A 56,831-nucleotide genomic window follows, 5' to 3' on the forward strand; every position below is an offset into this window, starting at 1 on the left:
ACTGCTGGACATGGGGCGCACCGCCACCAACATCCTCGGAAACGCCATCGCCACCGCCGTCATCGGAAGGAAGCACGACGACGCTATGCCCGACGCCACGGGGCCCGCCGCCACCGGGCTCCCGGCTGAGGACGCAGAAGAAGCCCGCGCCCCCGCTCCAGCAATGCACTGATCGAGTCACACCCCGGAAGGCATTAGAAATGGTTCATTCATTCAGGTTCCCCGAACACGCAGACCGTCCCCGTGATGTCCGGTCGAGGATCTTCGATTATCTCGCCAGCAACGGAGCGAGCAAGGTGTCCGACATCAGCAATGCCGTCGGGTCCTCCAAGGACAAGGTCCGCCACCACCTGGCTGCGCTTGAGGCCGATTCGCTGGTCCGCTCCAACATTTCCCCCGGGACAAGGACCGGCTGCACTCCCTTTTACGCCCTTGCCCCTGTGACTGCGGAGACCAGGGAGCGCATCCACTGATCCGCGGCTGATGCACGGTGGCGGAGCTCGCCCGAGGAAGATGACCTACTCCTCCTCGGGCGAGCTCGCCCGTATTGCCGGTCGGTCAGCACCCGGTTGACACGGCGTGTGACTAGTGCCATATTTTAGGGGTGAACCTGTCAGACAGCCGGACAGTAGGACAGCCTGCGGAATCCATTCGCGAGCAGCCTCCCGGAGCCCAGCCCCTGGCCCGCCTCAGCGCTGCCGAGGCGGTGTTCAACGCCATCCGTTCCGACATCGAATCCGGCCAGGTGCCGGTGGGCGGAAAGCTCAGCTCCGAGGCCACCCTTTCCCAGCAGTACGGGGTCAGCCGCTCGGTCATCCGCGAAGCCCTCCGCTCCTGCACCGCTCTGGGGCTGACCGTCACCAAGACCGGCAAGGGCACGTTTGTGGTGTCCAACAAGGTTGCCAATGACCTGACCCTCGGGCAGTACTCCGCTCGGGACCTCACCGAGGCCCGCCCGCACATCGAAGTTCCGGCCGCAGGACTGGCAGCGCAGCGCCGGACCGATGAGGAACTCGAGACGCTGCGGCACATCGTCGCCGCCATGACCACGGAAACGGACCCCGAATCCTGGGTTGCCCTGGACTCCAGCTTCCACGCCGCCATCGCCCGCGCCAGCGGCAACAAGGTGTTCGAAAGTGTCGTCGCGGAGATCAGGGACGCGCAAGCCCACCAGTCGGAAACCCTGAACATGGTGGCCGACCGCCAGCACGCATCGGACACTGAGCACCAGCAGATCCTCGCCGCCATCGAGGCCGGCTCCGCCGAAGCCGCAAGCAAGGCCATGGCCGAACACCTCCGCGCCGTAGGCGTTGCCCTCGAATCCATCCTTAACAAGTAGCCCTAGGACTCCATGCCAGCCCCTGCCCTTTCCGCTGCCCAGACTGCGCCCCCCGGCACCGCCGCAAGCGGCTCCCGGACCGCCACCGAGGCCGGGACGCTCCCGCAGCACGCACCCCTGGTGGCCGCCACCCGTGACGGCCTGGTGGAGAGTGTCCACTACGGCTCGGCCATCGCCACCGCACCCGATGGCTCCATCCTGGCGACAGCAGGCGACCCCCTGGCCCCGTTCTACCCGCGCTCTTCCCTCAAGCCCCTGCAGGCCGTGGCCATGGTCCGCGCCGGCCTGAACCTCCCCGCCGACCTGCTCGCCCTGACCGCAGCCAGCCACTCCGGCGGAGCCAAACACCGCGGCGGCACCCAACGCATCCTCGCCATGCACGGGCTTGCCGTGGGCGACCTCGAGAACAGCACCGACCTGCCCTACGGCAGCAGCGAGCGCGAGGACTGGCTGCGCACCGGCTTCCTCGCCACGCAGCTGACCCAGAACTGCTCCGGCAAGCACGCCGCCATGGCCGCCACGTGCGTCATCAACGGCTGGCCGGTCAAGGGTTACCTCGACCCGTCCCACCCGCTGCAGCAACTGATCGCGGCCACCGTCTCCGAACTGACCGGCGAGGAGCCCTTCGCCCGCAGCACGGACGGCTGCGGGACACCCCTCTTCGCCCTCACCCTCCGCGGCATGGCCCTCGCGTTCGGTGCCATCGCGGCCGCCGCCGCAGCGATTACCACCGTCAGCACCTCCGACGACGGCGGGACCGCCCCGCTGCCGGCGGAAGCCGCCGTCGGGCTCGCCATGAGGCAACACCCGGGCATGGTGGCCGGCGAGCGCCGGGACGTCACCGCGCTGATGCGGCTACTCCCCGGCTCGGTGGCGAAGGACGGCTTTGAAGGTGTGCAGCTCGTCGGCCTGCCGGATGGCCGCGCAGTTGCCGTGAAAATTTCCGACGGCGGCGACCGCGCCCGGATGCCCGCCACCGTCCACGTGCTGGAGTCCCTCGGCGTGGACACCGCGCCGCTCGCCGGCATCGCCACCGCGACTGTCCTGGGAGGCGGCCGCACAGTCGGGCTCCTCCATGCCACCCATTTTCTGTCCAAACCCGACAACGAAGCCCCGTAAGGACACCTCCATGACACAATCCCCCATCACGGACCACACGGTCCCGCCCCAAGCGCACGCCACCGAAAGTGCCCTCCACGCGGAGGACAAGGGCTACCACAAGAACCTCAAACCGCGGCAGATCCAAATGATCGCCATCGGCGGCGCAATAGGCACCGGCCTGTTCCTCGGCGCAGGCGGCCGCCTCAACGCCGCCGGCCCGTCGCTGGTCATCGCCTACGCCGTCTGCGGTTTCTTCGCGTTCCTCATCCTGCGGGCGCTGGGCGAACTGGTGCTGCACCGGCCGTCGTCGGGCTCGTTTGTTTCCTACGCCCGCGAGTTCTTCGGCGAGAAGGCCGCGTTTGTTTCCGGCTGGTTCTACTGGATCAACTGGGCGACCACCACCATCGTGGACATCACCGCGGCCGCGCTGTACATGAACTTCTTCGGCAACTACATTCCCTGGATGGCGGCCGTCCCGCAGTGGGCCTGGGCCCTGATCGCCCTGGTCGTGGTCCTCGCCCTGAACCTGGTCTCGGTCAAGGTCTTCGGCGAGATGGAATTCTGGTTCGCCCTGATCAAGGTGGCCGCGCTGGTGGTCTTCCTCGTGGTGGGCACCTACTTCGTCATCTTCGGCACCCCCGTGGACGGCCAGCCGGTGGGCCTCAGCCTCCTTTCGGACAACGGCGGCGTCTTCCCCAACGGCCTGCTCCCCATGATCATCCTGATGCAGGGCGTCCTGTTCGCCTACGCCTCCATTGAACTCGTGGGCACGGCCGCCGGCGAGACCCAGAACCCGGAAAAGATCATGCCCAAGGCCATCAACTCCGTGGTCTTCCGGATCGCGGTCTTCTACGTCGGCTCCGTCATCCTGCTCGCCCTCCTGCTGCCTTACACGTCCTACGAAAAGGGCGTCAGCCCGTTTGTGACGTTCTTCGGCTCCATCGGCATCCAGGGTGTGGACGTGATCATGAACCTGGTGGTGCTCACCGCCGCGCTCTCCTCACTCAACGCCGGCTTATATTCCACCGGACGCATACTCCGCTCGATGTCCGTGAACGGTTCCGCCCCGAAGTTCGCGGGCCGCATGAACAAGGCCGGCGTCCCCTACGGCGGCATCGCCATCACCGCCGGAGTGTCCCTGCTGGGTGTCCCGCTGAACTACCTGGTGCCCGCACAGGCCTTCGAGATCGTGCTGAACGTCGCGTCCGTCGGCATCATCATGACGTGGGCAACCATTGTGCTCTGCCAGATCCAGCTCCACCGCTGGGCAAACAAAGGCTGGCTCAAGCGCCCGTCGTTCCGCATGTTCGGCGCCCCGTACACCGGCTACCTCTCGCTGCTCTTCCTCGTGGGCGTGCTGGTGATGGTGTTCATCGAATCCCCGCTCACCATGCTGGTCACGGCCATCGCCTCCGTGCTGATGGTGTTCGGCTGGTATGCGTGCCGCCAGCGGATCCGTGAGATCGCCGAGACCCGCGAAGGCTTCACGGGTACAGCCCCCGTCGTCGCCAACGCGCCGGCGGAGACGTTCAAGAAGTAGCGCCCCAACGGCCAGCCAGTGACGCCCGACGGCGGCACCCGGTTCTGTAGACACGGAACCCCAGGTGCCGCCGTCGTACTTCTTGTAATGCAACGCTCCCGCAACCCTTCGCCGCGGGCCGATCGCCTATGCTCAGCAGAGCGCCTCACCGCGCACTTTGCAGTCCAAGACGAAGCTCAATGACCCGTTCAATGACGAACCACCCGGGAGACACGGCATGACCAACTGGCGCATCAGGGATTTCCATTCAGCAGACCTGGACGGGATCCTGCACCTCTGGGAGTCGCTCAAGGCCACTGATGTGGAGCCCGTCTATGCCCTCTCCGAGGTGCTGGCATCCTGCGAGAAGGACCACGCGGTGGTGGCGGTTCAGGGCGACATGGTGGTGGGCGCCGCCGTCGGACGCGCCGCGCATGACCAGGGCTGGATCGTCTTCCTGGCCACACTCCCTGAATACCGCGGGCGCGGGATTGGCACCTCGCTGCTCGCCGCCGTCGAAAACCGCATGGCCCCGCACGGCCTCAACAAGCTCTCCGCGCTGATGCCGGAAGCGGAGACCCGGGTGGAGGCGTTCCTCAGCCGCGGCTTCGCGCTCAAGAAGAACCTGCGCTATTTCGAGCGGACCATCCCCGTCCAGCGGCAGGAACTGGGGGCGCTGGGCCAGCTGGGCGGCCGAGTCCTGGCGCGGGACCTGTGGGAAAACGTGGCCGGCATGCGCATGGAAAAGGAGCTGCTGGAGCGCCGGCTGGTCCTGCCCTTGGCGGAGGCCGACCTCGCCGATGAATACGGTGTGGTGCCGCCGCGCGCCGTGGTGCTGTTTGGCCCTCCCGGCACCGGCAAAACCACCTTCGCGAAGGCCATCGCGTCCCGGCTTGAGTGGCCTTTCGTGGAGGTTTTCCCGTCCCGGCTGGCCTCCGATCCCAAGGGCCTCGCCGGCGCCCTGCGCGAAACGTTCCTGGAGATCGCGGAGCTGGAGCACTGCGTGGTGTTCATCGACGAGGTTGAAGAGATCGCCTCCCAGCGCTCGGGTGAACCGCCGTCGCCCCTGCAGGGCGTCACCAACGAACTCCTGAAGATCATCCCGGCGTTCCGCGAACAGCCCGGCCGCCTGCTGGTGTGCGCCACGAACTTCATCCGCGCGCTGGACACCGCCTTCCTGCGCCACGGCCGGTTCGACTACGTCATCCCCATCGGCCTCCCGGACCGCCAGGCCCGCGAAGCCATGTGGCAGCGCTTCATCCCGGCCACCGTGGTGGACGATGTGGACGTGGAGCTCCTGGTGGAACGGACCGAGGGTTTCTCCCCCGCGGACATTGAGTACGCCGCCCGCAGCGCCTCCCAGCGGGCGCTGGAAAAGGCAGTGTACGACGACGGCGGCGCGGCTTCCGGGGGCAGCGTTTCAGTCCGCGAGGCGGTCCGGAAGGGACCGTGCACGCAGGACTACCTCGACGCGATCGGCGAGACGCGGACCACCGTGAGCGCCGAGGTCCACCAGGACTTCCTGGAGGACATCGACGCGTTGGGGCGGGTCTAAACCCGCGGCACTCCAGCGCGAACGGACACTTAAGCCCCCGCCACTCCAGCTGCGACGGCGCGAAGGGACACATGAGTCCCTGCAGCGACGCGGCTGGAGGTTCGGATGGCAACCTTGAAGTCCGAGTGATCAGGGATATGCACATAGGCGTTCAGCCTCGCCGTTATTGTCAGACCCTCCGGGGATGATTTGAGTATGGATAGCAGAGCAGCTGTGGCGACGGCGGAGGCCCTTTCGGCGTCCTTTGCCGGGCTGGCGGTTGCGCTCCGCGGCGGGACCGATTCCTCCGGTTCCTCGGAGGCTGATCCGTTGCGTCGGGTGGCGGATGGTTTCCTGGATGGGCTGGCCGAGATCGCCCGGTTGGACGCGAAAAGTGCCGCCCTGAAGGTCTGGCTGGCCGCCGGGTACAGCACCGCTGCCGAGGCCCTGGCGGGTCCTTGTGTGTCGCCGCAGGACCACAGGGGTCAGGAGATGGCTGTCGTTGCTGAGGTGGCGTGTGCCCTGACGGTCAGCGAACCCTCCGCGGGTGCCCTGCTCGCCGAAGCGCATGCACTGACCACCGCCCTGCCGCTGACCCTGTCCGCGTTGCAGGCCGGGACGATTTCGTGGCAGCACGCCCGGATCATGGTCGACGAAACCAGTAACCTCAAACCCGCCGGGGCGCAGGCGATGGAGGCGCATTTCCTGGACCCCAAGGTCGAGAATCCGGCACGTGGGCCGGCCGGTGAGCTGATCCCCGGCCGGTTCCGGCACAAGGCCCGCACCTGGCGCGAACGCCACCACCCCATCAGCATCGAAAAACGCCACACGCGGAGCATTGCCGATCGACGGGTGGAGTACGCCCCGGACCGCGACGGGATGGCCTGGCTCTCCGCCTACCTCCCCGCCGACCAGGCCGCGGGGATCTGGGACCGCACCACTACCACAGCCCGCGCCCTCCAAGGCCCGGACGAAGGGCGGACCCTCACCCAACTCCGCGCAGACATCACCGCCACCTGGCTCCTCACCAACAACAGCACGTCCGGCGGAACCGGTGCCAGCCCCGGCGGGCAACCCGACGGCGTGGGTGACGGCGTTCCCTCGCCGCGGGCGCAGGTGCTGGTCATGGTTCCGGTGCTGTCGCTGCTGGGCCTCACTGAGGAGCCCGCAATGCTCGACGGATACGGCCCGATCCCGCCGTCCATGGCCCGGCACCTGATCGCCGACGGCGCCGAGTCCTTCCACCGGGTCCTGATCGACCCCCGAGACGGCGCTCCCCTGGAGATCGGCCGGACCAGCTACCGCGTCACGAAAGCCCAACGCCAATGGCTCCGGCTACGGGACGGGAAATGCCCGTTCCCCGGCTGCAGTAACCACTCCCTCGACAACGAAGCCGACCACCTCCTCGCCTGGGCCCACGGCGGCACCACCGGCATCTCAAATCTCGGTTCGCCATGTCCCCGGCATCACAGACTCAGACACGCCAGCGGCTGGACACCCACAGCAGCCACCAAGAACGAACCATCCGGCTGGATATCACCGTCCGGACGCCACTACCAAAGCGAACACCCCGACTGGGAACCACCCCACTGGCCACCCCGGATGTTAGAAGTGCTAAGTCACCAGGAACCTGGCTCTGCACTGCCTGACGACACGCTGCCCGAAAGCACTCTGCCCGAATGTGTGCTCCCAGCAGACCGCTCGCCAGCGTGGGCCCAGCTGCGGTCAGCCCTCAAAGAACCGGAGCCTCCTCTGTCAGTAGCTGACTTTCTCTGGTTGTCAGCGCAGCCACTCCCCAACCGCGCGGCACGTTGACGCCTTTATGCGGCGTCGGTCAGGCGGCCTGGCAACGCGGTTAGTCCTCGGTTAGTCCCCCACAGGCAGCACCGGCTAACCTTGTCACACAGCCATCTCCGCCCTGGAGCGCGCCGGGTCCATCGGCCTGGCGGCAGCAGGGGTTTCGGTCCCGATATGCCTGCTGGTCATCGTTTTGGCGTTGGGCGCTTCGATTGTCATCGATGAGCGGCGCGGCGCTGAGCGCGTGAACGCTGCGTTGGCGAAATTCGAAGCCGAGGCTACTTCTCCTCGACCGTAGCGGCGTCCGCCTTTTCCAAGGTCTCGACAGGCTCGCCTACCGGGGCAGACTCGAATCCCGGAGCAGGCCCACCCACCGGAGTGTCTTCGTACGTCAGGTTCTCGTAGTCCGTGTCGTCTTCCTCGTCGAGCCTGTCGTCCAACTCCTTCAGGAGCCACGGATTAACCCGTGCCAGGATCTTGCGGACTTCCTCAACGTCGACGGCGGCGTACAGCACCGGGCGGGCATCGCGGTACTTGGTGACAGGCGGCTTGTCCGGCCACTTCGCGGCGAGAGCCCTGACCCGCTCTGGCAGGGAATTGTGGGCGTTGTCCGCGATCTTCACCAACGCTGCGTCGTGGTCCTCGGCAATGAAGTGCATGCCGGCCTGGTAGTCATCCGGATTATCGTGCAGCCGGTTGGTGACCCGCTCGATGATGTCGACGGCCCGCTCGGATACGCCCATGTCCAGCAGTGCTTGCCGCGTGATGGGAGTGTCCTCGGCAATGTCATGAAGGTAACCGGCAATTCGGATATCGTCGTCGCAATCTGCCAGGGCGTCACCAACCGCGATCACATGGTCACGGTAGGGCCGCTTGAGCTTGTCCTTCTGCCGGTTATGCGCCACCTCGGCCAGGACTCTCGCAGTCTCGACAGTGAATCGCGGTTGAGGGATTTTCGCTTCAGTGAATTCGGGTTCCGACATAGGTTCAGCCTACGCGCAGGGCCGCAGGTGGCCTCACGTCGGCGGGGCCGCAAGTGTCCGTTCGCGCGCTGCTTAGGGGCCGGCCCAGACCCACGCTTCACGCGGAAGAGTAACCGGCTGGAATGCCGCGAGTGCATGTTCCAACGTCCCGGCCGGCAGCCCCAGGGAATGCAGGATGAGGTTCCGCACGTCAGCTGCTGAAACGCCCACGAGGGCGAGATCGGCCAGCGTCACGGCACCGTCGCGCTTGGCCAGCCGGGCGCCGTCGGAATTCACCACCAACGGGACGTGGGCATATTCCGGAATGGGAATGTTCAGCAACGACGCGAGATACGCCTGCCTGGGCGTGGACGGCAGCAGGTCATCGCCCCGCACCACCTGGTCGATGCCCTGTGCGGCGTCGTCCACCACAACCGCCAGGTTATAGGCGGTCACACCGTCGTTGCGGCGGAGGACAAAATCGTCCACCACCCCGGTGAAATCGCCGTGCAGCAGATCGCGCACCGTGTACTCCGACACCTCGGCGCGGAGCCGGAGGGCGGCCGGCCGGGTGGAGCGTTTGAACTCCAGCTCTGCAGGATCGAGGTCCCGGCAGGTGCCCGGATAGGCGCCCTGCGGCGCGTGCGGCGCGGACGGCGCCTCCTGGATTTCGCGGCGGGTGCAGAAGCATTCGTAGGTGAGGCCTGCGGCAGCCAGCTGCCCGATCGCTTCGGCGTAGACAGCTCCGCGGTCCGTCTGGCGCACGACGGCGCCGTCCCACGTCAGGCCCACGGCCTCCAGATCGCGGAGCTGCTTCGCCTCGGCGCCGGCCCGCGCCCGGTCAAGGTCCTCGACGCGCAGCAGGAAGTCGCGGCCGGTGGACCGGGCGAACAGCCAGGCGAGCATCGCGGTGCGGAGGTTTCCTACGTGGAGTTCGCCGGAGGGGCTGGGGGCAAAGCGGCCGGCTGGGGTCATGGATCAACCCTAAGCCGGGCAGCCCCTAAGCGGGACAGCACAAGAGCCCCTCAGCTACCGAAGACTTCGAAGGATCCGACGTCGGTGGCTCAGGGGCTCTTGCCGTGTGTGCAGAATGCACCGTGGTGTGAACAAGTTTCAATCAGCGGCGTCCTCCTTGCGGGAGGTGGTGTCCAGTTGCCGGGTGGTGTGCCGGGGTTCCTGTAGCCTGCGGGATTCGGCGGTAGCCTCAGCCCTTGTTGCCACAATTTGAGCAGACGCCATACAGTTGGCACAACTGGCAGGCACTTCATTGGTCGATCTGACTAGTAGTTGGCACGCGAACCGACAGGAACTGATCAGATTGCAGCAATTGGACGCCACGGACAAGCGCATCCTCAATGCCCTGGACGAGGACCCGCGCGTCCCCATCATGGTGCTGGCCCAGCGGCTGGGCCTGGCGCGAGGGACGGTCCAATCGCGCCTGGAGCGGATGACGGCGTCGGGCGCTCTCCGTCCCAACAGCAGCCGTGTACTCCCCTCCGCTTTGGGCCGGGGTGTGGCGGCGGCCGTCAGCGCCGAGCTGGACCAGAGCCACCTCAACGAAGCCATCGCGGCGCTCCGTAAGATCCCCGAGGTCCTGGAATGCCATGCCCCTGCCGGCGACACGGACCTCCTGATCCGAGTGGTGGCCACCAGCCCGGACGACCTCTACCGCGTGTCCGAGGAGATCCGGCTGTGCCCGGGAATCGTCCGCACCTCCACGAGTATGTTCCTGCGTGAAGTCATCCCCTACCGCACCACCGGGCTGCTGCAGGACTGAATTCCCACCCGGCCTTAGGGCATGCGGGGAGCTCTCCCCATCGCCCTCCCTGACGCATCGCGGCTAGGCTGGCACGGGATCCATTCAGGGGGAAACATGGCGGGGAACTTTTACGGCGGCGACGTTGCCCAGTTGCGGCAGCTCGCCAAGGACCTGGCAGGCGGCGCCACCAGGTTGAACATGCTCGGCCAGCAGCTCAGCAGCGTCATCGGCACAGGCGTCTGGAAAGGGCACGACGCCGAGCGCTTCCGGAGCGACTGGACGTCATCGCACTTGAAGCTGCTGAAGTCGGCAACGGCAGGGCTGGAGTCGGCGTCCAAGACGCTGCTCACCCATGCGAACGAGCAGGAGACGGCCAGCAACGGGGCCAGTTCCGGTGGCGGCTCCGGAAGCGGTGGCAGCGGTACCGGGAACGGCGCTGCCCAGGACCTGACGGACCGGCTGAACGGCATGACCCCCGAAGAACGCCAGGACTACCTCGGCAGCGAGGAATTCAGGCAGTGGGCGGTTGACAACCCCGAGGCTGCAAAATCCGCCATGGATGCGGCCGCCGATTCGGGGCTGATCGATAAGAGCTCCGAGGAATACGCGGACTTCCTCAGTGACTACTGGAACAACCAGGCCATGCTGGACATGGGCATCGACCCCGCCAGCTGGGACACCTCCAAAGGCACCGAACACAACTGGGAAACCATCAAGAAGGTCTACGACTTCTACGGGCAGGCTTACCTCTCCAACCCGGACCTGCAGTGGGCCGGCATGGCCAACATGATCGGCCCGTCCTTCGCGGGCGGCTTCAAGGACATGGCCATGCTGCGGGACCTCGCCCAGCAGATCGCGGACAATCCGGCCTCGGACATCCCGCTCCCCATCCTTGACCAGATCGAACAGCTCGCCGGCATGACCGACCAGGAGATCCGTTACTACGAGACCTGCATGCTGGATATGAACAAGGAGATCTTCCTGGACCAGGCCCGCCAACATGAGGCCTACATGACCGGCGGAATCGAGGAAATCAACAGATTGCGGGACTCGGGTGCCATCGATACCGGTACCGCCGAGGAATGGGCCAAGATCGATTCCGGCGACCCCGATCTGATCCAGGAAGGCAACACCGCCCTCCTGTACCGCGAACAGAACGAAATCATCGCCGACGATTACGACAACATGCGCAACCACTCTGGCGGAGAGGCTGTAACGTACATGGTCACGCTGGCGGGCGAGCCGTCCATCCCGGGCGCCAAGAGCTACGCGGAGGTTTTTCCCTACACCTTCAGCGTGGAGAGTCCCGGACCGGAAAACGTGCCCTTCACCAACTGGGACAACCCCACCCAGTTCCGCACCGACTTCACCACCGGATTCCCCGACGGGAACATCTCCAACGCGGACCAGCGGTGGGACCTCATCCGGCAGGACACCCTCCCGGCGTACCAGAACCTCCTGGCGACGGATCCAGCCCGTGCAGAACAGATCATCGGCTCGGACTTCAACGACCGGGTGGAGCAGCATCGCCCCACCAACAACATCCCCGGCATCATGGGCCGCTTTGTGGATGGCTTCGGCGCGGAGGTCCACCAGTGAAGACCACCGGCCCAACCGCCCCTCGGCGCCAAAAACGGCGGACCGCCGTCGTACTCCTTGCCCTTTCCGCATGCCTCGCCCTGACGGGCTGCCAGACCAGTGGCACCACCACCGAACCGACCCCTCAAGGGAGCACCATGAGCACCTCGGAATTTTCCACCCTCGACGCTGCCGGCGTGGACCAGATCCGCGAATCCAAAACCGCGCGGCTGGACATGAGCTCGGGAAAGCTGGAAAAGGCTGCCGTTCGGGTCACGGACGACAGCTACGGGCCCGAGATCAACACGCGGGACTCGGGAAAGATCAAGCTCACCATCGTTGCTCCGAGCGGCGAGATCAATGGGGAAACGGACCGTATCCGCATGAACACCACGGACAAGCGGCCGGACTTCAGCGAGGTCACCTACTTCCTCACCGCTGGCTCGCCCGACGAGTATTTTGAGCTCATCCGGGACGGTGTGGAGCAGTACGGGATCGACGGCGACTCCGCGGAACGCTGGATCGCCGGCGCCCAGCGGGACCCGGAACGCAAGAGCGATTTCTCCATCACGTCCGGTACGTCAACGGGCCTGGACGTGAACTACGACCTCCGGTACGACGGCGGCAAGGACACCCAGGTGATCATCGTCCACGTCAGGCCCACGGCCTGACGCAACGCAGGACGGACGCATCTCAAGGGCATGTGCCCTACAGCGGCGGGCCCGCGTTGGACTTGATGTTCTTCATCACCAGGGTGGATGTCAGCCGTTCGACGCCGGGCAGTGACGTGAGTTCAGCGTCGTAGAAGCGCTGGTAGCCGGGCAGGTCCTCGGCGATGACCTTCAGCAGGTAGTCCGGGGAGCCGAACAGCCGCTGGGCCTCCACAATGTTGGGATTGTCCGCCACCCGGTTCTCGAAGATCTCCATGGTGGAGCGGTCCACCTGGCGCAAAGTGACAAACACAATGGCCTCGAAACCCAGCCCGACGGCGGCCGGATCGATGTCCGCCTTGTAGCCGCGGATCACCCCCGAGGCCTCCAGGTCCCGGAGCCTCCGGTGGCACGGCGCCACCGTGAGCCCCACCTTTGCAGCCAGTGCTGTGGCAGTCATCCGGCCGTCCTCTTTGAGGTGGCGCAAAATATTTCTGTCGATGTGGTCAATCACGCAAATATCTTACCAATTCTGCCTGCAGGTGGGCTAAAAGGGTAAGCACTTATGGCCCGAAACTTCATAAGGTTTGTCCTGTACCCATCGGACAGGAGCCCACCATGAATCCCCAGTTGTTTTTCGCCTTTGTGCTGGTGGCGGCCGCCCTCGCCTGCACCCCCGGCGTGGACTGGGCCTACTCCATCACCGCCGGGCTGCGGCAGCGCAGCTTCGTCCCGGCCGTGGCCGGACTCTGCGGTGGATACGTCCTGCACACGCTGCTGATGGTGGCAGGGCTCGCGGCACTGCTGTCCGGCCTGCCTGGCGTCCTGGGCTGGCTTACGGTGGCTGGCGCGAGCTACCTGCTGTGGCTGGGCATCAGCACCCTCCGCTCCTGGCGCGGCGCCTCCTTCAGTGCGGCAGACGCCGTCGGGAAGCCCGCCAACCAGCTGCGCACTTTCCTGCAGGGCATGGGCACCAGCGGCATCAACCCCAAGGGTCTGCTGTTTTACGTGGCGCTGGTGCCGCAGTTCGTCAGCCCGGAGGCCTCCCTCCCGGTCCCCGTCCAGTCCGGCCTGCTGGGCCTGACGTTCGTCCTGCTTGCCGGAACCGTCTACACCTGCGTGGCGCTGCTGGCCCGCAAACTCCTGCAATCCAGGCCCGGCGCCGCGCGGACAGTCACCCTGGCCAGCGGCATCATCATGGTTGCCCTTGGCGTGGTGCTCCTTTCAGAGCAGCTGGTTCCGCTGGTTGCGCGGCTCACCGCGCAGGGCTGACGCCGCAAAAAACTTCAGGCCTTGCGCTCCATAAACCATTCCGTGAACTCCGACGCCCGTCCGTCCGGTTCAAGGCGGATGACCCACAGGTTGTCGTAGCTGGGACGGTCGCCGAGGTAGTGGGTAATGCCCTGCACGAAGGCCAGCCCGCTGTCCGCCCCCAACAGCGTCCACTCGAAGGTCCAATCCCCGGGCTCGTCCCGCGCCTCCAGCCAGCGGTCCACGATCTGCTCGCGCCCCCCGCCAGGCATCGGGATCGTGCGGCCGCGTGGCGTAGACGGCTTCCTCGGTGAACAGCGCACGGATGTCGTCGGGCTCGTTGGTGGTGCGATGTACTTTTCCATCCAGGACCGGACTGCGTCACTCATCCCTCCGTTGTACTCCGGCGTGGCTGGGTCCACAAGCAGGCCCACAAGGCCTATTTCCCGTCCAGGTTTTCCCACTCCTGCTCCCACAGCCGGCGCTCGTCAACGTCCTTCCGGATGACGTCGAACGTCTCCAGCTCCGCCGGCCGGCCGCGGAGCCAGTCCCGCGGGTTGAGGGACTTGCGGCCGTTGTCCAGCACCAGCAGGGCGCGGTCGGTGAGGGCGTCGTTGCGGAGCACGGCGTCCGTTTTGCGACGGCGGAGCACCTCCTTCAGGGCCTCGTGCGCCTTCGCGCGGGCGCCGAGCCGCCGGAGCGCGCGGCCCCGGAGCAACAGCAGGGCCGCCGAAAGGTCGTCGGAGTTCAGCAGGCCCTCGGTCCAGATCACCACTTCCTTGTCGCGTCCCAGCGCGAAGGCCAGGGCACAGCGTGCCAGCGCTGAAGGCAACGACGGCGGCAGCCCGGCCACGGTCTGCAGCGCGGCTTCCAGCTGGCCCGTCTCCCGCAGGGAGTGCGACAGGGCCAGGAAGACCGACTCCTGGCTGAACAGTACGGGGACTTCGATGCGCTCGGCCACCTCCACCCGCGTGACCACACGCGTGAGGTACGTGGCCGCATACTGGTTGGCGTCGTCGTCGTTCCTGATGGACAGCCCACGCTGGAGGAGTTCGGACGCGCGCAGGTAGCCGCCGTGCTGGTACGCCAGGAGGCCTGCCATGACGGAGCAGAGCCCGGCCCAGCCCGGATAGGTGCGGCCCACCGCGATGAGCCGCTCCGGTTCGCTGCTGGTGAAGATGGCATCGTGGACTGCTTTGGGCGCCTTGCCCGGCATCCACTTGAGCCTGGGGACCTCGCCGTCCACGGCGAGCAGCGCGGCATCCCGGCCACCCAGCACACCGTGGATCAGCCCGCCCACGCTGCCTGCGAGTTCCCGGACGGGGGTCTGCAGGTGGACGTGCCCGAACGGCGTCAGGTCCCGGGTGTCCCGGTAGATCGGTCCTCTGGCATCCCCCGCGGTCATCTCTCCATGCTACGTGGCGGACCTGCGTGGACGCCCACGTGGAGCCCTACGTGGCGGCGGCGACCCAGAGCCCGATCACCCAGGTGCTGGCCGCCAGGCACGCGAGCCCGAACTCCGCCAGCATGCCCAGCCCGGTTGCCTTCAGGGCGGCCCAGCTGGTGGTGGTTGCGGTGCGGACACGCCGGGTCCGGCGCAGTTCACTGAGCAGCAGGCCGGCGGCGAACCCGATGAAGAGCCCCACGACGGGGATGATGAACATCCCGATCACGCCCGCCACGAGACCGATCACTACACTCCGGTTGGGAATGCCGTGCTGCTTGAGCTTCCGTCCGGTCAGCACGGCGCTGGCAGACATGCCGGCCAGCACAAACACCATTCCCACCGCGAAGACCACCCACCCGATGGCGCCGGCGCCGCCCCAGATGGCCCACGCCAGCAGGCTGAGCCCGATCAGGAAGATGCCCGGCAGGATGGGGATGATGGTGCCCGCCACCCCCACCACGATCGCCAGGCCGCACAGGACGCTCACCACGGTTTCGGAGTTCATGAGCCCCAGTTTAGGGCGGCGCGGCGGTCAGCTCCGCAGGTCAACTCCACAGTTAACGCCCGACGGCGGCGCCTCCCGTGCGTGGGGAGGCACCGCCGTCGGGCGTTATGTCAGCGTGCGTTATGTCAGCGTGTGGCTGCGGAGGTTACTCGGCTTCCACGGCGGCGGCGACGGCAGCCGTCACGGCCGGGGCAACGCGCGGATCCAGCGGGCTGGGCACGATGTAGTCCACGGACAGGTCTACTTCGGCGAGTTCGGCGATGGCGCGGGCCGCGGCAAGCTTCATGGCGGGCGTGATCCGGCGGGCGCCGGCGTCCAGCGCGCCGCGGAAGATTCCGGGGAAGGCCAGGACGTTGTTGATCTGGTTGGGGAAGTCGCTGCGGCCGGTAGCCACCACTGCGGCGTACTTGGCGGCCACCTCGGGGAGGACTTCGGGGTCCGGGTTGGAGAGGGCGAACACGATCGAGTCGGCGTTCATCAGCTTCAAGTGCGCCTCGTCAAGCTTCGAGGAGGAAACCCCGATGAACACGTCAGCGCCGAGCAGCGCTTCGCCCGGACCGCCAGTGACGCCGCGAGGGTTACTGCGCTGCCCCATCTGGGACTTTTTGCTCTGCGGGTCGGCGGCGATGTCGGCTCGGTCGCGGTTGATGACGCCCTTGGAGTCGAGCAGGACAACATCCATGATTCCGGCGGCGAGGAGGATTTCGGCGACGGCGATGCCTGCAGCACCCGCGCCGGAAACCACCACGCGGAGGTCAGCGAGTTCGCGGCCGGTGACCTTGGCGGCGTTCGTCAGGGCGGCGAGGGCCACAACGGCGGTGCCGTGCTGGTCATCGTGCATGACAGGGCAGTCCAGCGCCTCGATGAGCTTCTCTTCCAGCTCGAAGCAACGGGGGGCCGAGATGTCCTCAAGGTTGACCGCGCCGAAGCTGGGGCGAAGTCGGACCAGGGTTTCCACGATCTCGTCAACGTCCGTGGTGTTCAGGACCAGGGGAATGGAATCCAGCTCGCCGAAGGTCTTGAACAGGGCGGACTTGCCCTCCATCACGGGCAGTGAGGCGGCGGCGCCGATGTTGCCCAGGCCCAGCACCGCGGTGCCGTCGCTGACCACAACCACCAGGCGCTGCGCCCAGGTAAGGGTCTTGGCGAGTTCCGGGTTGTTGTGGATGGCACGGCTGACTTCGGCCACACCGGGGGTGTAGGCGATGGACAGGTCGCGCTTGTTGGACAGCGGGACCGTGCTGGTCACCGAGAGCTTCCCGCCCTGGTGGGCGTCGAAGATCTCGGCCTCGCTCAGGGCGGTGGCTGCTGAATTGTCGGTAGGTGCGATTACGTCAATGGACACGTCGTTGTCTCCTGGGGCTAGCCGTGGGCGCACGGCGCAGAAAGGCTCAAGCACAGGGAGGCTCAAGGTGGTCATATTCGGCGCTTCGTGGGCCCAGAGGTGGCGGGCCCGGGGTGAAGCCCTTGCAGATGCTGGTTGCCAGCCACTCCGGTCCTGCCATAATAAACAGCGCTGGCGGGCGAAAAAGTGCATCCTGGCTTCCCCGAGGCGTGCCAAATCGTTTAATCAGGCGTATTTGTGACCCACGTCACGGCATAAAGACGTATTTATTGGCCTATTGGTCTAGACCAGTTACGCCGATCGGTGGGCAGCGCGGGCCCCGGAAGCTACCGGAGCAAGCAGGGTGCAGGCCTTTTTGAGGTCTTCTTCGGCCTCAAAAAGCGAAAGCCGGCGGTTGCGGACTGACTGGACCAGACCAGTGACGGTCAGCAGGAGCACCCGGGCCGCCACGGCGTCGTCGGAGGCGGTGGCCACCGCCGTTTCGCTCAGCGCATCGATTTCATGCAGGAGCGCCGTGGTGTCCTTGTCCTTGAGGTAGACGCAGCGGGTCAGGCACTGCTCGACTGCCGGCTGCATCACCCGCATATGGAAGATCTCCATCACCACGCCGGTGAGGGCCCGGCCGCCGAAGCTGGCCGCCGACGTGCGGGCCCGGGCCTGAAGCTCGTCCAGCTGCTGGCGGTAAAGGGACAGCATCAGGTGGTTGGCGGTGGGGAAATAGCGGTAGACCGTGCCCTGCGGCACGCCCGACTTTTCCGAAATTTCCGCGAGGTCCACGGACTCCAGCCCCTTGCGGGCAAACCCTGCGGCAGAATCAAGGACGCGCGTGTAGCGCAGCCGCTGACGCGGCGTGGAGGGCCGGGCGGCCATGGACGGATGGGCTGAAAATGTCTCGGGCATCAGGATTCCGGGGTCGTGTTCCTATGGTGCAGCGGCAGGGAGAGTCCTCATCCCGTGGGCCTGCAGTCCGCCTCAACTATACGGCACGGGTTTGTGGCCCTATCAGTCCACACCCTTGATTTTGACGACGAAGACCGCGCCGAGCAGGCCGATCACTGCGGCGGTGATGAACAACGTGAGGTACCCGCCGAAGTACGTCACGGCCAGGAATGCGAGGACGGGCGCGAACACCTGCGGAAGTGAGTTCGCCACATTGATAATGCCCATGTCCTTGCCCCTGTTTGCGGCCACGGGAAGGACCTGCGTCAGCAGCGCGAAGTCCACCGCAAGGTACGCGCCGAAGCCGATGCCCAGGATGCCGGCTCCAATAAGGGCGCCGGTCCAGACCGGGAAGAAGGCCATCGTCAGTCCCGCCGCGGCGATGATGGCGGAGGACCCGATCACAAACGGCTTCCGCCGGCCCAGCCTGTCGCTCCACGGGCCCGCCACCACCGCAGTGATCATCACCATCACCGCATAGATGCCGGTCAGGATCAGGACCCCCAGTGCCGGGTCCTCATGCTTGAGGACGTCCCGGAGGAAAAAGAGCAGGTACACAATAATCATCTGGTTGCATACGTTGACCAGGAAGCGGGTGAGCCAGGCCCAGGCGAAGTCCGGGTAGCGCACAGGGCTGATCCAGAAGCTCCGGACAAACTCACCCAGCCGGAACGGAACCCGCTCCGCTTTTGGCAATTGCGGATCATTCCGGTGGAACAGGTACGGCAGAATGGAGAACAGCAGGGCGGCAGCACACAGGGCATACCCCACCATGTAGTTGCCACTGACAACGGCGCCAAACACCGCGCCGATCAGGATTCCCACTGTCTGGCCCATGGCAGCCAGCCCGCCCACACCGCCGCGCTGAAGCACGGGAACCCGGTCCGGCACAGCAGCCGTGATGGCCGCGTAGGCCGCGTTGGCTCCCAGCTGCACCAGGCACCAGAACAGCACCATCAGAGCCACAGTCGTGGCTCCCGACAGGGCCAGGAGCGCGGCCGTTGCCAGGATGGCACCGGCCAACACCCAGGGCGACCGGCGGCCGAAGCGCGAGGTGGTGCGGTCAGACAAAGCCCCAAACAAAGGATTGGCCACCAGGGACACGGCAGCGCCGCAACCGGTCACGAGGGACAAAATGGCTTCCTTGTTGGCTTCGTCAATGCCGATGGCCTGCTGGCCGATAAAGATGTTGATGGGCCCAAAGAAGGCGGCGTTAATGCCAACGTTGACCAGCACCAGGCCGGTCACCCAGCGCGCGGTGACCTTCCGCGTCGGCTCGGCGAGCGCCGCCGTCGAACTTTCCGATCCCGCCCCGGGAACCGACGCAGCGCTGGGATCCGGTGCTGCGGGCGTGTCGGACAGGCTCATGGCTGGTTCCCCCTGGAACGGTTGGTGATTCTGAAAATCAGACTATCGTGGGCTGCATCGTCCCGCTTGTCATACGGACCCGCCTTGTGCGGCGAAGGACAGCACGCAGCCCACCACCGCACTGAAGACCTGGAGATCCAATGACCGCATCTGCCACAGCCAACAGCCACAGCCCCGTCAACACCGCCGATCTGTACGACGAACGCGGCGAGGACCTGGCGTCCGTATCACTCCAGTTCCAGTCCCTCGGCGGCCGGTCACACTTCAGCGGCCCGGTGCGGACCATCCGCTGCTTCCAGGACAACGCCCTGGTCAAGGCCACCCTGGCCACCCCGGGGAACGGCGCCGTGCTGGTGGTGGACGGCGGCGGTTCGCTGGGCACGGCCCTGATGGGGGACATGATCGCCGAGAGCGCCGTGGCGAACGGCTGGGCCGGCGTCGTGATTAACGGCGCCATCCGCGACCGCGAGGCGATCGCCCAACTGGATCTCGGCGTCAAGGCGCTGGGCAGCAACCCGCGCAAGAGTGCCAAGGCCGGCGCAGGTGAGGTGGCGGTGGACGTGGTGATCGACGGCGTCACCATCCGGACCGGCGCCATGATTTGGTGCGATCCGGACGGCATCCTCGTGGAGCGCTGAGCAGGGCCCTCCAGCTGCCGCTGGGCTGCCCTTCCGGAAGGACATCTGGCTGCGGGAATGAAACGCGACCTAACATAGTTACTGAAAGCAACTATCGAGCGTGATCCCTTTTTCTTTCCTGGAGTAGCCCATGTCCAAAACAACCGCCGTGCGTGCCGCCGGCGAAACCCTGACACAGCGTCAGATCGTCACCGTGATGGTGGGGCTCATGCTGGGCATGTTCCTGGCATCCCTGGACCAGACCATCGTGTCCACGTCCATCTACACCATCGCCAACGACCTTGACGGGCTGTCCCTCCAGGCGTGGGCCACCACCGCCTACCTCATCACTTCCACCGTGAGCACACCGCTGTACGGCAAGCTGAGCGACATTTTCGGCCGCCGCCCGCTGTACCTGATCGCCATCGTCATCTTCCTGGTCGGCTCGCTCTACGCCGGCTCAGTGCACTCCATGACGGAACTGGCCATCGCCCGCGGCGTCCAGGGCCTCGGCGCCGGCGGCCTGCTGGCCCTCGCGCTGACCATCATCGGCGACATCGTGTCGCTCAAGGACCGGGCCAAGTACCAGGGCTACTTCATGTCGGTGTTCGGCATCTCCTCTGTGCTCGGCCCGGTAGTGGGCGGCGCGTTCGCGGGTTCGTCCAACATCCTGGGTTTTGACGGCTGGCGCTGGGTGTTCTTCATCAACCTGCCCATCGGCCTGGCGGCCCTGGCCGTGGTGTTTATGTTCCTGCACCTGCCGGCCAAGCACGTGAGGCAGAAGATCGACTACTTCGGCGCAGCCGCCATCACGCTCGCCATCGTTCCGCTGCTCCTGGTGGCCGAACAGGGCCGCAGCTGGGGCTTTATGTCGCCGAACTCCTTCCTCTGCTACGGCCTGGGCGCGGTGGGCATCATCTGGTTCCTGCTGGCCGAAAAGCGCGCCGGGGACTACGCCCTGATTCCCCTTCGGCTCTTCCGGAACGCTACTTTTGGCCTGTCCTCGCTGCTGAACTTCATCATCGGCATCGGCATGTTCGGCGCCATCGCCATGCTGCCCATGTACCTGCAGCTGGTCAAGGGGCTCACGCCTACCGAAGCCGGCCTGATGATGATCACGTTCACGGTGGGCATCCTGACCGGTTCCATCAGCGCGGGCCGCACCATTTCGGCGTCGGGCACGTACCGGATCTTCCCCATCGTGGGCACTGGCATCCTCACCGCGGCCGCCGTGACCATGGGCCTGTCCCTGGGCGTGGACACGGGCCTGTGGGTTCCCGGCGTGATCGCCGTGTTCTTCGGCATGGGCCTGGGTTTCTGCATGCAGCCGCTCACCCTGGCCATGCAGGTCTCCGTGCCGCCGAAGGACATGGGCGTGGGCACGTCCTCCGCGGCGTTCTTCCGCTCCATGGGCGGCGCGGTGGGCACGGCGGTGTTCATCTCGATGCTCTTCAGCGTGGCCGCGGGCCGGATCGCCGAAACGATGAAGTCAGCCATGTCCAGCCCGGACTACCAAGCCGTGCTGCGCGACCCGGCCGTGGCCGCGGACCCCGCCAACGCCAAGCTCTACGAGTTCTTCCAGAACGGGGCCTCGAACGAATCGCTCAATGACACCAGCTGGCTGCACTCGGCCAACAGCGTGCTCACCCGGCCCATCACCGAGGGCTTCGCGTATGCGATCGACACCGTGATGATCACCGCGGCCGTCCTCACCGGGATCGCGTTCCTGATCAGCTTCGCTTTGCCGAATAAGAGGCTGACGGATCCGAAGGTTGCCAAGGAGCCTGTGGCGGCCCACTAGCTCCACCAAACGCTCTCTCACATTCCACAGCGAAAACGCAAACCCTCTCTCACATCCTGTGAGGGAGGGTTTGCTGTTCGGGCTGGCGGGACCTGCGACGGTCAGAGCGTGAGCTTCATGCCCTCATGGCTGGCGTCGAAGCCGAGCCGCTCGTAGAACCTGTGGGCGGCCGTCCGGGACTTATGGGTGGTCAGCTGCATCAGTGTGCAGCCGCGCCGCCTGGACTCGTCGATGGCCCACTGCACCATCAGGTTGCCGATGCCGCGGCCCCGAAGGCTGCCCGCCACGCGCACACCCTCGATCTGCGAGCGCCAGGACCCCTGCCGCGAAAGGCCCGGCAGGAAGCTCAGCTGGAACGTGGCAACGACGGGACCGGAGGCTGCGCCGGGCGGCACCTGCTCCCCCACCACCAGCAAGTGGCACGGGTCGGCGTCGATCGCTTCAAAAGCCCTCTCGTAGGGCGCCATCTCGTGACCCAGTTCGCGGGCGGCGCCCAGGGAATCGTCGGCCAGCAGTGCCACGATGGCGGGCAGGTCCGCGGACACGGCGTGCCGGAGACGGAAGGTCCCGCCGTCGACGTCGGCAGTCAGCAAGGGGGTCAGCGCGCCGGGGTTCGTGGTCATCTCCCCAGCATTCCACAAGGCCCGCGAGCTCATCCCCCAGACGCTCTCTCACCTTTGGTGCCTTAAACACCGACGCTCTCTCACCAGGTGAGAGAGCGTCGGCGAAAAAGCTGCAGGACGTGAGAGAGGGTTTCAGAAAAACCCACTAAAGGTGAGAGAGCGTCCTGGTGGTGCGGACGGGGTCAGGCCGGGGCCTTGGCGCCTTCCGCCTGGCGTTCCTCCACCAGCGTGGACACCGCCGCGAACAGCGGGTGCTCGGGCGCCAGCCCGGTGATCCTGGCCGTTGCATCGGCAGGCGATGACGACGCCAGGATCTGCGCGAGCTCTGTGGCCTCGGCGTCTGCGGGGTCCGTGAAGCGCAGGGCCGCGGCGATGGCACCCAGGAGCGCCTCGGGCACGATCCCGCGTTCGGCCAGTTCGGCGGCGGGGCCGATGAACCGTTCGTGCCGGCTGAGCTTGCGCATCGGGGCACGCCCCACCCGGTTCACGGTGTCCGGCAGGTGCGGGTTGGAGAACCGGACCAGGATCTTCTGGACGTAGGCTTCCTGCTCGTCGTTGCTGAAGCCGTGCTTGGCCACCAGGAGCTGTTTGGTTTCCTCCAGCACCGCCCGGACATCCTCTGCCACGTCCTGGTCGGCCATGGCCTCGGAGATCTTCTCCAGGCCTGCTTCGAACCCCAAGTACGCTGCGGAGGCGTGCCCGGTGTTGACCGTAAAGAGCTTCCGCTCGATGTATGGCGAGAGCTCGTCCACAAACGTCGCGCCCGGGATGACCGGCGCAGCATCGCCAAATGCGGTCTGGTCGATGACCCACTCGTAGAACGTCTCCACAGTCACGTCCAGGCCCTGCCCGGGCGCCTGGTTGGGCACAATCCGGTCAACGGCAGTGTTCGCAAACACCGCCGCGGCGTCCAGGGACCCGGCGGCGTCGTCCCAGAGCCCGGCGACTTCGGCCCGCAGGATGTCCGTGGCGTTGATGGCGTTCTCGCAGGCCATGACCTGCAGCGGCGCCAGCCCGGCAGCCCGCGCCGCGATGCCCTTGGTGATGGCGGGCGCCACAAACTTCAGGATGTGCGGCCCCACGGCGGTGGTGACAATGTCCGCCGTCGCGATTTCCCGCACCAGCGCCGCTTCCTGCGTGCCGGAGTTCAGCGCGCGGAAGTTGTCCACCGTCCGGACGGCGGGGTTCTCCCCCACCTCGTGGACGTTGTAGCTGTCTGCTGCCGCCAACTGGTCGATGAGCGCGTCCGCGACATCCGCGAACACCACCTCATACCCGGCCTGGTGCAGCAGCAGCCCCACAAAGCCGCGGCCGATGTTCCCGGCGCCGAAATGTACCGCCTTCACTATGCGTTCACCTTTCCGAAGAGCTCCAGGACTTCCTCAACGGTCGTGGCCGCTTCCAGCTGGGCCACCTGGGCCTTGTTGGTGAAGACCTTCGCGATGGAGGACAGGATGTGGAGGTGTTCGTTGTTGATGCCGGCCACGCCCACCACGAACTTGACCTGCTTGCCGTTCCAGTCGATGCCGTCAGGGTAGCGGATCACGGACACCGCGGACTTCAGGATGTGGTCCTTGGCGGCGTTGGTGCCGTGCGGGATGGCCAGGAAGCTGCCCATGTACGTGGACACGGATTCCTCGCGCTCGTGCATGGCCGCGAGGTAGCCCTCGTCCACGGCGCCGCGGGCCAGGAGCAGCTGGCCTGCTTCGTCGATGGCGGCATCGCGGGTGGTGGCGGTGCCGTTGAGGATGACGCTGTCGGCCACCAGGATGTCGGAAGGCGCGACGGCGGCTGCCTCGGCTGGTGCCGCACCGCTGCCGGGTGCCGCATCCACCGGGGTACTGGCAACGTGGGCGCCGTGGCCCGCTACCGCAGCACCAGCCCCTGCGGCGGCGGCACCGGCGGCGGCAGCACCGGCGTCGGGCGTTGCGCCTTCGGTGTTGTGCTCCTTGACCAGCTCCACAATCTCGTCGTACCGCGGGCTGTTCATGAAGTTATCCACGGAGAAGTGCGCTGCGCTGGAGGTGACGGGCTTGGCGCGTTCGGTCAGGTCCTGGTGGGTGATCACAACGTCGTAGGTGTCGCTGAGGTTGGCGATCGCGGCGTTAGTGACCTTGACGTCCGGGAACCCGGCCGCCTTGATCTTGTTGCGCAGCACCGAGGCTCCCATGGCACTGGAGCCCATGCCGGCGTCGCACGCGAACACGATGTTCTTGATGGGGCCGGCCAGGACAGCCGTGCCCACGCCCGCACCGGCGCCGGTCAGCGCCGAGGAGACAGAGCTCTTTTTACCCTTCATGGCTTCCATCTTGGACGTGGCGTCGCTGAGGTCCACCTCGTCGCTGTGCTTGGTGGTCTTCAGAATCACCGAGGCCACCAGGAAGGAGACCGTGGTGGCGAGCACTACCGCGAGGATCACTCCGACGTAACTGTCACGGGAGGTCTGGGCGAGCACGGCGATGATCGAGCCAGGCGCCGCCGGAGCAACGAGTCCGGAGTTGGTGACGGCCAGGGTGGCGATGCCCGTCATGCCGCCGGCGATCGCGGCCAGGATCAGCAGCGGGCGCATCAGGACGTACGGGAAGTAGATTTCGTGGATGCCGCCGAAGAAGTGGATGATCGCAGCGCCGGAGGCCGAACCCTTGGCCAGGCCCTTCCCGAAGAACATGTACGCGAGCAGGATGCCCATGCCGGGGCCGGGGTTGGCTTCGAGCAGGAACAGGATGGACTTGCCCTGCTCCAGCGACTGCTGGATGCCCAGCGGGGTCAGTACGCCGTGATTGATGGCGTTGTTCAGGAACAGCACCTTGGCGGGCTCGATGAAAATGCTGGTGAGCGGCAGCAGGCCGTTGTTGACCAGGAACTGGACTACGCTGCCGGCGGCCGTGCTGAAGGCCTGGACCAGCGGCGAGATGCCGTAGAAGCCCAGCATCGCCAGCAGCGCGCCCCAGATACCGGCCGAGAAGTTGTTGACCAGCATCTCGAAGCCGGGGCGGATCTTGCCCTCCCACAGGAGGTCGATCTTCTTCATGGTCCAGCCGCCGAGGGGGCCCATGATCATGGCGCCGATGAACATCGGGATGCCGGCGCCCACAATGACGCCCATGGTTCCGATGGCGCCCACCACGCCGCCGCGGACGTCGTAGACCATCCGGCCGCCGGTGTAGGCGATCAGGAGTGGCAGCAGGTAGGTGATCATGGGGCCGACGAGGCCCACGTTCGGTGTCCCGTTCGTTTCGCCGAAGCCGCCCAAGGCCGGGACCGGGATCCAGCCCTTCTCAATAAAGAGGGCCGTGATGAGGCCCCAGGCGATAAACGCGCCGATGTTGGGCATGATCATGCCGGACAGGAACGTCCCGAACTTCTGGACGTGAACCCGCAGGCTGGTGCGGGGTTTCGCAACTGTCTCTGTTGCCATGTGCTTTCCTAACCGTCATTCCTGCTGCAGCGCAGGATGGGTCCGATACTTACGACGACGTGCTGGTGGAGATTCGGTGAAGCCATTCGAGGAACAGTTTGAGTTCCGAGCTTGAGAGCTGGTCTGAGTGCGATGCCTGAAGCGCGGCATTCAAGGCGATCGCTGCCACCACTACCGAGGACTTGCCGGAGTCTTCCGGCGCGGCCCCTTCGGCTTCTGCCGCAGACACCGCAAAGATCATGGCGTCCCGGGTCATGATGGACAGTTCAAGGTTCCGTTCGGCGGCGGGTTCCGCAATCAGCATCAAGGTCACACCCACGTTGGCGGCCAGGATGGACCTGGCTGCTTCGCGCGGCTGGACGTTCAGCTGGCCCGCTGCCGCTGCCTTGTTCAGCATCTCCTCCATCAGCGCCTCGGCATCGGCAACGATGGCGGGGCGGTTTTCCGGGCGGATATTGCCGAACATCACCAGGTACAGTTCAGGCTGCTTGAGCCCGAACTGGACGTGGTTATCCCACATCCGCCGGATGTCCTCCAGCGGTTTTCCGGACGGGGCGAAGTCCCTTTCGCCCGCAACATACTCTTCAAAACCCGCGGCGACGACGGCGTCGAAAAGACCTTCCTTGTCACCGAAGTGGTGGTACAGCGTGGGCGCCGTAACCCCCGCCAGCTGCGTGATCTGGCGGGTGGAGACGGCTGCTCCCGCGGATTTTGCCAGCAATTCGGCCGCTGCACGCAGCAGACGCATTTTGGGGGGAAGCTGGCCATCCAAACTCATAGCCGCTACCCTATCACCTATAGCATTGCTATATGAACTGAATCACATACAATTTTTTCAGGCACGTTTCCGTCCTCGCACATAGTGGTCGCGGCGGCCCCGGCATGGCGCCGGGATAAACCTAGGCGGGCCTGGCTACCGGCAGAGAACGAGGACCTTCAGTGCAGACCTTCCCAGGAGTTGGCGTCAGCCCCGGCCGCATCATCGGAACCGTCCGGCAGATGCCCAAACCGATCAGCGAACCCCCCGCAGGCGAGCAGCTGGCCGGCGGTACGTCCGCTGAAGACGCAACGGCATCGCTCAAGGCAGCAGCGGCCGCCGTCCATGACGAGCTCAAAGCCCGCGCGGAAACGGCCAGCGGCGACGGCAAGGCGGTGCTGGAGGCCACGGCCCTGATGGCCAAGGACACCATGCTCCTGAAGAACGCCGCCAAGCTGATCGCCCGCGGCACCTCGGCGCAGCGCGCCATCTGGGAAGCCGGCGCCTCGGTCTCCGAAATGCTGCACAACCTGGGCGGCTACATGGCCGAACGCGCCACGGACGTCCTTGATGTCCGGGCCCGCATCGTGGCCGAACTCCGGGGCGTGCCCGCCCCGGGCATCCCTTCCGCCAACACGCCGTTCATCCTTGTGGCCGAGGACCTGGCGCCGGCGGACACGGCCACGCTGGACCCCGAAAAGGTGCTGGCCCTGGTCACTGCCGGCGGCGGACCGCAGTCCCACACCGCCATCATTGCCCGCTCACTCGGCCTGCCCGCCGTCGTCGCCGCCGCAGGCGTGGACGAACTGGCCGACGGCACCGAGGTGTTTGTGGACGGCGCCGCCGGTTCCATCACCGTGGACCCGGATGCCGCCCAGCGCGCCGCCGCCGAAGCTTGGGCCACCAACGCGTCCTTGCTGGCCGTTTTTGACGGGAACGGCACGACGGCGGATGGGCACTTCGTGCCGCTCCTCGCCAACGTGGGCGGTGGCAAGGATGCCGTGGCCGCTGCCGGCCTCAACGCGCAGGGCGTGGGACTGTTCCGCACGGAATTCTGCTTCCTGGAACGGGACACTGAACCCTCCGTTGAAGAGCAGGCGGCCGCGTACAAGAGCGTGTTTGACGCCTTCACGGGCAAGAAAGTTGTCCTGCGCACGCTCGATGCCGGTGCCGACAAGCCGCTGCCGTTCCTGACCGACGCCACCGAGCCCAACCCGGCCCTCGGCGTCCGCGGCTACCGCACCGACTTCACCACCCCGGGCGTGCTGGAGCGCCAGCTGCAGGCGATCGCCCTCGCGGAGAAGGACTCGGAGGCTGACGTATGGGTCATGGCCCCGATGATTTCCACAGCGGAGGAAGCAGCCCATTTTGCCTCGATGTGCGCCGCCGCCGGGATCACCAATCCGGGCGTGATGGTGGAGGTGCCGTCCGCGGCGCTGACGGCCGAGTCCATCCTGCGCGAGGTGGGTTTCGCAAGCCTGGGCACCAACGACCTCACCCAGTACGCCATGGCGGCCGACCGCCAGCTGGGCCCCCTGGCCAACCTCAACACCCCGTGGCAGCCCGCCGTGCTGCGCCTGGTGGGATTGACCGTGGAAGGCTCCCGCGCAGAAGGCCACAACAAACCCGTGGGCGTCTGCGGTGAGGCGGCCGCTGACCCGGCCCTCGCCGTCGTGCTTACCGGGCTGGGCGTCAACACACTGTCCATGACCGCGCGGTCCCTGGCCGCCGTGGCCGCGGTGCTGAAGACCGTCACGTTGGCCGAAGCGCAGCAGCTGGCCAAGCTGGCCCTCTCCGCACCCAGCGCCTCCGAAGCCAAGGCCTGGGTACGGGAAAAACTGCCCGTCCTCGAGGAACTCGGCCTCTGAGCACGCCCTTTAGCAACCGCCCGCCGCTTTAGCCAGAGACCACGAAGCACCCACCAGGAGGAACAATGCCCGAACGCATCGCCACCATCGCCAGCCGCTCCGGCCTGCACGCCCGCCCCGCCGCACTGTTTGCCGAAGCCGCCGGAGACGTTGGAGTGGAGGTCACCATTGCCATGCAGGGCGACCCGGAGGACGACGCACTGGACGCATCCAGCATCCTGTCGCTGATGACCCTGGGCGCCGCCAAGGGCGATGTTGTGGTGCTCCGGGCTGATGGTGCTGGCGCCGACGCGGCACTGGATTCGCTGGTCAAGCTCCTGGAAACGGACCTCGACGCCGAATAGCTTCTGCTTCGCCGTTTCGATGGTTCCCTGCCGGGTCGACGCTCGCAACCATCTAGTGGGCAGGGAACCACCGAAACGGGCGACGGTCAGGGCTCCCCGGGCGTAGGTTCAGGGTATGAACGAGCGCGCCGTCCCCATCCTGCCGTGCCGCCGCCTGGACGACGTGGCGCCGTTCTACGAAGCGCTCGGCTTCCAGGTCACCTACCGGCAGGAGCGGCCGAATCCGTACATGTGCTTCAAGCGTGGCGGCATCGACCTGCACTTCTTCGGGCTGGAAAGCTTCGAGCCCGAAAATTCCATGGGCAGCGTGATCCTGCTGGTCCCGGACACCGGCCTGCTCTTCGACGAGTTCGCCGCCGGGCTGCGGGCCGCCTACGGAAAACTGCCGATTTCCGGGATTCCGCGGATCACCCGGCCACGCCGCAAGCAGGGCACCGCCGCCGGCTTTTCCGTAGTGGATCCGGGCGGCAACTGGCTGCGGGTGAGCGCACTCGGCGATTCCGAGGATGCCCCTGGTGCTTCCGGGTCGGCTGATGCGTCGGCGTCCGCTCCGGCGGGGCGGCTCGACCGTGTCCTCTTGAACGCGGCACGGCAAGGCGACGCCCATGGCAGTGAGGCGACGGCAATCTCCGTGATCGAGGCCGGGCTCCAGCGGCATCCGGAGGCGACGGACGCCGAGAAGCTGCCGCTGCTTGTGTACCTCGCCGAGCTGCACGAGCGGACCGGAAACCGCGGGCTGGCGCTGTCCGTGCTGGACGCGGTGGATGCCCTGGAACTCGACACCGATGCCCGGCGCGCGCTTGCCTCCGAGCTGGCGAACGCAGACGAGCTCCGCCGCGGACTGTAGTTCCGCCTGGAAGTGTGCGGGTTAGGCTTCTGGCATGGCATTGATAGCTCCGCGCGTCACGGCTGGCCTGCCCGCCGACGACGCCCTGAACCTCGCGCGTTCCCTACGGGACAGCAACGACATCACCGTGTTCGTGGACGGCACGGTCCACCGCCTCCCGGGTGAAGCGCGGGACGCCGTGGTGGACCTGCTCGCTCGGCTGAGCCGCGGCGAAGCGGTGACCGTCAGCAGCGTGGAGGAAATGCTCACCACGTCACAGGCGGCCGAACTCGCCGGGATTTCCCACACGTATCTGCGCAACATGACCGATCGCGGCGAGATCCCCGTGGAATACCGCGGCACGCACCGCCGGATCAGGCTGGCGGCGATCATGGCCTGGCTGGACCGGCAAAAGACTAACGAGCAGCAACAGCCGCCAGAGCAGGCCTAGATCCGCGGGCGGGCCGCCCAGCGCCGCATCTTGAGTGCCGCATGGAGTTCCAGCCGGGGCATCCCCTTCAGCGGGTCCACGCCCAGGAGCTGCCGGATGCGGCCCAACCGGTTGTAGATGCTGCTGCGGTGCAGGTGCAGTTTGGTAGCCACGTCCTGGACTGAGCCGTCGTTGTCGTAGATGAGCTCAAGTACTGGGAGAAGCTCATCGTTACGGTCGTGGTCCTCCAGCATCCGCACATAAACGGATCCGGAGTCAGCCCATGCGCCGGCTCCCCCGCCCGCCGATGCCAGCAGCTGGTACACCCCGGTGGCCCGGCAGTCCACCAGTTCGCCCAACTGGGGGTCCACAGCGGCCGCCTGCGCCGCCAGCCGGGACTGCCGGTAGGCCTCGGCAAGCTCGCGTGGTTTGGCAAAGCCCTCGCTGATACCCAGGATGATGCGGTGCACGGGCCGGCCCGAACGTTTGGCCAGCTCCAGCTGGTAGTGGACCAGCACCTGCGCATGGTTGGCCCGGCCCACCGACTCCCGGAACAGCACCACCGAATGGGTTTCCGTGCCTGCGCTGAACAGCGCCACATCCACGCCGATAGTGGCCTGCAAGGCGGCCGACCGGTGGATCAGGGTGGAGGCGATGGGGTCCGGGCCTCCGGCCCAGCCGTCGGCGTCGAGCACAGTGACCATCTGCCACGGCCCCTTGCCCTGGATTTCCTTCCAGCCAGCGACGGCGGCCACCGCGTTGGCCTCGCCGGAACAGGCGGCCAGGAACTCGCGTTCGCGGCCCCGCCGGAACTCGGACTCGGCAGTGTTGGAGTCCAGCAGCAGGCCGGAAAGCAGCTCGATCTCCGGGGTCACGTCCGGCAACTGGCCGAGGATCGCCGTCGGATTTTCCTCTGCCGAGTCCTGCTGCACCCAGAGGTAGCCGACGCGGAAACCGCGTACCATCAACGGAACACACACCCGGCCGAGCATCCCCAGCTCCTGGTTGGCGGGAATCGCTACCGGGCGGACCGCCGTGGCGATGCCGTGGGAAAGTTGCCAGGCGCTGACATCGGCGGGGACCCGCTTGCTCAGCAGGAAGTTCACCCGGACCCGGTCCGCGTGGGACTGGTTGGAGCTGTAGGCGAGCAGCAGGCCGTCCAGGTCCTCCAGCGACAGTCCCCGCCCAAGCTTCTGCGCGACCTGTTCCACCAGTTGTTCCACGTCCTGCTGCATGGGGTAACACTACTGCTCCGGCAGGCATCCGGGCGAACGAACAGCAGGCGACACCTGACGCCCCCACGCTGAACATTTGTCGATCCACGAAACCAAGAATTCCCGGAATGACGCGGAGTTCGCGGGCCCCGGGCCCCGCATTCCTGTCAGTTGGGTCACAGCCGGATTTATTCTGGAATCACAACTTCCCCCGCAATTTCGGGCCTACGCGGCCTGAGAATATGGAGCCACAAATGATCATCGGTGTCCCCAAAGAGATCAAGAACAACGAATTCCGCGTCGCCATCACAGCGGCTGGCGTTCACGAGTTCCGCACCCACGGCCACACGGTCCTCGTCGAGCGCGGCGCAGGCTTGGGCTCGGGGATCACGGACGAGGAATACGCGATCGCCGGCGCCGAAATCGTTGCCGAAGCCGACGACGTCTGGGCCCGGGCCGACATGGTCATGAAGGTCAAGGAACCCATCAAGGCCGAGTACCACCGCTTCCGCAAGGGCCTGATCCTCTTCACCTACCTCCACCTCGCCGCCGAGCCGGAACTCACGCAGGCGCTCATCAACTCCGGCGTCACCGCCATCGCGTACGAGACCGTGCAGGAAGGCCGGACCCTGCCGCTGCTGGCCCCCATGTCCGAGGTTGCCGGCCGCCTGTCCGTGCAGGTCGGCGCCACCTCCCTGATGGCACCCGCCGGCGGCAAGGGCGTCCTACTGGGCGGCGTTCCGGGTGTCCGCCCGGCCAAGGTGGTTGTCCTGGGCGCTGGCGTCGCCGGCACCAACGCCGCCGCGATGGCCCTGGGCCTGGGCGCCGACGTCACCATCCTCGACATCAACATCAACCGGCTCCGCGAACTCGACGCCCAGTACTCCGGCCGGCTCAAGACCGTGGCCTCCAACAAGTACGAAATCGAAAAGTCAGTGGTGGACGCAGACCTGGTGATCGGTTCCGTCCTGATCCCCGGCGCCAAGGCCCCCAAGCTGGTCAGCAACGAACTCGTGGCCCGCATGAAGCCCGGCTCCGTGCTGGTGGACATCGCCGTGGACCAGGGCGGCTGTTTCGAGGACACCCACCCCACCACGCACCAGGAACCCACGTACAAGGTCCACAACACGATCTTCTACTGCGTTGCCAACATGCCTGGCGCCGTACCCAACACGTCCACATACGCGCTGACCAATGTCACCCTCCGCTACGCCGTGGCACTGGCCAACCTGGGCGTCCGGGCCGCCTTCGACCGCGACCCGTCCCTCGCCTCCGGCCTCAACATCGCCGCCGGCCACGTGGCACACCACTCCGTCTCCGAGGCACACAACCTGCCCCTCGTCGCGGACTGGCACGAACTGGTTTCCGCCTAAGAACCCCCATCGATTGCTCCACAAGTGCCCTTATGGCGAGCCAAAACGGCACTTGTGGAGCAGTCGATTACTTTTTATCGGGGCTCAGCCGCCGATCGCGCGCAGGGCGTTCACCTGGCCGTGGCCGTTGAAGCCGTTGTAGCCGGCACCGCCCTGGCACACCTGGGGTGCGCCGTTGTCAACGGCCGGGAACGGCGCGTAGACGGACATGTCCGCCGGGCATGCCAGCTTGTCGGCGGTGTTGTTGATCCGCGAGGCCACAGTGCCGGGGTTGCTGACGCCGGTGCTCACCACCAGCGCGGCCACTCCGGCCACGTGCGGCGAAGCCATGGACGTGCCCTGCAGGTAGCAGTACTTCGCCCCTGCATCCACCACAGTCAAGGCGGCAGCACAGGGTGAAGCCGACGGCCAGGTGGACAGCACACGGCCGTTCTCGGCGGCCGGGGTCACCTGAAGGCGGCGGTCACCGCCGGGAGCAACCACCGATGCCGTGCCCACGCCATAGCTGGAGTAGTACGACTTGACCTGCTTGTTGCCGTTGGCCGTCACGCCGATCACGCCTGGAACCTCCACGGGAACCACGGCACAGGCGTTGGTGATGTCACGGGTGACGGGGGTGGTGTCATCCGGGCTGGTGACGTCCTGGGTGGGGTGCGCCAGGTCGTCGGACTGGTTGCCTTCGGCCGCCACCACGGTGGTGCCGCTTTGCTGGGCGAACCGGATGGCGCGGCGTTCGGCTTCCCAGATGGCGCGCTGGCCCGGATCGTTTTTGCAGTTGAAAAGCCAGGGATCGGCGAAGTAGCTGTTGTTGGTCACCTGGATCCCGTTGGTGCCTGCCCACATGAAGGCGCAGACCACGGCCTCGGGGAAGAAGAATCCGTCATCGTTGCCGGCCTTGATCCCGGCGATCTTCACGTTCGGGGCAACACCCACCATGCCGGTCCCGTTCTTGGCGGCAGCGATGGTCCCGGCCGTGTGGGTGCCGTGGCCGTTGGTGTCCATCCACGCCGCCGGGTCCTGGTTGGGGACGCCGCCAACGCAGGAAACGCTCTTGGAGAAGTCAACGTTCGGGGCAAGGTCCGGGTGCGTGTAGTCCAGGCCGGTGTCAATGTTGCCCACCACCACCGAGGCGCTGCCGCCGTTGATGGCCCGTGCCGCCGGGGCCTGGATCTGGTCCATGTCCCACTGCAGCCCGGAGAGGTTGTCGTTGCCCCGAGCCGGCTTTCCCGGTTCAACGGGCGCGGCGGCTACGTCGCCGGCGGCGTCGTCCTGCAGCCCCACGCCGAACGACGCCGTGGCGGCAGCACCCTGGACGGCCCCGTCCTTGGCGCGCAGCGTGGAACCGAAGCCCGCGCGGTCCGATTTCACGATTGCCACCCCGATCTGCGGGTAGCTCTGGACCAGGGTTCCACCGGCCTGCTCCAGCGCGGCCAGCGACGCAGCGCCCACGCCGTTGGCCTTGTACAGGACGATGTACGTCTGGGTCCCGGTCTGCGCACTCGCCTGGGTCCCGGCCTGGGTGGACTGGGCGCCCGCCGACACCGCCGCAGGAGCCGCGGCGGTGGACAGGCCAATGGCAAGCGCTATCGCCCCGATCGGCGCCACAAGCTTGGGGAATCTTTGCATGGTGTTGCTCCATTTCTGCCAGCCTGGGCAACACGCGATAGCAGGCCGCCCCTGGCAAGAGTCGCTGTTCACGATCCGGAGGGCTGTTTGCCACGGATTCTTCCGGGTAACACAGCGCCCAACAATGAGGTGTGGCCCACAACAGTGACCCTAGTGACTCACCTCACAACTTCACAAGAGCCAAATGCTTCACTGACCAGCGGTTTCAACAGCACGGGCTGATTCGATGATCTTCAGCACCTCGACGGCGTCTGCCGGGTCCACCGGGAGGGGCAGCCGGGAGGAGGCGCCGCCGTCGTCGATCTTGGCTGCCAGCAGCCGGTAGAACTCGGGGTAGGCGCCCCGCTCGGTGGGCAGGGGGTCGAGGTGGCCGTCGCGGCCCAGGGATCCTGCCCATTCCGGCGCCTCCACCCCGTATTCCGCGTCCAAGGGGCCGCCGCCGGCAACAATGTACGGTTCCTGGGGGTCGATCCCGTGCTTGGTGAAGCCACCGTTTGAGCCGAGGATCCGGAAGCGTGGGCCCTGCTGCGCGCACAGCAGGTTCATCGTCAGGTGGCTGAGGACACCGGAATCATGCCGGAGGACCACAAACGCGTCGTCGTCGGCCTTCTCGTCGGGACGCCGGATCACGAGTTCTGCGTGGATCACGGTGGCCGGCCCGAACAGCTGCAGGGCCTGATCGATGACGTGCGTTCCCAGGTCGAAGAGCGCACCGCCGCCGTCAGCCGCCGTGGCGCTGGCTTTCCAGGCCTTGGAAATCCCCGGAGACCAGCGCTCGAAGCTGGACTCGAAGCGGGCCACCGCGCCCAAGGCTTCCCCGGCCAGGAGCTTCCGGACGGTCAGGAAATCGCCGTCCCAACGCCGGTTGTGGAAGACGGTCAGCACGCGGCCCAGCTCTGCGGCCAATGCGACCAACTCGAGTCCCTGCGCACTGCTGACGGCGAACGGCTTGTCCACGACGACGTCGAGGCCTGCCTCCAGCGCCGCCTTCGCGAGGGGAAAGTGCGTGGCCGGCGGGGTCCCCAGCACCACAAGGTCAAGCTCATCGGCGAGCGCAAGGACAGCATCGCCGTCGGGCACTGTTTTGGTGCCAGGGTACCGCTGCGTCGCAGCAGCCTGCCGGCCGGCGTCGGACGTGGCAATGACGTCCAGCGAGTAGCGGGGGTCCGCCGCGATGAGCGGCGCGTGGAAAACGCTGCCGGACAGGCCATAGCCGACGACGGCGGTCCGGATACGGCGTTCGGGTTCAGTCCAGGTCATAAGGCAAGAGTACTGTCCGAACGCTCTCTCACATCCTGCACCGTTAACGCGAACGCTCTCTCACTACCCGACCGGGAGTGAGAGAGCGTTGCGGAAAAACCTGCAGGATGTGAGAGAGCGTCCCGGGGGTGGGGGGTTACTTCTTGATCCAGCCCAGGGTGGACCAGTCCGGAACCTGGGAGAGGCTCTGGAACAGGGACGGGCCGTAGTTGGCCAAGCCGGTGCGGACGAAGGAGATCTGCGGGCCGTTCATCACCACACCCATGGAGAAGTACTTCGCCATGTGTTCCTTTTCGACCTCCATGGCCGCCTTGTTGCGCTCGGCGTTGTCCTCGATGGAGGCGAGATCGGCGATCTTCTTGTCCAGCTCTGCGTCGCCCAGGCCGTTTTCGTTGACCTTGGAGTCGTAGTACTGCTTGACGGCATCGGTGGAATCCGGGCCAACGGTGTAGCCGGAGACGCTCATGTCGAAGTCGCGGCCGCCGATGACCTTGCCGAAGTCGGCGGAGGCCCGCTGGTCAATGCCAACATCCATGCCGCCGGCCTGGAGCTGCTTCTGCAGGGTCTGGGTGAAGGCAAGGGTGGTGGGGTCGTCACCGAAGTTGCTGATCTTGAAGGCGGCGGGCTTGCCGTCCTTCTCCATGATTCCCGCGGCGTTGGGCGCGTAGCCGGCGTCGGTCAGGACCTTCTTGGCAACGTCCGGACCGGTTTCCTTCACCGGGTAGTTGTCCTGGTAGTAGTCCGAGAACGGCAGGACCATCATGGAGCCGGAGCTGGGCTCTTCCCAGTTCAGGCCATTGAAGCGGACCTTGCGGAGGGCTTCGCGGTCGACGGCGGCGAAGATGGCCTCGCGGACGGCGACGTCGGTGATCTTCTGGGCGTTGATGTTCATGCCACCGGCGAAGAGGCGCTGGCCACGGCGGACCTCGGAGTCCTTGGTGCCTTCAAGCTGCTTGTACAGGGCGATAGTATTGGCAGACATGGCGTCGATTTCACCGTTCTTGAAAGCAGCGATCTGGGCGCTGGTTTCGAGCTGGCGGAAGACCACGTTTTCCAGCACCGGCTTGGTACCCCACCACTTATCGTTGGGGACCATGGTGACAGTCTTGGCTGCGGCGTCGTACTGGTCCACCTTGAAGGGGCCGGCCATCCATTCCGGATGCATTTCGCCCACGAAGCCTTCATTGAAGATTTCTGGGGTGTTCACGGCCGGGTGGATCAGGCCGAAGAAGAGCGTATCTACGGGGTACACCGGCTGGGTGGTTTTGACGATGATTTCCTTGTCGCTGCTGCCAGCCTCGACGGACTCCACGAATTCGTAGGCGCCCGAGCTCACGATGTCGTAGCCGGCATCCGGGCTCTTCAGGATGTTCCAGGTGTTCTGGAAGGCCTTGATGTCGATCGGTGTGCCGTCGTTGTACGTGGCCTTGTCGTTGACCTTGATGGTGACGGTCTGCTTGCCGTCCACCACCTTGCTCTCCACCGACTCGCAGAAGTCCTTGTTCGGTGTTGCCTTGCCGACGAAGTCGACCTTCCAGCAGCCGCCGATGCCGCCGCTGTTCACGGCCACCGGGTTGATCGGTGCCATCATCGCGGAGTTGTCCGAGCTGTTGCCGTTGTTGGAGAACCCGTTGAAATCCGGCCCGATGCTGCCAAGCGGCAGGGTGACCTTGCCGCCGGGCTCAAGATCCGCGGCTGGCTTCTCATTGATGCTGATGAGCTTGGCCAGATCACTGCCCGCCCCCTGCCCCTTGGCGGTTTCCGGTCCCGTGGGCGTTCCTCCACCGCCGCAGGCCGTCAGCGTCAGGGCTGCGGCAAGGGCCGCTGCGCCGCCGATCTTGGTCAGATTCCTCATGGTTTTCCCTTCATAGGTGCGGGTGGTGCTTGTCATGGGTCGAAAAAATCTACGGTGCATGGGGTTCCGCCGTTTCGTGAACCACCAGCATGTCCTCGTCCAGTTCGCCGTCAGGGAAGAAGCAGGCGAACTGCTGATCCGGCGTGGGCACCGGGCCGGCCTCCAGGACCTGCAGAGCCGGGGAAGGCTGCACGGTCTCCAGTGGCGGCTCAAGAGTGAGGCACCGTTCCTGCTTCGCCGCGGGCAGCGCCGCGAAGATGGGGCAGCGGGTGGCGAAGTTGCAGCCCTTCGGGGCATCCAGCGGAGACGGCAGGTCCCCTTGGAGGATGATCCGCTCCCGCGTTCGCTCGAACTGCGGATCCGGGACAGGTATCGCGGACAGCAGCGCGCGGGTATACGGGTGGCGTGGGTTGTCGAAAACCCGGTCCACCTCCCCGATCTCCACAATCTTGCCCAGGTACATCACAGCCACCCGGTTGGAGATGTGGCGGACCACGGACAGATCGTGGGCCACCATCAGGTAGCTCAGGCCCAGCTCCGCGCGGAGCTTGTCCAAGAGGTTGATGACGCCGGCCTGGACGGAGACATCCAGGGCTGACACCGGCTCATCCAGAACCACCAGCTTGGGGTTCACCGCCAAAGCCCGGGCGATGCCCACTCGCTGCCGCTGGCCGCCGGAGAACTGGTTTGGGAACCGGTTGACGTGGTCCGGCTGCAGGCCCACCAGATTCATCAGTTCCATGATGCGCTGCTTGATGGCCCGCTTATCCATGCCGGCGTTCTGGAGCGGCTCGGCCAGGACCTCATAGACGGTGAAGCGGGGGTCAAGGGCGCCGGTGGGATCCTGGAAAACCATCTGCATTTCCCTGCGCATGGCGCTTTTGGTCCTGGCGTCGGCGGCCTGCTTGTTGCTGATGCCGCCGATGATCACCTCGCCGTCCTGGTCCTTGTGGAACTCCATGATTTCCAGCAGGGTGGTGGTTTTGCCCGAACCGGACTCGCCCACAATGGAGAAGCACTCACCTTCGCGGATGTCGAAGCTCAGGCCGTCCACGGCCTTCACCGTGCCGATGCGCCGCTTGAGCAGGGCCCCCTTGGTCAGCGGAAAGTGCTTGCGGACATCCTTGAGTTCCAGCACGGTTGAGCGTTCCCCGCGCGGGATGTGGTCAAAGCGAGAGACGGGGACCGGCGGGGCGGAAAAAATCTCGTGGACATCCACGTCCCCGCCGAGGGAACCGGATTTGATGCAGGCCGCCTGGTGGTAACCAGTTCCCGGAACCGGGTTCAAGGAGGGCTCACCGGCCAGGCAGGCGTCGGTCACCAGCGGGCACCGCGGCGCGAAGGAGCAGCCGGTGGGAGTGTGGAGGAGGTTCGGCGGGATGCCGTCGATGGGGACCAGCGAGGATTTCTCCGCGACGTCCACGCGGGGCACTGCCCCCAGCAGGCCCATCGTGTAAGGCATCCGGGGATCGTAATAGATGTCATCCACGCTGCCGGTTTCCACCGGCTTGCCGGCGTACATCACCATGATGTCGTCGGCGATGCCCGCCACCACGCCCAGATCGTGCGTGATCATCACGACGGCGGCGCCCGTTTCCTCCTGCGCCGTATGCAGCACCTCAAGCACCTGGGCCTGGATGGTGACGTCCAGGGCCGTCGTCGGCTCATCCGCGATCAGCACGCGCGGGTTGTTGGCGATGGCGATGGCGATCATCACGCGCTGGCGCATACCGCCGGAGAACTCGTGCGGAAAGGCCCTGAGCCTGTTCCTGGGGCTGGGAATGCCCACCATCGCCAGGAGTTCGACGGCGCGGGTTTCCTTCGCCGCCTTGCTCATGCCCGGGTTGTGGATGGTGAGGGCCTCGGTGATCTGGGTTCCCACCGTATAAACGGGGGTGAGGGAGGACAGCGGGTCCTGGAACACCATGGCGATGTCGTTGCCGCGGTACGCGCACATAGCTTTGTCGCTGAGGCCCAGCAGTTCCTCGCCCTTGAGCCTGACCGAGCCGGAGATCTCGGCAGTGGCGGGCAGCAGGCCCATGATGGCCAGCGATGTCACCGATTTGCCGGACCCGGACTCCCCCACGATTCCCAGTGTCTTGCCGGGCAGCAGGTCGAAGTTGACGCCCCGAACGGCATGCACAGCGCCGTTTTCGGAGTTGAAGCTGACGTTCAGGTCCCGGACGGACAGGACAGCGTCCGACGGCGAGTGGAGACCGGCGATGTGGAGCCGCTCGGCCGCTGTGGGGGCCGGGTCAGCCGGCTCAAGGAAGGTGCTCATTTGATCTTCTTCTCTGCGCTGTTCTTTTTGGCCCGGCCAACCGAACTGGAGCTCGGGTCAAAGGCGTCACGCAGGCCATCGTTCATCATGGCCAGGGACCCCGTGAGCAGGAACATTACAGTGAGCGGGACCCAGAACATCCACGGGAAGGTCTGGACCTGGGACGTGGCGCCGCCAATCAGCACGCCGAGGCTCACATCCGGCACCTTGATGCCGATGCCGATGAAGGAGAAGGCCACTTCGGCCAGGATGGCCCCGGTGACGCCGCGGGTGATATCCAGGACCAGCAGCGACCCGATGTTGGGGACCAGGTGCCGCCATACGATGTGCCTCGGCGGGACGCCCATGTACTGGGCCGCCTTGACGAAGTCCCGCTGCATCAGCGACATGGACATTGAGCGGATCAGCCTCGCGGTCCCCATCCAGCTGAACACCAGGAGCACGATGATCAGCAGGAGCCAGCTGGGGAGGTTCTTCTTCAGGCCGTCACCTCCGCCGCTGGTGGCCACTGCCACCACCAGCAGGGCTGGCATCATGATGAGCGCCTCCAGGACGAAGAGCATCACCTTGTCCACTTTTCCGCCGAAATAGGCCATGGTGCAGCCGTAGACCGCGGCGACCAGGACGGACACCAGGCCCACAATCAGGCCGATCAGGATGGAGATCCTGGTGCCTTCGACAGTCATGGCGTAGAGGTCGATGCCTGCCTGCGACGTGCCCAGGAAGTGGTCGGCGGAAGGCGGCATGCCGATATTGAAGGGGTCGATGGTCTCCTTGTCCCAAGGAGTGAAGTACCCGCCGACGAAGGAGAAAATGGTCAGGCCCAGGAAAACGGCCAGCCCGGCGACGGCAGTTTTGTTCCGCATAAAGCGGCGGAAAATTATGGTGGATTTACCGATGACGACGTCGGCACTTTCCAGGTGTGCGTCCTGCGCCTCGGCAGCGGGGTCAACAGCGTTGAGGTTGGTCATGGCTACTGCACCCTCACTCTCGGGTCAACAAGCGTGGTGGCGAAGTCGGCCAGGATGGCGCCGATGGCGAAAATCACTGAGCCGTAGGCCAAGGTGGCGGTGGCGGCATTGACGTCCTGCAGCGAGATGGCGTCAATACTCCAGGAGCCCACGCCAGGCCAGGCGAAGATCTTCTCGGCGAAGAAGCCGCCGGCGAAGATGGCCGGGATGGTGAACGCGATGCTTTGGGCGACCGGGATGAAGGAAACCCGAAGGGCGTGACGGGTGATGGCCTGGTTCCGGGTCAGCCCCTTGGCGCGTGCCGTCCGGACGAAGTCCGCGTTGACGTTGTCCAGCAGGTACTGGCGCTGCGCGATCTGGTACGAACCCCAGCCGACGAGCGTGATGGCGATGGTAGGAACTGCATAGTGGGCCACCATGTCCACAAACTGCGCCCACCCGGGTTGCATGCCGGGCGTGGAGATGCCTGTCACGAAAAAGATGCGCTCCCCGACCGTTTCGTTGACGTTGATGGCACCGAGCTGAACCAGGAAGTAGGCAATGGGGGCGGGCACGATGTACGCGAGGTAGCTATAGGACGTGATCACCCGGTCCTGGAACTTGTACTGCCGGGCCGCCGAGTAGACCCCGAGGGCGACGCCGATGACCAGCGTCAGGATGATGGATGCGAGGAAGAGCCGGGTGGAAATCCACACACGGTCCCCGAATTCAGCGTTGATGAAGGCGCCGTTTGGGCTGCGTCCCCAGTCCCAGCGGGTCACGATCCCGGTGAGCCACTCAACGTAGCGCTCCCATGGGCTGAGGTCCGGATCCAGACCCTTCAGACGCATGGAATTGGCTACCTGCTCCGGCGTGGGACGGGGAATCCGTTCCTGTTCGAGGAGGGCCGGCTTGAGGGAGCTGACCGCCAGGAAATAGCCGGCTGACGTGGTCAGGAAAATCATAAAGACGTAGGTGATGCCGCGCTTGGCGAGGTAACTGATCATGTGGCGGCTACTTCAGCGTCGTCGCCACCAGGTTTGCGCAAGAGTCCAAGGGATCACCCTGGGCCACCAACGGACTATCTGCTTTCACTACATCCACGTTCCAGATCCTTCCGATTTCCCCGGTCAGCAACGGGTCTCGCCGCCACCGGGTCTCCACCAGCGTGTGGCCGGCCTCCCGCAACCAGCGCAGAACAAGTCCGGGTGGACTATGTTGCGGGTCACATTCCAGAGGAAACTACCACAGAGTAGCGCTCAAAATGCGGGCGCCTGAGCGGAAACTCGGCGCTCCGTATCAGATCGTTATGAATAATTCAGCGGAACTGATTTGACTGGACGGGTCGCTGGATTCAGGCGTATCCTACGGCCCGCGGACCACCCGGGTAACAAGTTCCCGCCAGGAGTCGGCCAGCCGTTCCGGCGCCAGGCCCTGGACGCGGACGGCGTGCAGGAGCCGGTCCGGATCCAGCGTTGCGGCCAGGGACATGGCCATCAGCAACGGGTCCGCATCCATGCCCTCCTCCCGGAGGAGGAGCTCGATGTGGCGCTGCCATAGCTTGACTGCCGGGACCTCGTACCGGCTGTGGGCCGAACCCTCGGCTGCCCTCGCCAGGTCCCCATGCTCCATCACATACGCGATCCGCTCAGCACCGAAGGCGATCAGCCGGTCCAGGCCCGGGGCGCCCGGCCCCAGGGGCGGCGGGCCGAACATAAAGCGGGCCTGGAAGGCGGCCTCGGAATCGCTCAGCAGCGTCATCATCAGCCCGGCGCGGCTGCCGAACCGGCGGAAGACGGTTCCCTTACCCACGCCGGCCCGCTCGGCCAGCCGGTCCATGGTCAGGGCGTCCGCCCCACACTCGGCAATCAGCTCCCGCGCCGCGCCCAACAGCCGCTCACGGTTCCGCGCAGCGTCACTGCGCTCAGCGGGCGGGCCGGAGAGCGAACCGGGTAGCAGCGGGACAAAGCTCACAGTCCATATCCTAGTCCCGGGAATAATAATCGGACTACGGTCCGTTTAGTCCATGAAGGCACCAAGCCTCCACCCTTCCACCGGCCAGCGGCCCAGCCGCGGCCCCAGTACAGGAGTCCGTATGTCGAAGAGCACCGTCCTTACCCTTGTTGGCAGCCTCCGCGCCGAATCCACCAACCAGAAGCTCGCCGAAGCCATCCAGCTGAACGCGCCCGAGCAGGTTGACGTGGTCATCCACGAAAGCCTGGGCAACATCCCGTTCTACAACGAGGACATCGACGTCGAGGGCCAGGTTCCCGCCGCAGCCGCCGCCCTCCGCGCCGCCGCCAACGACGCCGACACCATCCTCCTGGTGACCCCGGAACACAACGGCACCGTGCCCGCATCGCTGAAGAACGCCATCGACTGGCTGTCCCGCCCCTTCGGTGCCGGCGCCCTCTCCGGCAAGCCCACCGCCGTCGTCGGTACCGCATTTGGCCAGTTCGGTGGCGTGTGGGCACAGGACGAAGCCCGCAAGGCCGTGGGCATTGCCGGCGCCCACGTGCTTGAGGACGTCAAGCTCGCCGTCCCCGGCTCCATGGTCCGCTTTGCCGAGCTGCACCCGAAGGACGACGCCGAGGTAGTGGAGCAGATCAAGGACGTCTTCGACGCACTCGCCGCCGTCCCGCCGGCAGCGTAACGCAGCCGCACGCAGCAGCGCCACGCAACCAAATGCCCCGGGCACCGCAAGGTGGCCGGGGCATTTGTTATCGCAACGTGAGCGGACCGGCACTCATGCCCGTCCGCGTGACCAAGTCTTGTTCCAACCGGTACCGCGCGGGCATTTTCAGGATTGAGGGACCGCCGTAACGTTTAATGCACGGAAAGCATTGGGATGGAACGCGGTGCGGACATGGCAGGCAGGCGGAGCGCCGGAAGGCTGATGGCAACGGCGGCAGCACTTACGCTTCCGCTGTGGCTGGGATGCTGCACCCCCGGCCCCAACCCGTCTGCCGGGAGCAGCGTCCCGGCAGGCGCAACCTCCATTGAACGCTCCGATCCCACACGGCCACCCCTGGTTCCGGTTCCCCAGCCGCAGGCACCACCGCCCGCCGTCACGGCAACGCCTGAGGCTGCCATTCCGCCTGCCGCACCGCCCGACGCGCCTTCCGCGCCTTCCGGAGGCGCGGGGACTTCAGGGCCCGGCCCGGGCACCGCACCGGCGCCTGGGGCTGCTGCTGCGCCCGGCAGCGGGGGGGTACCCGGCACGAACCCGGCTGTCGGGACAAGCCCGTCGCCCACTCCTGAGCCCTCGGCGCCGCCGCCCGAGCCACCCGCTGGCAGGCCCGCCGGAACCCAGACAGTGACGGCTTACTACGTACTGCTCGACGACGGCGGCGCCAGTGGTGTGCGCTTTGGCTGCAATGACAGCCTGGCCGGCGCCCACCGGACCGTGGCCGGATCCGCGGAGCCCCTGGCCGCCGCCATGCGCGCCCTGCTGGACGGATCAGCTAAGCCGGCACCAGGTCTGTACAACGCCCTGACCGGCTCAACGCTCACATTCCTGTCCGGCACCTTCGACGGCACCGCCGTCACCGTCTACCTTTCCGGCACCATCCGCCCAGGGGGCGTGTGCGACATCCCCCGCATCGAGGCCCAGCTCACGCAGACCGCGGTCGCCTCGGTTGGAGCCATCCGGGCCGAGGTCTACGTCAACGGCGTGCGGCTGACCGAAGCCCTGAGCCTCAGGTAACGGCCCTGCCATTCAGGCATCAGGCGGCCCGTTCGCCCGGTGTGTCCGCCAGCCCAGTGTGTCCGTCAGCCCAGTGTGTCAGGAGTCAAAAAGCGCATCCATGGCCGCGTGGCTGCGCGCCCCCGCCAATGCGGACCAGTTGCCATCGCCCAGGATTTCCGCCGCGACCCTGGACACAGTGGAGTAAGCCGCCTTGGCTGTGTTGCCGCCGATGCTGATGCGCCGCACGCCGGCGTCGTGCAGTTCACCTACCGACGGCGCCCCCACCCCCGCGAGCGCGTTCAGCGGGGCGGGAATGCGGCGGGAGAGTTCGTGCAGGACGTGGAGGTCCGTCACGCCCGGGACAAAAATGCCGCTGGCCCCGGCCGCGAGGTAGGCCTCGGCGCGGAGCACCGTCTCGTCAAAGGCGTGGTCCGCGTAGTTGCCGGACAGGTAGGTATCGGTTCGGGCGTTGAGGAAAAGTTCGACGCCGGCCGTTGCGGCAGTCTCCCGGATCAGGGCCAGGCGACGGCACTGTTCATCCACTCCGGTGAGCGGCTGCTCACCGGAGTCCTCGAAGTTCACCCCCACCGCGCCGGCGTCGAGCACTGCGCGGATAGTGTCCTTGAGCAGGGCGTGATCGTAGGTTTCACCGCCGCCGGCGTAGCCGGTCTCGATGTCGGCCGTCACGGGAAGACTGGTGGCCGCAACGATCCTCTTCAGCGCGTCCACGGCGAGTCCACGAGGCAGCCGGTTACCGTCCGCGAAGCCCAGGCTCCAGGAAATGCCGGAGCTGGACGTGGCGATGGCGGCGGCCCCGGCCTCCTCAACCAGCTTGGCGGATGCCGCGTCCCAGGCGTTGACAAGCAGGAGCGGCGGACGGCCGGGCTCATGGAGCGCGTGGAATGTGGCGGCGTTCGTGGCGGACGGAGGACGCGTTGTCATTGGTCCATTCCAGCCCCTTGTGGTGGGGACGTAAAGGGTCCCAGCCAAAGACAAGGGCCGTCTGATCAACAGATGTTGCCTGATCGGCAACTATCGGCTGTATCCTGAGGATGTGACCCACGAAACACTTAATGCCGGCGAAGTGCAGTTACCGGCCGAAGCCATTGATGCCATCGAGCGCGCGGCCACGTCCGCCCACCGCGCCGCCCATCCCCACGAGGCGCTGTTTTCGGAGCGCGCCGCCAACATCAGGCAATCCGCGGTCCGGGACGTCTTTGACATCTCGATGCGCCCGGGGCTGGTGTCCCTCGCCGGGGGCAGCCCGTACCTGCAGTCCCTGCCGCTTGAGCGGCTGGCGGCGACGGCTGCCGGCATCATCGCCGACGACGGGCTGACCGCACTGCAGTACGGCGGCGGGCAAGGCACGGAAGAACTGCGCACCCAGATCTGCGACGTAATGGCGGCAGAAGGAATTCTGGACGCGCTCCCGCAGAACGTGGTGATCACTGCGGGCTCCCAGTCAGCCCAGGATGTGGCCACCAAGGTCTTCTGCAACCCGGGGGACGTGGTGCTGGTGGAGAACCCCACCTATGTGGGCGCCCTCAATACGTTTGAGGCCTACCAAGTGGAGGTGGCCACCGTGGCGATGGACGACGACGGCCTGGTGCCTGAGCTGTTGGAGGCGCGGATCGCCGCGCTCCAGACAGCCGGGAAGAACATCAAGTTCCTCTACACCATCCCCAACTTCAACAACCCCTCAGGGATCACCCTGGCGCAGGAACGCCGCCAGCGGGTTGTTGATATATGCCGGAACGCGAATATTATCGTGCTGGAAGACAACCCGTATGGGCTGCTCCGGTACAGCGGGAAACCGCTGGAACCGCTCCGCGCGGCCAACCCCGGCGATGTCATCTACATGGGATCGTTCTCCAAGATCTTTGCCCCTGGTCTCCGCATCGGCTGGGCATTGGTCCCGCAGCACCTCCAGCGGCGCTACTACCTGGCATCCGAATCTGTCACGCTGTGCCCGCCGACGCTGAACCAGATGCTGGTGTCCGCCTACCTCAGGGATTATGACTGGAAGGGCCAGATCGAGACTTACCGCGGACTCTACGCCGAACGATGCACGGCAATGCTCGCCGCCCTGGACGAACACATGCCCGCCGGCACCAGCTGGACCAACCCGGAGGGAGGCTTCTTCGTCTGGGTCACGCTGCCGGAAGGCGTGGATACCTATCCCCTGCTGCAGAAGGCCATCGACGCCGGCGTCGTCTTTATCCCCGGGGCTGCCTTCACCCCGTCCGATTCACCGTCCAATAAGCTGCGGCTGGCGTTCAGCGCGGTGCCGCCCGACGCCATCAAGGAAGGTGTCCGCCGTTTGGCCCCGGTACTGCGCGAAGCCCTTGCAGCGCTGTAACGTTGGCCAAACTGAGTGTGGCCAAGATTGATACTGAACAAGGAGTACAAGGATGAGCGGAATTATTGTTGTCGGAGTTGACGGCAGCGGCACCGCCAAGAAGGCCGCCGAATCGGCCCGGGATCTCGCCGCCGCCGTGGGCGCCTCGCTGCACGTCGTCTCAGCCTTCGACAGCGACCGTACCGAGATCTTCGGCACGGGCAGCGACCAGTGGATCGTTTCCGACGCCGACGGTGCCGAGCACGTTGCCAAGACAGTGGCCGAGGCCCTGGCCGGTTCCATCAAGGTGACCTACTCGGCCGCCCGCGGCAAGCCTGCCGACGCGCTCATCAAGGAAGCCGAGCGCCTGGACGCCAAGATGATCGTGGTAGGCAACCGGCGGATGCGCGGCATTGGCCGGGTCCTGGGAAGCGTGGCCAACAGCGTGGCCCACAATGCCACGTGCGACGTCTACATCGCCAACACCTACGACGCCGACTGACTGACAACGGGACACCATGCACCTGCCCTACCGCGGCGGTGCATGGTGTCCGTTCTCACCACTTCAAGGCCGGTTTCAGCCCCCGGCAGGCGATAAAATGGAAGTGCCTCAACGGAGCGGACAACCACTCTCCACTCCAGCCAAAGGGACCCCTTGATCACTCTTCAGCGCCGCCAGCTTGTAGGCCACGACATCCTCCTGGCCCGCCACGGCAACCACATCTCCTCCATGCGGGTGGACCGCGGCAACGGCCGCGTGATTGCCCTGCTGGATGACGGCTCCGTGGACAGCGCACCCAACCTCATCGCGCCGGGACTGCGCCTGCCGGCCACCGTGCAGAGTGTCCTGCGAGAGGACTCGAAGTTCTTCGCGGCCCTCTCAGGCGTAGCCATGATCCTCGGCGGCCTGATCTTCGCGACATCCGCGGGCCTGGCCGGAACCCTGGCCGGGGATCCCGAGATGGTCGAGATGCTGACGGCCTACTCCGCCTACGGCTACTGACCCGCACGCTTATTGCTGGATCAGCCAGCCGCGCAGGACCCACCACAGGCCCGCCATCACCAGGCCACCAAGCAGCGAACCGGCCAGTACCTGCGCCAGGGTATGTGCGCGGAGCACCACGCGCGACCAGCCGACGGCGGGTACCAGCAACAGCAGCGGCAGCCACGCCGGACCGAGCATCAGGACGGCAATAACCGCCGCCGACGACACCGCGGCCGCGTGGCCGCTCATCTTCCAGAAGGGGCTCACGGCGGCGAGCACAATGATGCCCGCGACGATGGCCAGCACCATGACCATCACACTTCGCGGCGCACCGGCAGCTTGCAGCACCATGAGACCGGCGGCCACAGACGCCAGCGCCATGAGCAGCACGGGTGCCCGCTGTTTCCTGTTGCTGACGTGGTGGTCCGTGACCTTGCCCAGCCTCACGAGCCCCAGGAGCACGAGGAGCGGCAGCACGCACACAAACAGCGCAGCCAAGGCTCCATAGCCGATGGTGCCGGGAAATCCGGCCTCTACCACAAGGCTGATCAGCAGCTGAAGTGTCACCACCACCGGCGGCTGGAACACCTCTGTCAGCCATCTGGCTGTACGGTTCCTGGCCAGGACGGCGGTCTGGTTAACTGTTCCGATGTTCTTGGTCCCGGCGCCCCCTAGTCCAGCAGGAGCGCTGGCTCCTCAAGGATCGCGGCGACGTCGGCCATAAAGCGGGCGGACAGGTCCCCGTCCACCACCCGGTGGTCAAAGGAACCGCCGAGTGTGGTGATCCAGCGCGGAATGACCTCGCCGTCCAGGACCCAGGGCTTCTGCTTGATGGTTCCGAAGGCCACGATGGCCACTTCGCCCGGGTTGATGATGGGCGTTCCCGTATCGATCCCCAGCGCACCGATGTTGGTGATGGTGAGCGTTCCGCCCTGCATTTCGGCAGGCTGGGTCTTGCCGGCCCGGGCCGTGGTGGCCAGGTTGTTCAGCGCCAGCGCCAGCTCCTTGAGCGACAGGTCCTGCGCGTCCTTGATGTTCGGAACCATCAGCCCGCGCGGGGTGGCTGCGGCGATGCCGAGGTTCATGTAGTGCTTGACCTGGATCTCCGCGGCATCGGTTCCGTCCACGTTGTCCACCCAGGTGGCGTTGACGCTGGGGTTCCGGGCTGCGGCCCAAATTACGGCCTTGGCCAGGATCAGCAGCGGCGAAACCCTGATTCCCTCAAAGTCGCGTGAAGCCTTCAGCCGCTTGACGAACTCCATGGTCCGGCTGGCATCAACATCAACAAAGATGCTTACGTGCGGGGCCGAGAACGCCGACTCAACCATGGCCTTGGCCGTCGCCTTGCGGACGCCCTTGACCGGAATTCGTTCGATCCGCTGGTCCTGCGGCTTGCCGGCCTTGCCCCAGAAACCCTCGGCCTGGTCCAGCTCTGCATCGCGCTGGGACTGGTAGCTGACCAGGTCCTCGCGCGTGACTTCGCCGCGGGAGCCGGTGGCCACCACATCGGCGAGGTCGATCCCCAGATCCCGGGCGATCTTGCGGACGGGCGGCTTGGCCAAGACGCGGTTCACGAGGCCGGTGATGGTTCCGCCGAGGGTGGGACGGTTATCGACGGCTTCGGTGATTGCCTGGGTCTCGACAGGCTCGACCACCGGATTTTCGGTGATTGAGCTCGTCGAAATCCCCGGAACCACGGCGGCAGGTGCCGCCTTCCGGGGACGGCGCTTGACGGCGTCGGCTTTAGGGCCCGATCCCACCAGCGGACCGCCGGCCAGGGCACTGCCTGAAGTGCCGCCGTCGTCCGCGGGAAGCTTGCCGTACAGCGGCTGGGCAGGGGCCGGAACATCGGCCGGTGTCGGGTCACCGGAGACGGCGTCCGAGACGCTGATGATGGCCGTTCCGACGTCGATGGTCACGCCTTCGGGGACCAGCAGCTCGGTGACGGTGCCGGCGAAGGGGGACGGCAGCTCAACGAGCGACTTGGCGGTCTCGATCTCGCACAGGACGTCGTTGATGGCAACAGTGTCCCCCGGCTTGACCTTCCAGGCTACGATTTCCGCCTCGGTAAGGCCTTCGCCCACGTCGGGCAGGTTGAACTTGTTCAGAGTCATGATGTCCTCTTTCGCGGCAAGCGTGAGCGGGAAGCGTGAGCGGGGAAGGTGCCTGCGCCTAGTAGGCCAGGGCGCGGTCCAGCGCCTCGAGGATGCGGTCGATGTCGGGGAGGTAGTCTTCCTCGACCTTGGCCACCGGGTATGGCATGTGGAAGCCGCCCACACGGATCACGGGAGCCTCCAGTGAGAGGAATGCGCGTTCACTGATCCGGGCAGCAATCTCGCCGCCGATGCCGCCGAACGTCGGCGCCTCATGCGCTACCACGAGCCGGCCTGTCTTCTTGGCGGACGCCGTGACGGTGTCGAAGTCGATCGGCGAAATGGAGCGCAGGTCGATGACCTCGATGCTGTGGCCGTCCTCGGCAGCGGCGTCGGCAGCGGCAAGGGCCACCGGCACCAGCGGTCCGTAGGCCACCACTGTGGCGTCCGTGCCCTCGCGGAGCACATGCGCTTTGAAAGGATCGGCCGACGCGCCAGGCGACTCGGTATCAACCTCGCCCCTGAGCCAGTAGCGGCGCTTAGGTTCAAAGACGATCACGGGGTCCTGGCACTCCACTGCCTGCCGGATCATCCAGTAGGCGTCGTGGGCGTTGGACGGTGTGATGATGCGCAGGCCGGCCGTGTGGGCGAACAGCGCCTCCGGTGATTCCGAATGGTGCTCAATGGAGCCGATACCGCCGCCGTAAGGGATCCGCACAACGACGGGAACGGTGAGGTTGCCGTTGCTGCGGGCGTGCATTTTGGCCAGCTGGGTGGTGATCTGGTTGAAGCCTGGGAACACAAACCCGTCGAACTGGATCTCGCAGACGGGCAGGTAGCCGCGGAGGGCCAGGCCAATGGCCGTGCCGATGATGCAGGACTCGGCGAGCGGTGTGTCCACAACGCGGTCCGCGCCGAACTCCGCGAGGAGGCCGTCCGTGACGCGGTAGACGCCGCCAAGGGCCCCGATGTCCTCGCCCATGAGCAGGGTCCGCTGGTTGTTGTCCAGGGTGGCGCGCAGGCCCTCGTTGATGGCCTTGGCTATGGTCATGGTGGTCATCAGCGGGCCACTCCTGTCGCTGCTTCATCTTGGTCCGCGCCACGTGGTTGCGTGCTGCTGGTTTCCGCAGTGTCGGCGAACCCTGCGCTGTATTCCTCAAACCAGGCCAGTTCCTCGGCCACCAGGGGGTGGGCCTCGACATACGTGTTGGCGAAGGCGGTCCGGATGTCCGGGGTGTCAAGGTCGTAGGTCGTCTTGCGCACGTAGGCGGCGAGTTCGTCGCCGTCAGCCTTGACCTGATCGAAGAACGCGTCATCGGCCAGCCCCTCGGCCCGGAGGTACTTTTCCAGGCGGTCAAGCGGATCCTTGGCTCGCCACAGGGTTTCCTCGGCGGATTCCCGGTACTTTGTGGGGTCATCAGCCGTGGTGTGCGCACCGACGCGGTACGTGAACGCCTCGATCAGCACCGGCCCCTTGCCCTCGCGGGCATGCTCGAGCGCCCACTCGGTCACGGCATGGACGGCGATCGCGTCGTTGCCGTCCACCCGGATTCCCGGGAAACCGTATCCCTTGGCACGGTTGGACAGCGGAATGCGGGTCTGCACCGAGCTGGGAACGGAGATGGCCCAGTGGTTGTTCTGGCAGAAAAACACCACCGGCGCGTTGTAGGAGGAGGCGAAGACCATGGATTCGTGGACGTCGCCCTCGGAACTGGCGCCGTCACCGAAGTAGACCATCACCGCGGCCTTGGGCTCGGCCGGCCGGTCCTGCGCCCCATTCGCGGCGACTGCGGCGGCCGCGAGCTTCTGGTCCCGCTGGATCCCCATGGCGTACCCGACGGCGTGCGGGGTCTGCGCGGCGAGGACCAGGGTGTAGAGATGGAAGTTGGTGTCCTTCGGGTTCCACCCGCCGTTCGATACGCCGCGGAACTGGCGCAGGAGCTCCGCGAGGTCCACATTGCGGGTCAGCGCCACGCCGTGCTCACGGTACGTGGGGAAGATGTAGTCCTGCGGCTGGCTGGCGCGCCCGGAGCCGATCTGGGCTGCCTCCTGGCCGGTCAGCGGGACCCACAGGGCTAGCTGTCCTTGGCGCTGGAGTGCGGTGGCCTCTACGTCAAAGCGGCGGATCTTGGCCATGTCAGCATAGAAGCCACGCAGCTTTTCACCGTCCAGCCGATCCGCATACGCGGAGAAGACCGGGTCCGTCCCCAAGGTCCCGTCAGGCGCCAGCAGCTGCACCATAGGCTCGGCCGGGCTGCCCAGTTGGGCCTCGGCCTCGGCCTCGAGCTGGTCGTCTGCCGCTGTCTCATCGAACTCGGTGGAGGGCAGATGTGTGGCGCCCATACCGTCTCCTTGCTTGCCGCATGCGGATGCATTGCAATGTCGCTGGGATATATGCCGCCAGAGGAATGCATTCCCGTGTTGGCATATATATTGGCTTACTGGACCTTACTTTATCTTCAGTAGGTGCCGCTCCTGATGCATGTTAAGCGCTAGGAACGTCGTGGCGCCTTTGTATAGTTCGCACAGAGCTCGAGGAACCGGCTGTTGGCCTCTGCCTCCCCGATGCTGACGCGCACGCCTTCGCCGCCGAATGCGCGCACGGAAAGCGCCTGCGTGCCCGCCAGGTCGGCAAATTCCGAGCTGTTTTCGCCCAGGTTCAACCAGACGAAGTTGCCCTGCGCCTCGGGTACAAACCAGCCGAGGTCACGCAGTCCGGAGGTTACCCGGGTTCGTTCGTCAACGATGCTTTGTACCCTTTCTACAACCAGGGGGTAATTCTGCAGCGAGACAATGGCTGCTTTCTCAGCGATCTGTGACACGGCGAAGGGCGTGGCCGCCACGCGCAGGTACTGGGTCAGCACGGGGTTCGAGACGCTATATCCCACGCGCAGGCCCGCCAGCCCGTGCGCCTTGGAGAACGTCCGAAGCACCACAACGTTCGGGTATTTGCGGTACATCGCGATGCCGTCCACGGCATCGTTGGCGCGGACGAACTCCTGGTAGGCCTCATCAATCACTACTACGACGTCGGACGGGACCGACTGGATGAACCGCTCCGTTTCGGCAGTGGTCAGGATGGGACCGGTGGGGTTGTTCGGGGTGCAGAGCAGGATGACCCTGGTGCGGACCGTGACGGCTGCAGCCATGGCATCAAGGTCGTGGCGGCCCTCGGCCGTCAGCGGAATGCGGACACTTTCCGCACCCACCAGGCCCACGCTGATGGGATACGCCTCGAAGGACCGCCACGCATAGATCACTTCGTCCGCTTTGCCGTCGTCGTTCTGGCCGGCGAATGTGGACAGCAACTGGCTGAGGGCGCCGAGGCTGCCGGCGCCGGTGACCACGTCCTCGGCCGGCACGGCCAGGAACTCGGCGAGCGCCGCGCGAAGCTTGCTGCTGAGGGGATCGGGGTAGCGGTTGAAGTCCGTCTGGTTGGAAATCGCCTCCAGCACTGCCGGAAGAGGGGGCAGGGGGTTCTCGTTGGAGGAGAGCTTGTAGCTAGCCAGCCCATCCACGGCGACGGGAGGCTTTCCTGCGGCGTAGCGGGGAAGCCGGCCAACCACGGGGCGCGGCCGGATTTCGCCAGGCAGGATCTCTGATGAAGTCATGCAAACTAGCCTACTTCGCCTGAACGGCACGGGCCGGGCGGGCGCCCAGGCGGGGCTCAGGGCAGTGTGACAGCATGGGCTTATGCGCTCTTTTATTGTTCGAGTCCTGATCAACGGGCTGGCCCTCTGGATTGCCAGCTGGATACTGCCGGGCCTGGATATCTCAACTTCGGCCACTACCGAGGCGGTGGCCAACTCGGGCGTAACCCAGGGCACGGAGCCTGTCGGCATCATTCTCGCGTACCTGTTTATCGGGTTGATCTTCGGTGTGGTGAACGCGTTTGTCCGCCCCCTGGTCAGCCTCCTGTCCTTGCCCATCACCATCCTCACGCTGGGCCTGTTCACCATCGTCATCAACGCCGCCATGCTGTATCTGACGTCCTGGCTCAGCAGCTACACGCCGGTGCATTTCACCATCGACTCGTTCTTCTGGACGGCGGTCCTCGCGGCGATCATCATCACCCTCATTTCGCTGGTTGCCGGGCGGCTGACAGGCGCCGGCAAGCGCTGACCCGCGGATCACCTCGCCCGGTCAATCTCAGACGCCCGCGGTGGAGGCTGAGGCATGGGCCTCGGTACCGGCTCAGGTGGCTTCGAACGGGTCAGGGCGAAGCGCGTGGCCGTTGCCGTGCCACCGGCTCCGAGCACGCCGCCCAGAACCGCGGTTGACGCCATCAGAGAGGGATCGTCGCTTGCTGCGACCAGCCGCGCGGCTCCCTGGTAGTTGCCGAGATTATGGCCCGGCCCGATACCGAATTCGCCACCTTCGGGCGTGGTTACCGGGCTGTTGAGGGTCACCGTTACCCGGTTTCGTTCGTCCGGATTCGGTGTGCCGTCCGTGCCGGGCACCCAATCCTGCCTATGCTCCAGATGAAGAGCAGTGACGTCGGCGTCCGGAACAATGCCCCCCCACGGGAGACCCTGCAGTGAGGACATATTTCATGTCGTACTCGTTGAGGAACAGTTCGTCGGCCGCCAGGTTCATGGCGTGGATTCCGCCTTGGCTGTACCCCACGGCCACGACGGGCGCCCCCTTTTCCGCGCCGGCAGCCTGCAAGGCCCGCAACACCGCCGCGTTGACTTCTGCGGAGATGTGGCCCAGCCCTTCAACAATGCCGGCTTCGTCGAACGGATTCACGCCGCCAATTTCGCCTCCGGCCTGCGTTCCGGGAATGACCACCACGTAAGCCTTCTGTCCCCCGTTATCCACTTCGACGACTTCGATGTAGCCTTCACCGCGTTCATCGATGATCCGCGCCCGTTCCAACAACGCGGCCGGAGAACCGTCGAATTCAATGGGCAACGTCTCCTTCTCTTCCACCGTGACCGGACGCGGCTGAAGGATTCGGTTTGAACGCCCGGACACACCGGCGAGCAAAGGAACGGCCGCCGCAATATGCCTGCCCGCCGCCAGGTCTGCCGCGAGCGCTACCCAAAAGCGCTCCGGAGAGACTGCCAGCAAGGTAGCCATGGCAATAGGCCCCACGGCGAGTTCCGTGACTTCCCTGTTGGGAACCGGACCCAAGCCGAGGTCTACCGCCTGCCGGCCAAGGGTTTCGGCACTCGTCAGGCCGCCGCCCATGCCGCGCGAGAATCCCGCCCACGCTTCCGCCGTTTCGTAGTCCCTTTTGCAGTCCCGCACCTGCCGGCTGATCCGCTGCAGTTCCGTCCTGACGGCCTGGACGCTCCACTGCGCCTCTCCAACGCCTATCAGGGCCGCCGTTCCGGTGGGACGTGCTTCATCCTGGTAAGGGCACAGGTCTTCCCAGATGCGGCGAACCTCTACTTCCACGGAAGCCAACTCCTCCGCAGCAGCGTCGAGCTTCTCGGCGCCGCCTATCAGTTCCTCCAACTGAAAACTGATTCCACCTACACCGCCCTTGATTTCCAGGCCCCCGTCCACGGCAGGCCCCGTCAGCTGGATTGGTCCGCCGCTGCCGGATGGCGTCACGTCGGCCATCAGTACCGCCCCGCCGGGTTGCCGGCCGAAGTTCCCACCGCCTGCGCATGGCTTCTCACCGAAGCCAATGCGTCCTCGAGCCGTATCCTCGCCCTTCCAAGGGCCACTTCCTGCAGGGACACCGAGTCCCGGTACGCCCTCCCGGCAGGTGACTGCCAGTCCAGGAGCTGGATCTCGCGAAAGCCGCCGAGAACCTTTTCCACCCTCCCCAGGCAAACGCTAACGCGGGCGGCCAACTGCTGAACCTCATAACCGCGGGACATGCATGCCCCCATATCGGCTGCCGTCACGTCACTGCCCATACCCGTTCCCCCTCCCGGATACACGTACGAATATCTGATCCGTCAAAGCCAACTCCTGAACCCCGACGCTACGGAACACCGCCCACACGGCGGAAGCACCGGCGTCGGCTATGTGGACAAGTCACGCCGCTGTCCACATAGGACGGACCGCTTAAGCGGCAGTGAAGAGTTCATGAAAGAATCAGCACATGCCTGAAACTGCCGCCACAGCTGATACCCGCACGCCCTCCGGACGCCTGGCCCTCGCCGCGTCACCGGACCAGATTGCCCTGGGCCCGCTGGACGGCCGTTACCAGTCCGCCGTCGCGCCCCTCGTTGACTACTTGTCCGAGGCAGCCCTGAACCGTGACCGTGTGGCCGTGGAAGTCGAGTGGCTCATCCACCTGACCAGCAACAACGTCCTTCCCGGCGCAGGCCCGCTAACCGCGGAACAGCAGGAAAAGCTCCGCGCGATCGTCACGGAATTCAACTCCACCTCGGTGTCAGAGCTCGCCGAAATCGAAGCCGTCACCGTCCATGACGTGAAGGCCGTGGAGTACTACATCGGCCGCCGCCTGCCCGCCGTCGGCATCGAGAACCTGACCGCCATGGTCCACTTCGGCTGCACGTCCGAGGACATCAACAACCTCTCCTACGCGCTCGGCGTCAAGGGTGCTGTGGAGGACGTGTGGCTGCCCGCCGCACGCGCCCTCGTTGCCCAGATCAGCAAGATGGCCGAGGACAACCGCGCGGTCCCCATGCTGTCCCGCACGCACGGCCAGCCCGCCACACCCACCACCCTGGGCAAGGAACTGGCCGTCATCGCGCACCGCCTGACCCGCCAGCTGGACCGGATCGCGACGACCGAATACCTGGGCAAGATCAACGGCGCCACCGGCACCTATGCAGCCCACGTCGCTTCCGTCCCTGGTGCTGACTGGCAGCAGGTGGCCAAGTCCTTCGTCGAGGGCCTGGGCCTGACCTGGAACCCGCTGACCACCCAGATCGAAAGCCACGACTGGCAGGCCGAGCTGTACGCCGACGTCGCACGCTTCAACCGGATCCTGCACAACGTCTGCACGGACATCTGGAGCTACATCTCCATCGGCTACTTCGCCCAGATCCCCGTGGCCGGCGCCACCGGATCCTCCACGATGCCGCACAAGGTCAACCCGATCCGCTTCGAAAACGCCGAGGCCAACCTGGAGATCTCCTCCGGGCTCCTGGACGTGCTGGGCTCCACGCTGGTGACTTCCCGCTGGCAGCGCGACCTCACCGATTCCTCCAGCCAGCGCAACATCGGCGTGGCATTCGGCCACTCCCTCCTGGCGATCTCCAACGTGGCCAAGGGCCTGGACCGGCTCGACGTTGCCGAAGACGTGCTCGCCGGCGACCTCGACACGAACTGGGAAGTCCTGGGCGAGGCCATCCAGATGGTCATGCGCGCCGAGGCGATCGCCGGCGTCGAAGGCATGGAAAACCCCTACGAGCGGCTCAAGGACCTCACCCGCGGACAGCGCGTGGACGCTGCCCGCATG

At 65.9% G+C, this 56,831-nt stretch carries 52 protein-coding genes and 1 pseudogene (2 of these 53 only partly in view); 25 read left to right on the plus strand and 28 right to left on the minus strand.

Features of this window, described 5'->3' with window-relative positions:
- The 7 genes from AC3IT0_RS21655 to AC3IT0_RS21685 all read left to right on the plus strand — a co-directional run.
- Nucleotides 1-172 carry the end of a dicarboxylate/amino acid:cation symporter gene (locus AC3IT0_RS21655; protein WP_489321685.1) on the plus strand. 1,124 nt of this gene lie to the left of the window's left edge, so only the last 172 of its 1,296 coding nucleotides appear in the window; its start codon lies off the left edge, out of view; the stop codon is at nt 170-172.
- A gap of 28 nt (nt 173-200) precedes the next feature.
- Nucleotides 201-473, plus strand: coding sequence for a winged helix-turn-helix domain-containing protein (locus AC3IT0_RS21660; RefSeq protein ID WP_489321686.1), 273 nt, complete (start codon nt 201-203; stop codon nt 471-473).
- A gap of 131 nt (nt 474-604) precedes the next feature.
- A complete protein-coding gene (locus AC3IT0_RS21665; RefSeq protein ID WP_489321687.1) occupies nt 605-1,339 on the plus strand; it encodes a FadR/GntR family transcriptional regulator in 735 nt (244 codons plus the stop codon).
- Nucleotides 1,340-1,351: 12 nt separating this feature from the next.
- A complete protein-coding gene (locus tag AC3IT0_RS21670; protein ID WP_489321688.1) occupies nt 1,352-2,458 on the plus strand; it encodes an asparaginase in 1,107 nt (368 codons plus the stop codon).
- Between the two features lie 10 nt (nt 2,459-2,468).
- The gene (locus AC3IT0_RS21675; RefSeq protein ID WP_489321689.1) at nt 2,469-3,980 is read left to right on the plus strand and encodes an amino acid permease; all 1,512 of its coding nucleotides are present in this window, start codon (nt 2,469-2,471) and stop codon (nt 3,978-3,980) included.
- 217 nt (nt 3,981-4,197) lie between these two features.
- Complete coding sequence (locus tag AC3IT0_RS21680; protein WP_489321690.1) at nt 4,198-5,514, plus strand: ATP-binding protein; 1,317 nt, start codon at nt 4,198-4,200, stop codon at nt 5,512-5,514.
- 195 nt (nt 5,515-5,709) lie between these two features.
- Nucleotides 5,710-7,308 carry an HNH endonuclease signature motif containing protein gene (locus AC3IT0_RS21685; protein WP_489321691.1) on the plus strand — a complete coding sequence of 533 codons (1,599 nt, stop codon included), beginning with the start codon at nt 5,710-5,712 and terminating at the stop codon, nt 7,306-7,308.
- Nucleotides 7,309-7,568: 260 nt separating this feature from the next.
- Here the strand turns inward: AC3IT0_RS21685 and AC3IT0_RS21690 are convergent, their stop codons facing one another.
- Nucleotides 7,569-8,273, minus strand: a complete 705-nt coding sequence (locus AC3IT0_RS21690; protein WP_489321692.1) for an HD domain-containing protein — start codon at nt 8,271-8,273, stop codon at nt 7,569-7,571.
- Nucleotides 8,274-8,345: 72 nt separating this feature from the next.
- Nucleotides 8,346-9,227: a tRNA glutamyl-Q(34) synthetase GluQRS gene (gluQRS, locus tag AC3IT0_RS21695; RefSeq protein ID WP_489321693.1), complete on the minus strand. Its 882-nt coding sequence runs from the start codon at nt 9,225-9,227 to the stop codon at nt 8,346-8,348.
- Between the two features lie 343 nt (nt 9,228-9,570).
- Between gluQRS and AC3IT0_RS21700 the strand changes: the two genes are divergently transcribed.
- The 3 genes from AC3IT0_RS21700 (at nt 9,571) to AC3IT0_RS21710 (ending at nt 12,260) form a co-directional block, all read left to right on the plus strand.
- Entirely contained in the window at nt 9,571-10,029 is a 459-nt protein-coding gene (locus AC3IT0_RS21700) for an Lrp/AsnC family transcriptional regulator (RefSeq protein WP_205630668.1), read from the plus strand.
- 96 nt (nt 10,030-10,125) lie between these two features.
- Nucleotides 10,126-11,610: a WXG100 family type VII secretion target gene (locus tag AC3IT0_RS21705; RefSeq protein WP_489321694.1), complete on the plus strand. Its 1,485-nt coding sequence runs from the start codon at nt 10,126-10,128 to the stop codon at nt 11,608-11,610.
- Between the two features lie 137 nt (nt 11,611-11,747).
- Nucleotides 11,748-12,260: a hypothetical protein gene (locus AC3IT0_RS21710; RefSeq protein ID WP_489321695.1), complete on the plus strand. Its 513-nt coding sequence runs from the start codon at nt 11,748-11,750 to the stop codon at nt 12,258-12,260.
- A gap of 37 nt (nt 12,261-12,297) precedes the next feature.
- Here AC3IT0_RS21710 and AC3IT0_RS21715 read toward each other — a convergent pair whose 3' ends face one another.
- A complete protein-coding gene (locus AC3IT0_RS21715) occupies nt 12,298-12,753 on the minus strand; it encodes an Lrp/AsnC family transcriptional regulator (RefSeq protein WP_141138772.1) in 456 nt (151 codons plus the stop codon).
- A gap of 104 nt (nt 12,754-12,857) precedes the next feature.
- Here AC3IT0_RS21715 and AC3IT0_RS21720 point away from each other — a divergent pair, with 104 nt between their 5' ends.
- A complete protein-coding gene (locus AC3IT0_RS21720) occupies nt 12,858-13,511 on the plus strand; it encodes a LysE family translocator (RefSeq protein WP_489321696.1) in 654 nt (217 codons plus the stop codon).
- Between the two features lie 14 nt (nt 13,512-13,525).
- Here the strand turns inward: AC3IT0_RS21720 and AC3IT0_RS21725 are convergent.
- The 6 genes and pseudogenes from AC3IT0_RS21725 to AC3IT0_RS21750 form a co-directional block, all read right to left on the minus strand.
- A pseudogene (locus AC3IT0_RS21725) lies at nt 13,526-13,879 on the minus strand (nuclear transport factor 2 family protein).
- A gap of 50 nt (nt 13,880-13,929) precedes the next feature.
- Complete coding sequence (locus AC3IT0_RS21730) at nt 13,930-14,895, minus strand: hypothetical protein (protein WP_489321697.1); 966 nt, start codon at nt 14,893-14,895, stop codon at nt 13,930-13,932.
- Nucleotides 14,896-14,941: 46 nt separating this feature from the next.
- Complete coding sequence (locus AC3IT0_RS21735; protein WP_489321698.1) at nt 14,942-15,442, minus strand: DUF456 domain-containing protein; 501 nt, start codon at nt 15,440-15,442, stop codon at nt 14,942-14,944.
- A gap of 145 nt (nt 15,443-15,587) precedes the next feature.
- Nucleotides 15,588-16,787: an NAD(P)-dependent malic enzyme gene (locus AC3IT0_RS21740; RefSeq protein WP_489321699.1), complete on the minus strand. Its 1,200-nt coding sequence runs from the start codon at nt 16,785-16,787 to the stop codon at nt 15,588-15,590.
- Nucleotides 16,788-17,078: 291 nt separating this feature from the next.
- Complete coding sequence (locus AC3IT0_RS21745; protein WP_489321700.1) at nt 17,079-17,687, minus strand: TetR/AcrR family transcriptional regulator; 609 nt, start codon at nt 17,685-17,687, stop codon at nt 17,079-17,081.
- A 102-nt stretch (nt 17,688-17,789) separates the two neighbouring features.
- Nucleotides 17,790-19,094, minus strand: coding sequence for an MFS transporter (locus tag AC3IT0_RS21750; RefSeq protein WP_489321701.1), 1,305 nt, complete (start codon nt 19,092-19,094; stop codon nt 17,790-17,792).
- A gap of 140 nt (nt 19,095-19,234) precedes the next feature.
- Between AC3IT0_RS21750 and rraA the strand changes: the two genes are divergently transcribed.
- Together rraA and AC3IT0_RS21760 are read left to right on the plus strand one after the other, a co-directional pair.
- The gene (rraA, locus tag AC3IT0_RS21755) at nt 19,235-19,732 is read left to right on the plus strand and encodes a ribonuclease E activity regulator RraA (protein ID WP_489321702.1); all 498 of its coding nucleotides are present in this window, start codon (nt 19,235-19,237) and stop codon (nt 19,730-19,732) included.
- 130 nt (nt 19,733-19,862) lie between these two features.
- Nucleotides 19,863-21,512 (plus strand): MDR family MFS transporter, encoded by a 1,650-nt coding sequence (locus AC3IT0_RS21760; RefSeq protein ID WP_489321703.1) that lies wholly within the window; start codon nt 19,863-19,865, stop codon nt 21,510-21,512.
- 101 nt (nt 21,513-21,613) lie between these two features.
- On the opposite strand, the gene AC3IT0_RS21765 is transcribed toward AC3IT0_RS21760, so the two are convergent.
- From AC3IT0_RS21765 to AC3IT0_RS21780, 4 genes are all read right to left on the minus strand, one after another.
- Nucleotides 21,614-22,135: a GNAT family N-acetyltransferase gene (locus AC3IT0_RS21765; protein WP_489321704.1), complete on the minus strand. Its 522-nt coding sequence runs from the start codon at nt 22,133-22,135 to the stop codon at nt 21,614-21,616.
- Between the two features lie 182 nt (nt 22,136-22,317).
- A complete protein-coding gene (locus tag AC3IT0_RS21770) occupies nt 22,318-23,481 on the minus strand; it encodes a mannitol-1-phosphate 5-dehydrogenase (RefSeq protein WP_489321705.1) in 1,164 nt (387 codons plus the stop codon).
- Complete coding sequence (locus AC3IT0_RS21775) at nt 23,481-25,553, minus strand: PTS mannitol transporter subunit IICBA (protein WP_489321706.1); 2,073 nt, start codon at nt 25,551-25,553, stop codon at nt 23,481-23,483. The genes AC3IT0_RS21770 and AC3IT0_RS21775 overlap by 1 nt, the downstream gene beginning before the upstream one ends.
- Nucleotides 25,554-25,602: 49 nt before the next feature.
- Entirely contained in the window at nt 25,603-26,331 is a 729-nt protein-coding gene (locus AC3IT0_RS21780) for a TetR/AcrR family transcriptional regulator (RefSeq protein ID WP_489321707.1), read from the minus strand.
- Nucleotides 26,332-26,492: 161 nt separating this feature from the next.
- On the opposite strand from AC3IT0_RS21780, the gene ptsP reads away from it, so the two are divergent.
- The 4 genes from ptsP (at nt 26,493) to AC3IT0_RS21800 (ending at nt 29,799) form a co-directional block, all read left to right on the plus strand.
- Nucleotides 26,493-28,178: a phosphoenolpyruvate--protein phosphotransferase gene (ptsP, locus tag AC3IT0_RS21785; protein ID WP_489321708.1), complete on the plus strand. Its 1,686-nt coding sequence runs from the start codon at nt 26,493-26,495 to the stop codon at nt 28,176-28,178.
- Between the two features lie 65 nt (nt 28,179-28,243).
- A complete protein-coding gene (locus tag AC3IT0_RS21790; RefSeq protein WP_489321709.1) occupies nt 28,244-28,522 on the plus strand; it encodes an HPr family phosphocarrier protein in 279 nt (92 codons plus the stop codon).
- Between the two features lie 115 nt (nt 28,523-28,637).
- Nucleotides 28,638-29,369, plus strand: coding sequence for a DUF8817 family protein (locus tag AC3IT0_RS21795; RefSeq protein WP_489321710.1), 732 nt, complete (start codon nt 28,638-28,640; stop codon nt 29,367-29,369).
- A 34-nt stretch (nt 29,370-29,403) separates the two neighbouring features.
- Nucleotides 29,404-29,799, plus strand: coding sequence for a helix-turn-helix domain-containing protein (locus AC3IT0_RS21800; protein WP_489321711.1), 396 nt, complete (start codon nt 29,404-29,406; stop codon nt 29,797-29,799).
- On the opposite strand, the gene AC3IT0_RS21805 is transcribed toward AC3IT0_RS21800, so the two are convergent.
- On the minus strand, nt 29,796-31,013 hold the full coding sequence (locus tag AC3IT0_RS21805) for a PucR family transcriptional regulator (RefSeq protein WP_489321712.1): 1,218 nt from the start codon (nt 31,011-31,013) through the stop codon (nt 29,796-29,798). The genes AC3IT0_RS21800 and AC3IT0_RS21805 overlap by 4 nt on opposite strands.
- Before the next feature lie 233 nt (nt 31,014-31,246).
- On the opposite strand from AC3IT0_RS21805, the gene ald reads away from it, so the two are divergent.
- The gene (gene ald, locus AC3IT0_RS21810) at nt 31,247-32,365 is read left to right on the plus strand and encodes an alanine dehydrogenase (protein ID WP_489321713.1); all 1,119 of its coding nucleotides are present in this window, start codon (nt 31,247-31,249) and stop codon (nt 32,363-32,365) included.
- A gap of 84 nt (nt 32,366-32,449) precedes the next feature.
- On the opposite strand, the gene AC3IT0_RS21815 is transcribed toward ald, so the two are convergent.
- The 7 genes from AC3IT0_RS21815 to AC3IT0_RS21845 form a co-directional block, all read right to left on the minus strand.
- On the minus strand, nt 32,450-33,991 hold the full coding sequence (locus AC3IT0_RS21815; protein WP_489321714.1) for a S8 family serine peptidase: 1,542 nt from the start codon (nt 33,989-33,991) through the stop codon (nt 32,450-32,452).
- A gap of 189 nt (nt 33,992-34,180) precedes the next feature.
- Nucleotides 34,181-35,251: a Gfo/Idh/MocA family protein gene (locus AC3IT0_RS21820; RefSeq protein WP_489321715.1), complete on the minus strand. Its 1,071-nt coding sequence runs from the start codon at nt 35,249-35,251 to the stop codon at nt 34,181-34,183.
- A gap of 136 nt (nt 35,252-35,387) precedes the next feature.
- Entirely contained in the window at nt 35,388-37,106 is a 1,719-nt protein-coding gene (locus AC3IT0_RS21825) for an ABC transporter family substrate-binding protein (protein WP_489323868.1), read from the minus strand.
- Nucleotides 37,107-37,155: 49 nt separating this feature from the next.
- Nucleotides 37,156-39,387: an ABC transporter ATP-binding protein gene (locus tag AC3IT0_RS21830; RefSeq protein WP_489321716.1), complete on the minus strand. Its 2,232-nt coding sequence runs from the start codon at nt 39,385-39,387 to the stop codon at nt 37,156-37,158.
- A complete protein-coding gene (locus AC3IT0_RS21835) occupies nt 39,384-40,358 on the minus strand; it encodes an ABC transporter permease (RefSeq protein WP_489321717.1) in 975 nt (324 codons plus the stop codon). Before AC3IT0_RS21835 ends, AC3IT0_RS21830 begins: the two co-directional genes overlap by 4 nt.
- Nucleotides 40,359-40,360: 2 nt before the next feature.
- Nucleotides 40,361-41,344 carry an ABC transporter permease gene (locus AC3IT0_RS21840; protein ID WP_489321718.1) on the minus strand — a complete coding sequence of 328 codons (984 nt, stop codon included), beginning with the start codon at nt 41,342-41,344 and terminating at the stop codon, nt 40,361-40,363.
- Nucleotides 41,345-41,702: 358 nt separating this feature from the next.
- On the minus strand, nt 41,703-42,311 hold the full coding sequence (locus AC3IT0_RS21845; RefSeq protein ID WP_489321719.1) for a TetR/AcrR family transcriptional regulator: 609 nt from the start codon (nt 42,309-42,311) through the stop codon (nt 41,703-41,705).
- A gap of 121 nt (nt 42,312-42,432) precedes the next feature.
- Here AC3IT0_RS21845 and AC3IT0_RS21850 point away from each other — a divergent pair, with 121 nt between their 5' ends.
- Entirely contained in the window at nt 42,433-42,990 is a 558-nt protein-coding gene (locus AC3IT0_RS21850; protein WP_489321720.1) for an NAD(P)H-dependent oxidoreductase, read from the plus strand.
- A gap of 663 nt (nt 42,991-43,653) precedes the next feature.
- The gene (locus AC3IT0_RS21855) at nt 43,654-44,043 is read left to right on the plus strand and encodes a GerMN domain-containing protein (protein ID WP_489321721.1); all 390 of its coding nucleotides are present in this window, start codon (nt 43,654-43,656) and stop codon (nt 44,041-44,043) included.
- A gap of 78 nt (nt 44,044-44,121) precedes the next feature.
- On the opposite strand, the gene AC3IT0_RS21860 is transcribed toward AC3IT0_RS21855, so the two are convergent.
- Nucleotides 44,122-44,967: an isocitrate lyase/PEP mutase family protein gene (locus tag AC3IT0_RS21860; RefSeq protein ID WP_489321722.1), complete on the minus strand. Its 846-nt coding sequence runs from the start codon at nt 44,965-44,967 to the stop codon at nt 44,122-44,124.
- Between the two features lie 112 nt (nt 44,968-45,079).
- Here AC3IT0_RS21860 and AC3IT0_RS21865 point away from each other — a divergent pair, with 112 nt between their 5' ends.
- The 3 genes from AC3IT0_RS21865 (at nt 45,080) to AC3IT0_RS21875 (ending at nt 47,366) form a co-directional block, all read left to right on the plus strand.
- Nucleotides 45,080-46,384 (plus strand): aminotransferase-like domain-containing protein, encoded by a 1,305-nt coding sequence (locus tag AC3IT0_RS21865; protein WP_489321723.1) that lies wholly within the window; start codon nt 45,080-45,082, stop codon nt 46,382-46,384.
- A 52-nt stretch (nt 46,385-46,436) separates the two neighbouring features.
- On the plus strand, nt 46,437-46,865 hold the full coding sequence (locus AC3IT0_RS21870; RefSeq protein ID WP_489321724.1) for a universal stress protein: 429 nt from the start codon (nt 46,437-46,439) through the stop codon (nt 46,863-46,865).
- A gap of 153 nt (nt 46,866-47,018) precedes the next feature.
- Nucleotides 47,019-47,366: a hypothetical protein gene (locus AC3IT0_RS21875; RefSeq protein ID WP_489321725.1), complete on the plus strand. Its 348-nt coding sequence runs from the start codon at nt 47,019-47,021 to the stop codon at nt 47,364-47,366.
- Nucleotides 47,367-47,375: 9 nt separating this feature from the next.
- Here the strand turns inward: AC3IT0_RS21875 and AC3IT0_RS21880 are convergent, their stop codons facing one another.
- From AC3IT0_RS21880 to AC3IT0_RS21900, 5 genes are all read right to left on the minus strand, one after another.
- Nucleotides 47,376-47,999 carry a phosphatase PAP2 family protein gene (locus AC3IT0_RS21880; protein WP_489323869.1) on the minus strand — a complete coding sequence of 208 codons (624 nt, stop codon included), beginning with the start codon at nt 47,997-47,999 and terminating at the stop codon, nt 47,376-47,378.
- Nucleotides 48,000-48,019: 20 nt separating this feature from the next.
- A complete protein-coding gene (locus tag AC3IT0_RS21885) occupies nt 48,020-49,462 on the minus strand; it encodes a dihydrolipoamide acetyltransferase family protein (RefSeq protein WP_489321726.1) in 1,443 nt (480 codons plus the stop codon).
- A 58-nt stretch (nt 49,463-49,520) separates the two neighbouring features.
- Nucleotides 49,521-50,501 (minus strand): alpha-ketoacid dehydrogenase subunit beta, encoded by a 981-nt coding sequence (locus tag AC3IT0_RS21890; protein ID WP_489321727.1) that lies wholly within the window; start codon nt 50,499-50,501, stop codon nt 49,521-49,523.
- On the minus strand, nt 50,501-51,784 hold the full coding sequence (locus tag AC3IT0_RS21895; protein WP_489321728.1) for a thiamine pyrophosphate-dependent dehydrogenase E1 component subunit alpha: 1,284 nt from the start codon (nt 51,782-51,784) through the stop codon (nt 50,501-50,503). The genes AC3IT0_RS21890 and AC3IT0_RS21895 overlap by 1 nt, the downstream gene beginning before the upstream one ends.
- Before the next feature lie 149 nt (nt 51,785-51,933).
- Nucleotides 51,934-53,052, minus strand: coding sequence for a histidinol-phosphate transaminase (locus tag AC3IT0_RS21900; RefSeq protein ID WP_489321729.1), 1,119 nt, complete (start codon nt 53,050-53,052; stop codon nt 51,934-51,936).
- Between the two features lie 82 nt (nt 53,053-53,134).
- Between AC3IT0_RS21900 and AC3IT0_RS21905 the strand changes: the two genes are divergently transcribed.
- The gene (locus AC3IT0_RS21905) at nt 53,135-53,563 is read left to right on the plus strand and encodes a phage holin family protein (RefSeq protein ID WP_489321730.1); all 429 of its coding nucleotides are present in this window, start codon (nt 53,135-53,137) and stop codon (nt 53,561-53,563) included.
- 348 nt (nt 53,564-53,911) lie between these two features.
- Here the strand turns inward: AC3IT0_RS21905 and AC3IT0_RS21910 are convergent, their stop codons facing one another.
- Nucleotides 53,912-55,012 carry a hypothetical protein gene (locus AC3IT0_RS21910; protein WP_489321731.1) on the minus strand — a complete coding sequence of 367 codons (1,101 nt, stop codon included), beginning with the start codon at nt 55,010-55,012 and terminating at the stop codon, nt 53,912-53,914.
- Nucleotides 55,013-55,502: 490 nt separating this feature from the next.
- Here AC3IT0_RS21910 and purB point away from each other — a divergent pair, with 490 nt between their 5' ends.
- Nucleotides 55,503-56,831, plus strand: the 5' portion of a protein-coding gene (gene purB / locus AC3IT0_RS21915; RefSeq protein WP_489321732.1) for an adenylosuccinate lyase. Its footprint extends 114 nt past the window's final position; the window shows 1,329 of its 1,443 coding nt (coding positions 1-1,329); its start codon is at nt 55,503-55,505; its stop codon lies beyond the right edge, outside the window.

This window comes from Pseudarthrobacter sp. KH_020_B (assembly GCF_057840185.1).

Excerpts from the sequence above, each read along its gene's own strand:
- AC3IT0_RS21660 (WP_489321686.1), top strand. The coding sequence starts at position 201 with ATGGTTCATTCATTCAGGTTCCCCGAACACGCAGACCGTCCCCGTGAT.
- AC3IT0_RS21670 (WP_489321688.1), top strand. The coding sequence starts at position 1,352 with ATGCCAGCCCCTGCCCTTTCCGCTGCCCAGACTGCGCCCCCCGGCACC.
- AC3IT0_RS21675 (WP_489321689.1), top strand. The coding sequence starts at position 2,469 with ATGACACAATCCCCCATCACGGACCACACGGTCCCGCCCCAAGCGCAC.
- AC3IT0_RS21680 (WP_489321690.1), top strand. The coding sequence starts at position 4,198 with ATGACCAACTGGCGCATCAGGGATTTCCATTCAGCAGACCTGGACGGG.
- AC3IT0_RS21685 (WP_489321691.1), top strand. The coding sequence starts at position 5,710 with ATGGATAGCAGAGCAGCTGTGGCGACGGCGGAGGCCCTTTCGGCGTCC.
- AC3IT0_RS21690 (WP_489321692.1), bottom strand. The coding sequence starts at position 8,273 with ATGTCGGAACCCGAATTCACTGAAGCGAAAATCCCTCAACCGCGATTC.
- gluQRS (WP_489321693.1), bottom strand. The coding sequence starts at position 9,227 with ATGACCCCAGCCGGCCGCTTTGCCCCCAGCCCCTCCGGCGAACTCCAC.
- AC3IT0_RS21705 (WP_489321694.1), top strand. The coding sequence starts at position 10,126 with ATGGCGGGGAACTTTTACGGCGGCGACGTTGCCCAGTTGCGGCAGCTC.
- AC3IT0_RS21710 (WP_489321695.1), top strand. The coding sequence starts at position 11,748 with ATGAGCACCTCGGAATTTTCCACCCTCGACGCTGCCGGCGTGGACCAG.
- AC3IT0_RS21720 (WP_489321696.1), top strand. The coding sequence starts at position 12,858 with ATGAATCCCCAGTTGTTTTTCGCCTTTGTGCTGGTGGCGGCCGCCCTC.
- AC3IT0_RS21730 (WP_489321697.1), bottom strand. The coding sequence starts at position 14,895 with ATGACCGCGGGGGATGCCAGAGGACCGATCTACCGGGACACCCGGGAC.
- AC3IT0_RS21735 (WP_489321698.1), bottom strand. The coding sequence starts at position 15,442 with ATGAACTCCGAAACCGTGGTGAGCGTCCTGTGCGGCCTGGCGATCGTG.
- AC3IT0_RS21745 (WP_489321700.1), bottom strand. The coding sequence starts at position 17,687 with ATGCCCGAGACATTTTCAGCCCATCCGTCCATGGCCGCCCGGCCCTCC.
- AC3IT0_RS21750 (WP_489321701.1), bottom strand. The coding sequence starts at position 19,094 with ATGAGCCTGTCCGACACGCCCGCAGCACCGGATCCCAGCGCTGCGTCG.
- rraA (WP_489321702.1), top strand. The coding sequence starts at position 19,235 with ATGACCGCATCTGCCACAGCCAACAGCCACAGCCCCGTCAACACCGCC.
- AC3IT0_RS21760 (WP_489321703.1), top strand. The coding sequence starts at position 19,863 with ATGTCCAAAACAACCGCCGTGCGTGCCGCCGGCGAAACCCTGACACAG.
- AC3IT0_RS21765 (WP_489321704.1), bottom strand. The coding sequence starts at position 22,135 with ATGACCACGAACCCCGGCGCGCTGACCCCCTTGCTGACTGCCGACGTC.
- AC3IT0_RS21775 (WP_489321706.1), bottom strand. The coding sequence starts at position 25,553 with ATGGCAACAGAGACAGTTGCGAAACCCCGCACCAGCCTGCGGGTTCAC.
- AC3IT0_RS21780 (WP_489321707.1), bottom strand. The coding sequence starts at position 26,331 with ATGAGTTTGGATGGCCAGCTTCCCCCCAAAATGCGTCTGCTGCGTGCA.
- AC3IT0_RS21790 (WP_489321709.1), top strand. The coding sequence starts at position 28,244 with ATGCCCGAACGCATCGCCACCATCGCCAGCCGCTCCGGCCTGCACGCC.
- AC3IT0_RS21795 (WP_489321710.1), top strand. The coding sequence starts at position 28,638 with ATGAACGAGCGCGCCGTCCCCATCCTGCCGTGCCGCCGCCTGGACGAC.
- AC3IT0_RS21800 (WP_489321711.1), top strand. The coding sequence starts at position 29,404 with ATGGCATTGATAGCTCCGCGCGTCACGGCTGGCCTGCCCGCCGACGAC.
- AC3IT0_RS21805 (WP_489321712.1), bottom strand. The coding sequence starts at position 31,013 with ATGCAGCAGGACGTGGAACAACTGGTGGAACAGGTCGCGCAGAAGCTT.
- ald (WP_489321713.1), top strand. The coding sequence starts at position 31,247 with ATGATCATCGGTGTCCCCAAAGAGATCAAGAACAACGAATTCCGCGTC.
- AC3IT0_RS21815 (WP_489321714.1), bottom strand. The coding sequence starts at position 33,991 with ATGCAAAGATTCCCCAAGCTTGTGGCGCCGATCGGGGCGATAGCGCTT.
- AC3IT0_RS21820 (WP_489321715.1), bottom strand. The coding sequence starts at position 35,251 with ATGACCTGGACTGAACCCGAACGCCGTATCCGGACCGCCGTCGTCGGC.
- AC3IT0_RS21825 (WP_489323868.1), bottom strand. The coding sequence starts at position 37,106 with ATGAGGAATCTGACCAAGATCGGCGGCGCAGCGGCCCTTGCCGCAGCC.
- AC3IT0_RS21830 (WP_489321716.1), bottom strand. The coding sequence starts at position 39,387 with ATGAGCACCTTCCTTGAGCCGGCTGACCCGGCCCCCACAGCGGCCGAG.
- AC3IT0_RS21835 (WP_489321717.1), bottom strand. The coding sequence starts at position 40,358 with ATGACCAACCTCAACGCTGTTGACCCCGCTGCCGAGGCGCAGGACGCA.
- AC3IT0_RS21840 (WP_489321718.1), bottom strand. The coding sequence starts at position 41,344 with ATGATCAGTTACCTCGCCAAGCGCGGCATCACCTACGTCTTTATGATT.
- AC3IT0_RS21850 (WP_489321720.1), top strand. The coding sequence starts at position 42,433 with ATGTCGAAGAGCACCGTCCTTACCCTTGTTGGCAGCCTCCGCGCCGAA.
- AC3IT0_RS21860 (WP_489321722.1), bottom strand. The coding sequence starts at position 44,967 with ATGACAACGCGTCCTCCGTCCGCCACGAACGCCGCCACATTCCACGCG.
- AC3IT0_RS21870 (WP_489321724.1), top strand. The coding sequence starts at position 46,437 with ATGAGCGGAATTATTGTTGTCGGAGTTGACGGCAGCGGCACCGCCAAG.
- AC3IT0_RS21885 (WP_489321726.1), bottom strand. The coding sequence starts at position 49,462 with ATGACTCTGAACAAGTTCAACCTGCCCGACGTGGGCGAAGGCCTTACC.
- AC3IT0_RS21890 (WP_489321727.1), bottom strand. The coding sequence starts at position 50,501 with ATGACCACCATGACCATAGCCAAGGCCATCAACGAGGGCCTGCGCGCC.
- AC3IT0_RS21895 (WP_489321728.1), bottom strand. The coding sequence starts at position 51,784 with ATGGGCGCCACACATCTGCCCTCCACCGAGTTCGATGAGACAGCGGCA.
- AC3IT0_RS21900 (WP_489321729.1), bottom strand. The coding sequence starts at position 53,052 with ATGACTTCATCAGAGATCCTGCCTGGCGAAATCCGGCCGCGCCCCGTG.
- AC3IT0_RS21905 (WP_489321730.1), top strand. The coding sequence starts at position 53,135 with ATGCGCTCTTTTATTGTTCGAGTCCTGATCAACGGGCTGGCCCTCTGG.
- AC3IT0_RS21910 (WP_489321731.1), bottom strand. The coding sequence starts at position 55,012 with ATGGCCGACGTGACGCCATCCGGCAGCGGCGGACCAATCCAGCTGACG.